Genomic DNA, 54,461 nt, shown 5'->3' on the forward strand with positions numbered 1-54,461 from the left:
CATAGAACACCCCCATGCTGAGCACCACCGTGGTCAGCACCCGCGGCGTCCACAGCATCAGTCCTACCGCGGCCAGACCTGCCAGCAGATAGGGATCAATCAAGGTGGCCGCCAGGGATTTCTCTCCAGCGAACAGGATAGGGCCGCAGATGGCGGTGAGCATTCCCGGGACGGCGAATTCGAGAAAGGTGCGCAGATTGCGTCCCAGGCGCAGCGGCAGGCGCGGTTCGAGAAAGAGATAGCGATTGAAGAACACCAGGGCGGCCATGCCGAGCAGGGTGGCGAGAATCATGACTGTCGCTCCCGCAGGCGACGCACCCCGAAGCCCACGCACATGCCGGCCAGCCCGCCCAGCACCAGGGCGCCCTGCCATTGCAGGTGATGCAGCCAGACCGAAACCAGCAGCGCGGTGAGCACGCAGGCGACCGTGGCCAGATCCCGCACCAGCGGCACCACCAGGGCGATGAAGGTGGCGGCGATGGAGAAGTCCAGGCCCAGGGCGCCCAGATTGGGCAGCACCCGCCCCAGCAGCAGGCCGGCCAGGGTGAAGAGATTCCACAGCAGGTAGAAGCTCAACCCCATGCCCAGGGCGCGCCAGCGGTCGAAGCCCGCCGGTTGTTCGGCATGGTTCAGGGCGAAGAACTCGTCGGTGAGCAGAAAGCCGAAGCCCAGCCGCCAGGGCAGCGGCTGGGGCGCCAGTACCCGGCGCATGTGCAGGCCATAGAGCAGGTGCTGGGAGGTCAGCAGTAGGGTGGTCAGCAGGATGGCGGCCAGGCCCGCGCCGGCCTTGAGCATGCCCAGGGCCACGAGTTGGGCCGCACCGGCGAACACCAGCAGGGAGAAGGCCTGGCCCTCCAGCACGCTGAGGCCGGTCTCGATGGCCAGGGCGCCGACCAGGATGCCCCAGGGGGCGCAGGCCAGCGACAGCGGCATGCTCTGCCAGGCGCCCTGGAGAAAGGCGCGGCGGCGGGAAGCGGTCATCGGCAAGCTCCGGAGGGCAGGGGATACCCAGGATGCCGTGCCGCGTCGCTGCCGTCTTGAACGTTCTTGCGCTAGGTAGCCCTAGTCTTCCAGCAGGGCGAACAGCTCCAGGTACTGCCGGGTCAGCTTGTGGCTGGGGTCCAGGTGGATCAGCGGGCGGTGTTGCTGGTGGGATTCGCGCATCTTCACCGAGGCCATCAGCGGCGCCGCCAGCACCGGCAGGTCGCGCGCCTGGAGTTCCTCGATCAGCTGGCGCGGGGTACTGGCCTGGGCGTGGTACTGGTTGATGACGATGCCCTCGACCACAAGCTTTTCGTTGTAGTCCTCGCGGATCTCGTCCAGCTCCTCGATCAGGTCGTACAGCGCCTGCTGGGCGAAGACATCGCAGTCGAAGGGGATCAGGCAGCGGTCGGCCGCGATCAGTGCCGAGATGCTGTAGAAGTTCAGCGCCGGCGGGGTATCCAGGTAGATGCGGTCATAGTCTTCGCCGAGCTTGTCGAGGTACTTGGCGAGCTTCTGGATCTTGTACTTGGATTCGAGCTTGAACTGCAGCTCGGTCAGCTCGCCGGAGGCGGCGATCAGATCCAGATTCGGCCAGGCCGTGGCATGGATGTTGGCCTGGGCCTTCTTGCCGCCGCTCAGGGTCTGCTTGAAGAAGTCGGCGATGCCATGGGGCAGGTCGTCGCCCACCAGGCCGGTGAGGTACTGGCTGGAGTTGGCCTGGGGATCGAGGTCCACCAGCAGGGTGCGATAGCCCTCGTGGGCGCTGATGGCCGCCAGGTTGCAGGCGATGCTGGACTTGCCGACACCGCCCTTCTTGTTGAAGACCACGCGGCGCAGGGCATGACCAGAGGGAGAGCTGTGTGCGTTCATTGAGTCGTCCCGACAGAAATGGAAAGCCAGAGGCACAAGGCCCGATCGACCGTTTCGCTTATACCGAAACGCCACGCTCGGACGATGACGAATTTATGGCCATTGCATGACAGCTGTATGACGAGACTAGCGCAACGGTGGAACCTTGGCGCCTGCTCACCCTTCGAACTCGGCAAGCTCCCGCCGAGAATCCACCATGAATACCCGTCGACTTTCCGCCTTGCTGCTGCTCGCCTGTGCTCCCTTGGCCCAGGCCGCCAACGACACCCAGTCGCCGGTACCGGTACCGGGTGCCCCTGCCCAGACCGATACCCGGGTGCTCGAAGCCGGCGCCGATGTATTGCAGCGCAAGCCACCCATCGCCGCCCTCAACACCTACCTGGACGGCTTCCATTTCTACAATGGCCATCCCCATGGTCAGATGGAAGCCCACCACTATTGCAGCGTCCTGGGCGAGGAGATGTTCCAGTGCGTGATCTACGACGGCAACGTGGCCGACGCCAAGTTGATGGGCGTGGAGTACATCATCAGCGAGCGGCTGTTCAAGACCCTGCCCGAAGCCGAGAAGGCGCTCTGGCACAGTCACGTACACGAGGTGAAATCCGGCCAGCTGATCGCCCCCGGCGTCCCTCAGGTGGCCGAGCACCGACTGATGGACAAGCTGGTGCACACCTATGGCAAGACCTGGCACACTTGGCATACCGACCAGGACCTGAAGCTGCCCCTGGGCGTCCCCCAGCTGATGATGGGCTTCACCGCCGACGGCCAGCTCGATCCCAAGCTGCTCGCCGAGCGTGATCGCCGCCTGGGTGTCTCCAGCGGCGAAACCAAGGCCGCCCGCACCGACCTGCCGACGCCCGCGGTCGCCCCCGGCGCCGACGCCTGGCAGCAGGGCAAGGTCATCCAGCTGCAGGACCCCACCGGCCAGCTGCATGACCACGACAGCGAGCACACCGAGAAGGGCGTCAACGCCAGCTCGAACAAGCCCTGAGGGTAGGTTAGGCTCCGGTCAGGAACCCGACTGGAGCCCACCATGCCGTTGCCCGTGCTGCAGACGCCCCGCCTGCTGCTACGTCCCCTGCAGTTGGGGGATGCTGAGGCGATCCAGCGGATCTTTCCGCAGTGGGAGATCGTGCGGTACATGGCCGCTCATATTCCCTGGCCCTATCCGGAAGACGGCGCTCGGCGTTTCTTGCAGGACATCGCCTTGCCAGCCATGGCGCGGGGTATTGAATGGCACTGGTCGCTGCGCCTGCGCAGCGACCCAGAGGTGCTGATCGGCGTCATCAGCCTGCATGACAAGCCCGATAACAATCGGGGTTTCTGGCTTTCCCCGGCTTTTTGGCGCCAGGGACTCATGGGCGAGGCCTGCGCGGCGGTGAATACCTTCTGGTTCGAGGACCTGCGGCGCCCGTGCATGCGTGTACCCAAGGCAGCCTTGAACGAGGGGTCGCGGCGTCTGTCGCAGCGCGAGGGGATGTGCCTCATCGCACAAGGCGAATCCGACTACGTCTGCGGCAAATTACCCTCAGAGTTATGGGCGCTGAGTCGGGAAGCCTGGCGGCTGACCTACAAGGACCATGCCTAGGCGCCTTGAACGCGTTGCGCGGCCGCCCCACAGCGCTGGCAGAAGCGCGCGAAGGCACTCTTGCGCGCCTGGCAGCCCTGGCAGTGGTCGTGTAGCCCGATGCCACAATGGGGGCAGAAGTCGAGGCTGGCGTCCTTGAGCTCCACCGGTCGCTCGCAGCCCGGACAGACGCCCTTGGCCAGGCGCGCCAGGGCGGTGTCGTAGTGCAGCTCCTCGCGCCGTACCGTGTCGGGTTGGGCTTCCTTGAGGGCCAGGCGAGCGCGATAGTCCTGCAGGGAGCGGATGGCATGGCGTCCACCCAGCACGGTAAGCAGGATCCCGACCAGATAGCGCACATAGCCGCCATAGCTGGGCAGATAGGGCACCAGCTCGACGAAGAAGGCGAACAGTGCGAAGAAGATGAAGCCCCAGACGAAGGGCCACCAGGTGCTCTGGCGCTGCTTCACGAACAGCCAGGCGGCGACGGCCAGCAAGGGTAGTGTCAGCGCCAGGCGATAGAGGAAGACCCGCAACTCGGCCTGCCGTTGGGCATCGAGCCAGGCCTCCTGGGCCGTGTCGCTCAGCTCGGTCAGGCTGCGCGCGGCGGCAGCCGAGCGCTGTTCGGCGGCGAGCAGGGTCTGCTGCTGGCGTTCGACCTCCTGTTCGGCCCCGCGCTCGCCGGCCTTGAGGTCGTCCAGCGCGCGACTGCGGGCGATCAGTTCGCCATCCTGCTCGGGACGCTGGGTGGTCTGGCGGGTGGCCAACCAGTTGTCGAAGGTCTCGCGATTGGCCTGGTAGCTGCGCGCCGCGGCTGCTTGCTGCAGCTGGGCCTGGTCGAGGGCGTCCTGGGCGTCGCGCCTGGCCCGATTGGCCTGGCGCTGGACGTCACGCGCCGCGGCGGTGGCGACCGGGTCCATGAAGTCTTCCAGACTCTGCTGGCGTTCCACCTGGGGCAGGTCGCCGACCAGGGTGCCACCCAGACCGATCAGAAAGCTGGCGAACACCAGCGCCAACAGCCAGAGGCCGCGGTTGAACCATTTTTCCGATAGCCGCAGCGATTTGCCCATGGATCCCTCCTGGTCGAAAGAAGGCTCAGCTTAGCCGTTCCCTGAGCGATCCGCTCAGGCCAGCTTGATCGCTACCACGCCGGCGACGATGGCCAGGCCGGCGCAGATTCGCCCCAGCGGTAGCGTCTCGTGCAGCCAGAAGACCCCGATCAGCAGGGCGAAGAGCACGCTGGTCTCGCGCAGCGCCGAGACCAGGCCGATGGGCGCCTGGGTGGTGGCGACGATCACCAGGCTGTAGGCCAGCATCGACATCACTCCGCCCGCCAGGCCGGCGCGCCAGTGCGGGCCGAGACCGGCAAAGGCCGTCGCGCCGCGGGTCAGCCGCAGCACCAGGGCCGCTACCACGCCGTTCACCGCGAACAGCCAGAGGGCATAGGCCACGGCGTTGCCGCTGGCCCGCGCGCCGAGGGCATCGGCCAGGGTGTAGGCGGCGATGAAGGTGCCGGTGGTGAAGGCGCACACCAGCAGCGCCAGGCTGGGCGGCGTGCCGCGCCGGGCGCCGAGCAGCGCCATCAGCGCCAGGCCGGTCACCAGCAGGCCCAGGCCGAGCAGGGCCGGTGGCGAAAGCACTTCGCCCAGGGCGAGAAAGGCTACCGCGCTGACCAGCAGCGGCGCGCTGCCGCGCGAGAGGGGATAGACCTGGCCCAGGTCGCCATAGCGATAGGCGCGGGCGAGAAAGGCGTTGTAGCCGATGTGCAGCAGGACGGAGAGGGCGATCCAGGGCCAGGCGGCCGCTGGGGGCAGGGCGACGAAGGGCAGCGCCAGCAGCGCGGCGAGGCCGGCGCCGATCTGGATCAGGCTGGCGGTGAGAAAGCGGTCGAGGCCGATCTTGAGCAGGGCATTCCAGCCGGCGTGCAGCAGGGCGGCGAGCAGTACCAGGGCGAACAGGGGCGTGGTCACGAGGCCTCCGGCCAGGCGGGTCCATCAGTCTAGCCCAGGGCGCCTTCCGAGGCGTTGCCCATGGCGTCAGGCCGTTGTACGCCGCACACTGGCAGCCGTCCCTTCTCGTCCGGCCAGGATGGCTGCCATGACTTCCTCTTCTTCCGTTCCGCCGGCCATGCCGCCCGCCACCCCGCGCCACGGTGCGGTCGGTCTGGCACTGGTCGCCGGACTGTCGCTGCTGGCCGGCATGACCGACGCCATCGGCTTTCTCGCCACCGGCGATTTCGTTTCCTTCATGAGCGGTAATACCACCCGTCTAGCGGCCGACGTGGCCGCCGCCCGCTGGGCCGCCGCGGCGCACCTGGCGCTGGCCATCGGCACCTTCGTGCTGGGCAATGCCGGCGGCGTGCTGCTGCAGCGCCTGACCCGGCAACGGGCCTGCCTGCTGCTCGGGCTGCTGGCCCTGCTGCTGGTGCTGGCGGCCGGCCTGCCCGCCGGGCGCCTGGCACTGTTGACCGGGGTATTCGCCATGGGCATGGTCAATGCCGTGGTGGAGCAGGTCTATGGCCTGCCCATCGGCCTTACCTATGTCACCGGCGCCCTGTCGCGTTTCGGGCGTGGTCTGGGGCACTGGCTGCTGGGTGAACGTCGCCGCGGCTGGGGCATCCAGTTGGTGCCCTGGCTGGGCATGCTGCTTGGCGGAGTGCTGGGTGCTGCCCTGGAAGCACGGCTGGGCCTGGCGGCCTGGTACGCCAGCGCCGCCCTGGCGGCGGCGTTGGCAATGGTGTTCCGTCTGGTGCCGCGGGCCTGGCAGCTGGGGTATCTGGCGTCATGAGCGAAGCACCGCAAGGCCTGGGTGTCGGCGCCCGCGATCCCGAGCTGGGGCAGACCAAGGTCCGCCTGGCCTTCATCCTGCCGGCCTCGGCCTACATCGTTGGCGCCTGGGCCTGGGGGCTGTTCGGCGATGCCATCCTGCTGGCCAACCTGGTGTGCTACGGCCTGTTTTCCCTGGTGGCCCTCGGACTGTTCTTCGAGGTGCGCCGTCGGCCTGGGGTGAAGCCGTGGCGACGCTTCCTGGCCATGTGCCTGGACTTCAGCGCCATCACCTTTTCCTCCATCACCAGCGGCGAGGCCTTGATGCCGCTGTTCGGCGTGCTGCTCTGGGTCACCGTAGGCAACGGCCTGCGCTATGGCCGTGGCTACCTGCTGCTGGCGACCGGACTGTCGCTGACCGCCCTGAGCGCCATCATCGCCGAGATGCCCTTCCTGCAGCGCTATCCCACGGTTGCCCTGATGATGCTGGTGACCGCGCTGCTGGTACCCGGCTACGTCTATTTCCTGCTGACCCGCATCCAGGATTCGCTGCGCGAGACCCAGGCGGCCAACCTGGCCAAGGCGCGCTTCCTGGCCCAGGCCAGCCATGACCTGCGCCAGCCGATCCACTCCATCGGCCTGTTCACCGCCTGCCTGCGCGACGGCCAGCTGAGCGCGGACCAGGTGCGGCTGGTGGACAACATCGACCGCTCCCTGCTGGGCGTCGAGCAGCTGTTTCGCTCGTTGCTGGACATCTACACCCTGGATCAGAAGCAGGTCAGCCCCCGGCGCACGGTGGTCGACCTGGATACTCTGTTCAACGACCTGATCCGGCAGAACGCCGAGGCCGCGCGCTGGGCCGGGGTGGAGGTCCGCTGGCGCCCCTGCCGGCTGCAGGTCTACAGCGATCCGGCACTGCTGCTCACCTCGCTGCAGAACCTGCTGTCCAACGCCCTCAAGTACGCCCCGGGACGACCGCTGCTACTGGCAGTGCGGCGGCGCCAGGGCCGGCTCGCCCTGGTAGTGTACGACCAGGGTCCGGGCATCGCTGCCGAGCACCTGCCGCATCTGTGCGAGGAGTTCTATCGGGTACGGGAGGCGCGGGATCGCGACATCGAAGGGGTCGGCCTGGGGCTGTCCATCGTGCAGCGCATCGCCCGGCTGCTCGATCTGGAACTGCGCATCCGCTCACGGCCCGGCCATGGCACCGCGGTCAGCCTGCAGGGCCTGCCGCTGGCCGCCGTACCGCCGGAGCCCCGGGTGCGGGCGGGGAGCGGACCCCAGCACCTGCTCGCCGGCTGGCGGGTGCTGCTCATCGAAGACGACGCCAACGTCCTGCTCGCCACCGCGACGCTATTGCGCAGCTGGGGCTGCGAGGTCACGACGGCCACCAGCATTCCCACCAACGCGGTGGCCTGCGATCTGGTGATCACCGATTTCGATCTCGATCGCAGCGCCTCGGGCGCCGACTGCATCGCCTATCTCAATCGTTTGCAGGGACGGCGTATTCCGGCCGTCGTGGTGACCGGGCACGACATCCCCCAGGTCCAGCAGGCGTTGGGCGATCCCGAGATTCCAGTGCTGGCCAAGCCGGTGCGGCCGGCGGAATTGCGTGCCCTGCTGCTGGCCTTTCGCGTCGCCGCTAGCTGAGCGAGCGCTGGGCGCCGAGGCCGGCCTTGGCGCCAAAGGCGGCCGCGGCGGCACGGGTGCCAACGCCCAGGGTACGCAGCAGCGCGGATACGTGGATACGCACGGTAAAGGGCGAGATGGTCAGGATCCGCGCGATTTCCTTGTTGCTCAGGCCCTGGGTGATCAGACCCAGCACCTCCAGCTGCCTGGGCGTCAGCGCCTGCACCCGGTGGTCGGGGGCCAGAGCCGTCGGCGCCAGGGTCGCCGTGGCGTAGCGCACCACGGGTTGCCCGGCCAGGCAGTCGGCGATGGCGGCGGCCATGGCGGCCGGGGGCAGGGCCTTGCCGATGAAGCCATCCACGCCGGCGGCCAGGATGTGCTCGATCACGGTGGCGTCTTCGAGCATCGAGACCACGATCAGGGTACTGCGCTTGAATTCCTGGCGCAGGGCGCGCAGTGAAAAGCTCAGGTCCTGACCGGGGTAGAGCAGGTCCAGCAGCAGGCCGGTGGGCGGCTCGCCCTGGCGCGCCAGGTCCAGCACCTGCTGCAGGCTGTCGGCCTGTTCCACCTGCGCGTCGGGCTGCAACTGGCGCAGGATGCGGACCAGGCCTTCGCGAAACAGGGGGTGATCGTCGGCGACGATGAAACGTTGCATCTGTGGCTATCCTGGGGCCTAGGACACCGGTCGCAACCCCGGGGCGGCCCAAAACTTTTAGTCTAGCGCAGCGGCGGAGGGTGGACCATTGGTAATACTCCCGGCCGTGCCCAGCTGCCGCCGCATCAGCCACTCGAAGGCACCGGTCAGCAGCACGGCCGCGCAAGCCAGGCCCAGCGCCAGCCCCCACCAGACCCCGTGCGGACCGAAGCCTGCATGCACCCCCAGCAGCCAGGCGCTGCTGGCCCCGATCAGGCAATAGCAGAGCAGGCCGCCGTAGAAGCCAAGACGCGCCTGGCGGATGCCACGCAAGGCGCCCTGGGCGATGCTCTGGGTGCCGTCGAAGATGACGAACAGCGCGGCGATCAACACCAGCTGGCGTGCCAGCTCCGTGACCGGACTACGCTCGTCTGGCAGAAACAACCCCACCAGCCAGCCAGGAAAGCACCAGAACAGCAGGGCGATGCCCAGCATCACCAGAGCCCCGCCGCCGATGGCCAGCCGCCCGACCAGCAGCGCCTCGCGTGGCCGTCCGGCACCCTGGTGCTGGCCGATGCGGATGCTGGTGGCATAGGACAGCCCCGCCGGCAGCATGAACACCAGATACACCAGCTGGTTGGCGATCTGGTTGGCCGCCAGGGCCGTGGTGCCCAGGGCGCCCATGCACAGCGCCGCCGCGAGAAACAGGCAGGCTTCCACCGCATAGGTGCCGCTGATCGCCAGCCCCTGGCCAAGGGTGTCGGCCAGGGCGCGACGGTCCGGCCGGCGCAGATAGCGACGCAGGGGATAGGGGGCATAGGCCGGATGACGACTGATATACAGCGCCAGGCCCAGGGCCGCGCCGTTCATCACCACGGCGGTCACCGCGCCGACGCCTGGCAACCCGGGTTGCGGCAGGCCGCCCCAGCCGTGCAGCAGGGCCAGATTGAGCAGGGCATTGAGCACCGCCGCGCCCAGCACGATGGTCAGGACCGGTCCGGGGCGCTCCAGGGCGCTGGTGAAGCCGCGCAGAGTCATAAACAGCAGGTGGCCGGGCAGGGCGAAGGCCAGGCAGCGCAGGAACACCCCCGCGGCCTGGCGGCTTTCCTCCGGCTGGCCAGCCAGGGCCAGCAGCGGCTCGATGTGCCACAGCAGGGTGCCGGCCAGCAGCGCCAGCACCCCGGCGATCCAGATCCCCGCCGCGGTGACCGCCGCCACCCCTTCGGTATCCCCCGCCCCCCGGCGCAGGGCCGCCAGATTGGCCACCGCAGTGATCACCCCCACGCAGATCACCGAAACGAAAGAATAGACCGCTGCCCCCAGGCCACCGCCGGCCAGCGCCGCCGGCCCCAGGCGGCCCATCATCAGGGTGTCGGTGAAGACCATGGCGACATAGGCCAGCTGGGCACCGATCAAGGGCAGGGCGAGACGCAATAGCGCGAGCAATTCGTGACGCGGCAGAGACATGGGGCTCTCGCTGAACAGATGGCCAAGCGGCCGGGCTTTGACAAGAACTCATTGTTGGATCCTGCCGCGCCGCCCACAATCGGAAAATAGCCATGCCATCCATGAGTCTGAGTCATGCCTGAACACGCCTCGCGCCTGCCGCCCCTGTATGCCCTGCGCGCCTTCGAGGCTGCGGCGCGGCATGGCTCCTTCACCCGGGCTGCCGGGGAGTTGTCGCTCACCCAGAGCGCGGTCAGCCGCCATGTGCGAACCCTGGAAGAAACCTTTGGCTGTCGCCTGTTCGAGCGTGCCGGTCGCCAGCTGGTGCTGACCGAGGCCGGCAAGCTGCTGTTGCCCGGTCTGAGCGAAGGCTTCGAAGCCCTGGCGCGCGCGTGCGGCAATCTGGCCGTGGACGAAGGCACCCTGAGACTTAAGGCACCCACCACCCTGTCGTTGCGCTGGTTGCTGGCCCGGCTGGCGCGCTTTCGCCAGCTCAGTCCGCAACTCGACATCCAGCTCACCAGCGTCTGGATGGCCAGCGACCGGGTCGATTTCGTCCATGAACCCTTCGACTGTGCGGTGCTGCTGGGCGACGGTCGCTTTCCGGCCGACTGGGAGGTGGTACCGCTGTTCGAGGAGTGGCTGGTGCCGGTCTGCTCGCCGACCGCCGCCCGTAGCGGTGACTGGGATGTGGCGCGCCTGCAGCGGGAAGAACTGCTGCATCCCACTTTCGACCGCCGCGACTGGCGCCGCTGGCTGCAGGCCATGGGGTTGGCCCAGGTGGTGCCCCTGAGTGGCGGCCAGGTGTTCGATACCCTGGAGTTGGGCATGGCGGCTGCGGCGCGCGGCTACGGAGTCTCCATCGGCGATCTGGTGATGCTCGCCGAGGACGTGGCGGCCGGTCTCATCGCGCTGCCCTGGCCGGCAGCGGTAGCCAGCGGCGACGCCTACTACCTGGTCTGGCCACGTAATCGGCGGGGGCAGGCGCGCTTTCGCCAGCTGGGTGATTTCCTGCAGCAGGAAGTGGCATCCCAGAGCCTTCCAGAGGTCATTCGCCACAAATAAGGCGCCAGACATCTGTCATTCGCTTTAGTTCGTAACGCTACAGCCGATAAACTACCTGTTCATCGCTAAGAAGACCGTCATAGAGCGGTTCGTTTCTGATGTAGCCCTTGCCCTCAACTTTGTACTGCCCTACAGGGATGTAGGCGCTTTGGAGCACTCTATGGTCATTTCCCCACGTCGCAGTATCGCCCGACAACTTGCCTTGGCCCTCAGTCTGGTACTGGTTGTCGTCATTGCCGGCAGTTGCCTGTTCGCCCTCCACGCCCTCAGCCTGTCCATCGAAGACACCCAGCGCAAGCACCTGGGCAGTGAGGCCCGGCTGCTCTCCGATCAGCAGCAGACCTTCCTGGGCACCCTCAAGGTCAGTACCCAGCGTCTCGCCAATCTGTTCGAGCGCCGCTTCGATGGCGGCCTCTCCCGCAGCAGCGACCGCACCGTCGTCGCCGGCACCGACACCCCGGTGCTGCTCTACAAGGGCGCAGCCCTGAACAACGACTTCACCCAGGTCGATGACTTCACCCGTCTTACCGGCGGTACGGCCACCATCTTCGTCCGTGATGGTGACGATTTCATCCGCATCACCACTTCGCTGAAGAAGCAGGACGGCAGCCGCGCCATCGGCACCCGTCTGGACCGCAAGCATCCCGGCTACGCCGGCCTGCTCCAGGGCCAGACCTATGTCGGTCGCGCTCAGCTGTTCGGCCGCTCCTACATGACCCAGTACAGCCCGGTGCGCGATGCCCAGGGCCAGATCATCGCCGTGCTCTATGTGGGGTTCGACTACACCGACGCCCAGGCCCAGCAACTGGCTCAACTGACCCAGCTGCGCATCGGTGAGACCGGCTCCCTGGCCCTGCTCGACGAGCAGGGCAACTGGTTGGTTGCCCCGGCCAACGCCAAGAAGACCGACGAGTTGCTGGCCGAACTCAAGAAGGATCCCAAGCGGCATGAACACAGCTGGCAGGATGGCAACGAGGACTTCGTCAGCGTCAGCGCGGCGGTCGCCGGCGAAGGCTGGACCGTGGTCGCCACCTTGCCCAAGGCCGAGCTGGACGCTCCGGTGCACGCCGTCGGCCTGCGCCTGGCCATCGGCAGCCTGATCGCCCTGCTACTGGCCGTGGCCGCTTCGGTGCTGCTGCTGCGGCGCAAGCTCAGCCCGCTGGCACAGCTGGTGGAACGCGCCCAGGCCCTGGGTCGCGGTCAGCTCAGCGTACGCGTCGACGCCCGCAGCAACGACGAAATCGGCGAGCTCGCCCACAGCTTCAACCAGATGGCCGATGCGCTGGCGTCCACCGTCGAGCAGGTACGGGGTTCCTCGCGCGCGGTCACCGATCGCTCCCAGCAACTGAGCCAGCTCTCCGACCAGACCCTGCGTCGTTCCGCCGAGCAGTCCAGCCAGATCGACAGCATGGCCAGCGCCGTGGAGGAATTCAGCGCCACCGCCCAGAACATCGCCGACGGCATGCAGCGCACCGAGCGTCTGGTGCAGGAGAACGCCCAGCAGACCCGCACCGGCACCCAGGCCATGCAGGGCGCCTCGGGCGCGCTGGAGCAGATCGCCGACTCCCTGGCCAGCACGGCCGAGCTCATCAAGGGGCTGGATAATCGCTCCCAGCAGATTGGCGGCATCATCGGCGTCATCAGCGGGATCGCCGAGCAGACCAACCTGCTGGCGCTCAACGCGGCCATCGAAGCCGCCCGGGCCGGTGAGCAGGGCCGCGGCTTCGCCGTGGTCGCCGACGAGGTGCGCCAGCTGGCCGGTCGTACCAGCGAGGCCACCCGCGAGATCTCCCAGATGATCGGTGCGGTACAGGGCGAAACCCAGCGTGCCATGGGCGCCATCGATGAGGGCAACCGCCTCATGGAGCAGGGGCTGGCGCGCAACGCCGACGTCGCCCAGGCGCTACGCAGCATCGACCAGCAGGTCGCCGATGCGGTCGAGCAGTTCTCCGGTATCGCCCAGGCCACGGCCGAGCAGAGCACCACCGCCACGGCGCTGAGTCGCAACATCCAGGCCATCGCCGTGGACAACGCCGCCCAGCGCGATGCCGCCGAGGTGCTGGCCGGTACCGCGGGCGAACTGCGTCACCTGGCCGAGGAGCTGAGCGCCGAAGTGGGTCGTTTCAGCTAGTCAGACTGTTCTGGCGCAAGCGAAAGGGAGGCTCAGGCCTCCCTTTTTCATTCCCGCTCGCCATAGCTCTTGCCTGGCCGCAATACTCTGACTACTGTATGCAAATACAGTATAAAAGGAAGGGTGACATGGGCGTATCCAACGAAGCGGTGCAAGCCGTCGAACGCATGCTGACCACGCTGCGCGCGGAGCGTGACGACTATCGCGAGCTCGCCCATCAGTGGCGGGCCATGTGTTTCGAATTGGCGCAGGAAAATCAGGCGTTACGGGATCGCCTGCAGGAGCCGCCCCGGCATTATGGCCCACCGGCCAACGCCTAGTGAGCGGCCCGATACTGCAGCGCTTCGGCCAGGTGCGCGCGCTGGATGTCGGTGTCGCCGGCCAGGTCGGCCAGGGTGCGAGCCACCTTGATGACCCGGTGCAGGGCGCGCAGGGATAGATTCAGGCGCTCGCCAGCGCTTTCCAGCCAACGCTGATCCGCGTCGCTCAGGGCGCAGACCTGGTGCAACTGGTCGAGGCCGAGCAGGGCGTTGGGGCGCCCCTGGCGAGCCATCTGGAGGGCACGGGCCGCAGCCACCTGACCGGCTGCCTCGGCAGTCGAGAGTTCGGCGGCCGACGAGGCGCCCAGACGCAGATGCTCGCGCGCCACGGTCAGGTGCAGATCGATGCGGTCCAGCAGCGGACCGGACAACTTGCCGCGATAGCGCTGGATCTGCTCCGGGCTGCAACGACAGCGCCCACTGGGATCACCCAGGTAGCCACAAGGACAGGGATTCATCGCCGCCACCAGCTGGAAGCGCGCTGGAAAGCGCACCCGCTCCCGTGCCCGGGCGATGACGATCTCGCCGCTTTCCAGAGGCTCGCGCAGCACTTCCAGCACCTTGCGATCGAATTCGGGCAACTCATCGAGAAACAGCACGCCGCGATGGGCCAGGGTGATCTCGCCAGGCCCGGGGCGGCTGCCACCGCCCACCAGCGCCGGACCCGACGCCGAATGGTGCGGTTGGCGAAAGGGCCGCTGTGGCCAGTGCTCCAGCGGCTCGGGTCCGGCCACGGAATGAATGGCGGCCACCTGCAGCGCTTCTTCTTCGTCCAGTGGCGGCAGCAGGCCCGGCAGGCGACTGGCGAGCAGGGTCTTGCCGGTACCGGGTGGCCCGGCGAGCAACAGGTTGTGGGCACCTGCCGCGGCTACTACGAGGGCACGCTTGGCCGCTTGCTGACCCTGGACCTCGGCCAGATCGGGATAGGGGAGGGGCGTACGCAGCAGTCCACTGGGCTGGTAGGGCGTCAGCGGGGCCTGGCCACTCAGGTGACCGGCGAACTCCAGCAGGTGATCGACCGCCAGCACGGCGAGGCCACTTGCCAGGCAGGCCTCCTCGGCGTTGGCCCGCGGTACCACCAGGGTGCGTCCGGCAGTTCGGGCGGCAAGCGCTGCCGGCAGCACGCCGCGGACTGGCCGTACCGCACCCGACAGCGCCAGTTCGCCCAGGCATTCGTAGCTTTCAAGACCCTGGGCCGGCAACTGCCCGCTCGCGGCCAAAATGCCGATGGCCAGGGCGAGGTCGAAGCGACCGCCATCCTTGGGCAGATCGGCAGGCGCGAGATTGAGGGTGATGCGGCGGCTGGGAAACTCGAAGCCGGCATTGAGGATGGCACTGCGGACCCGGTCCTTGGCTTCGCGGACGGCGGTTTCCGGCAAACCCACCAGGGTGAGGGCAGGCAGGCCATTGGCCAAGTGCGCCTCGACGACCACGGGCGGGGCTTCCACGCCCACCTGGGCGCGGGTGTGAACGAGGGCAAGCGACATGATCTCTCCTTGATCGTGTTTCGCTAGACAGCAGGCTGCACCATCCTGGCGCGCCTTTACGGTCAGTCGGCGGCGGCGACATCCGTGGCCGGGGTAACCGGCGGCTTGACGTCCTGGGGCTGGACGTTCTCCAGCTCGGTCAGGCGCGCCTCAAGGGCTTCCAGACGTGCGCGGGTGCGTGCCAGCACTGCCATCTGCGCATCGAACTCATCGCGGCTGACCACGTCGAGTTTGCTCAGCGCGCCCTGGAGCAAAGCCTTGAACTGGCTTTCGATCTCGGCCTTGGGAAGCGGCGAGTCCTGACCGAACAGCCGGCTGGCCTGCTGGGTCAGGGAATCGAACAGCGAACGGGTCGTGGACATGGTTATTCCCTGCCTGTAATCAAAGCCCGAGTGTAGCACAGCGGGTTCTGTGCCCCGGATGCCGCCCTTGCACCGCTTTGGTGCCAGGCCCGTGCCAGAGCTGTTCGCTGTTGGTGCAAAGTCCTGCTCCACGACCGCTGGTCTGCCCTGTCAGGAGGCGCGGCAGGCCCGGCGACCCCTGTAATACGGACCCCTTCACGAACCTGGCAAGCTTTCTGCTACAGCCGATGCAGAGACGGGCGTCGAGTGCGCCTGGGGCAGAGGCGCCCGCTGGCCGCTTCTGCCGTGACCGCGGCGATTGATACGCCGACGGTTATACAGACGGTCACTGCGCTAGACTTGGCCGGGGTTTGTTTTCCTGGGGCAAGTCAACTCAATCGGGAGAAGTTCATGAAACTAGTCACCGCCATCATCAAGCCGTTCAAGCTCGACGACGTGCGTGAGTCGCTGTCCGAGATCGGTGTGCAAGGCATCACCGTTACCGAGGTCAAGGGCTTCGGGCGCCAGAAGGGCCATACCGAGCTCTATCGCGGCGCCGAATACGTCGTCGACTTCCTGCCCAAGGTCAAGATCGACGTCGCCATCGCCGACGATCAACTCGACCGCGTCATCGAGGCCATCACCAAGGCTGCCAACACCGGCAAGATCGGCGACGGCAAGATCTTCGTGGTGAATCTCGAGCAGGCCATCCGCATCCGTACTGGCGAAACCGACACAGACGCCATCTGACGATTTAACCGACAGCCCAACCCCACACGAGCCCCAGGAGAAACAACGATGACTCTGCGCACCTACGCAGGGCTAGGAGCCCTCATGTCTTTCGTAGCGCTGCCGGGCCTGGCCATGGCCCAGGAAGCGGCTGCGGCACCGGCCATCAACAGCGGGGACACGGCCTGGATGCTGATCTCGACGGCCCTCGTGCTGTTCATGACCATCCCGGGCCTCGCGCTGTTCTACGGCGGTATGGTGCGTGCCAAGAACGTCCTGTCGGTGATGATGCAATGCTTCGCCATCACCGGTCTCATCAGCATCCTGTGGATGGTCTATGGCTACAGCCTGGCCTTCGACACCACCGGCATGGAAAAGGGCGTCACCAACTTCAATTCCTTCATCGGCGGTCTGGGTAAGGCCTTCCTGTCCACGCTGCAGCATGATGCCGTGACCTCGGCGACCGCCCTGTTCCCGGAAAGCGTCTTCGTCACCTTCCAGATGACCTTCGCCATCATCACTCCCGCGCTGATCGTCGGTGCCTTCGCCGAGCGCATGAAGTTCTCCGCCATGCTGATCTTCACCGGCCTGTGGTTCACCTTCGTCTATGCACCCATCGCCCACATGGTCTGGAGCGGTGACGGCGGCCTGATGTGGGACTGGGGCGTACTGGACTTTGCGGGCGGCACCGTGGTGCACATCAACGCCGGTGTGGCCGGTCTGGTCGCGGCCATCGTCCTGGGCAAGCGCAAGGGCTATCCGACTACCCCCATGGCCCCGCACAACCTGGGCTACACCCTGGTCGGCGCCGCCATGCTGTGGGTCGGCTGGTTCGGTTTCAACGCCGGGTCCGCCGCAGCCGCCAATGGCACCGCCGGCATGGCCATGCTGACCACCCAGATCGCCACCGCTGCCGCGGCCCTGGGCTGGATGTTCGCCGAGTGGATCACCCATGGTAAGCCGAGCGCCCTGGGCATCGCCTCCGGCGTGGTCGCCGGTCTGGTAGCCATCACCCCGGCCGCCGGTACCGCCGGCCCCATGGGCGCCCTGATCATCGGCCTGGTCTCCGGCGTGGTGTGCTTCTTCACCGCCACCAGCCTCAAGCGCAAGCTGGGCTATGACGACTCCCTGGACGCCTTTGGCGTGCACGGTATCGGCGGCATCGTCGGCGCCCTGCTGACCGGCGTCTTCGCCGCGCCGGCCCTGGGTGGCTTCGGTACCGTGACCGATATCGGCGCCCAGCTCTTCATCCAGTTCAAGGGCGTGGCCTTCACCATCGTCTACACCGGTATCGTCACCTTCGTGATCCTCAAGGTGCTGGACGTAGTCATGGGCCTGAGAGTCAACGAGGAAGAGGAAACCGTGGGCCTGGACCTCACCCTGCACAACGAGCGTGGCTACAACCTGTAAGCTGCCGCTCTCGAAAAAGGCGCCGCGAGGCGCCTTTTTCATGTCTGCCCTACGGCTGGAACAACCGCCGTCCTGCTGTGTCTAGACTGCACGCCGGTGGTGTGCAATCACCGCTTTGCTTTTCCGATCGTCGCGCTAGAATGCGCGCCCAGTCAGTCGGCGGGGGTATTTCATGTGGCTGCAGCGGACCTTTTCCCTGCGCGCTCGAGCGCGTGGTTTTCATCTCGTCACCGATGAGGTGCTGGATCAGCTGCCTGAGCTGGCTGAGTGTCGCGTCGGCCTGCTGCACCTCTGGCTGCAGCACACCTCGGCCTCGCTGACCATCAACGAGAATGCCGATGGGGCCGTGCGGCGCGACTTCGAGCGGTTCTTCAATCAGCTGGTCCCCCAGGGGCAGGCCGGTTATGAGCATGACTACGAAGGGCCGGACGACCTGCCCGCGCATTTCAAGAGCAGTCTGCTCGGGTGCAGCCTGAGCCTGCCGATCCAGGCGGGCCAGCTGGCGCTGGGGACCTGGCAGGGCATCTACCTGGGCGAACACCGTGACCAGGGTGGCGCGCGACGTTTGATCGCGACGCTGCAGGGCGAATAGCCAGGAATTTTTTGTAGGAGACCGCGTCAAAACGCGCGGTCCGATTTTGCCAAAATGTTGGAGGCGGTTTATGAGCGACGAAGATCTGGAACAGGACGACCTGGAAACAGGTGCGGAGGAAGAGGGCGATAACGAAGAGTTTGCCGCCGCAACCGACGACGCCGAGCAAGAGGAAGGCAGCGAAAGCGAAGCGCCAGCGTCCGGCAGCAAGGCCAAGAAGAAGCGCGAGCCCGAGCCGGAAGAGCTGCCATCGGTGGAAGCCAAGCAGCGCGAGCGGGATGCGCTGGAAAAAGCCATGCAGGACTTCTTGTCGCGTGGAGGCAAGGTGCAGGAGATCGACGCCAACGTGGTCGCCGATCCGCCCAAGAAGCCTGACAGCAAATATGGCAGTCGTCCCATCTAGGACCGTGCAATACCGCCTTCGAAACCCCGCTTCGGCGGGGTTTCGTCTATCTGGCGGTCACAGCAGCGCCATAACCATGATGAAGCCGGTAAAGGCCGCAGCCATGGTCGCAAGGCAGGCCATGCAGATTACATCATCTCTCTCATACATGTTGGCAACGCCTTAGTAGCCCTAATGGGTGATGGCATTTTGCTCTCCTGGCAAAGATTCCCCTGTGCGACTCATCGCAAAAGGCCACTATCTCGCCCTGGCGATGCCAAGCAGTTCACCAATGGCGCGGCGGCGGCCCGTAATAGGGGCGTGGTTCGTAGGCTGGTTGATAGGGGTAGTAGCCTGGCGGGACGGGGCGCCAGTGCGGTGCCGCATAGCCCGTTTGGGGGTAGGGGCGGTAATAGTTATAGGGGTAGCCATCCCGGCGGTAATAGGAATGGTGTCGATGATGCCGCCGGTACTCGCCCACCGGCAGGAAGCCTGCTTCCTCGACAGCCATACCGGGGGCCCCTGCCCAGGGTTGCCCCCGATCGGGTCCCCCGTGCGCTGCGGCCATACCGCTGGCGGCAAGGGTGGCGGTCACTAGCAGAATCAACGACGCTCGCGATGTCATGGTGTTCTCCTCGCGGCGCTCGATAGGCCGCGTCACCATGAAACACCTTTGGCCGTCAGCGGGCGTCAGGCCAGGTAAAGGTCTGGTAAGGCCGCTGGGTCAGTCCCAGTCCAGGCCTTGCATGCCCGCGGCGACGATGAGGGCCAGCGAAAGCAGCCCGATGCCACACATCAGGATCGTCAGCTCCAGTTGGTCCAGCCGCCGCTTCACCCCTGCCACCAATGCCAGAGGGTGAAGCCGATCAGTGCCATGACCAGGCCGAGAAACAGGCGATTCAGCCACAGGCTGGCGCTGCTCAGCAGGGTGAACCAGAGCGGTGTGCCTGGCTCGCTCGGTGCGATGGCGGGCTGCCCGCTGGCTTCTTGTGGCAGGACGTCGGGAAGGGGGGTAGCGATGAGGGGGATCGAGCGAATGGGCATAAGCGAGCGCCTCCGTGCGCCTTGTGCGAGGTATGACCGACCGCAGGCGAAAAGGCAGCGGCAGGCCATGGCCGAGCGACGGTAGTGAAGGGCGCCGCTCGTGCAACGGATGATCACCGAAATTTCTGCCGCCCGGGCGATGGGCCGCTGAAAAGGTCGGGCGGTTCCCACTCTTGGCGGCAGATAGCGGCATCGCTGGGGCCCTCAGGGCGACGCCTGAGGCGAAAAGGAGCCGGTGGGCTTGAATGGGCGAGCTGGCGGGTACAGCCTCATGGTCCTGATGCCGGACGCTGGGAGAAACGTCATGACCAATCTGCTTCGCGACCTGCCCGATGCCTCCGCGGCGGAGGTATTAACGCCCCTGCTGGAGCGGCCTGGCTGCCGCATCGAACGGATCGTCTCCCTGGGTCAAACCACCCCGGCGGAGGCGCCTTATCGGCGGGCTCATGACGAATGGGTGATGCTGCTGCAGGGCGCGGCCCGGGTTGCCCTGGAGGGGCGGGAGGTGGTGCTGGAGCCGGGCGCTGCGCTGTTCATTCCGGCGCGGACCGAACACTGGGTGACCTATACCGATCCCCTCGTCGCCACCGTGTGGCTGGCGATCCACCTGGGAGAGGCCTTGGCAGCCCCGGCGTCGGTCTGAGGCGAAGCGTGCTGCCTATGCCGCGGCGCCAGGGGCGTCAAGGCAGCGCGCCTGAGCCTTGGTGTCCTGGGTCCTAGCGGACCAGGGTCACCGGGCCGTGATCGTCGCAATGGCCGTCATGGACGTGATGCAGGCGGCCATCCACCAGGTAGTCGACGTGGTCACCGTGGGGAACGGCCTCGTGGCCGCAGTCAGGACCATGGACATGATCGGGCGCGTGGCCACTGCTCTGACCGTGAGTGCAGTGATCGGGATTGATGGCGCCGACCTTCAGCACATGCTCGTCCACGTGATCGCCATGCATATGGTGCAGATGCCCATCGTGGAGATAGTCGACATGGCCGTCATGCTCGATGGCGGTGTGGCCGCAGTTCGGACCGTGCTGATGGCTGTGATTCGCGTGATGCTTTTCGCTGCAGGTGGTCATGATACTGACTCCGAAAAGGGTGGCTGTCTGGTGACGCCACGCCATTAAAAAGTCTGAAGTGGGTAGAGGGTCAAGGATGTCGGGCGGAGTTTTTCCGGGCACCAAGGCGTCTAGGGCGCGCCTTGGAGTTCTTCTCGCAGATGTGGCAGGACAGCACGGAGGATTGGCAGATGGGCAGCGGACCCAGGGGATGAGGCCTGGATATATTGCAGGCACAAAAAAACCGGCACTAGGCCGGTTTCTCTGATCTCCAGATCCCGCAGGAGCTTGGAGGTTTGTCTTGGTGCCCAGGGACGGAATCGAACCGCCGACACGGGGATTTTCAATCCCCTGCTCTACCAACTGAGCTACCTGGGCAACGGGGCGCATTAAAAGCGTTTCTCGACCCTGTGTCAACAGTGAGCCCAAAAAAATTTAGATTTTTCGGGCGCTTAGGGTCTGTTCAATGCCTCGCGAGCTAGAGACAAACAAGGCCTAGGCGGCCCCGCGAAGATGGCTGAGGAAGCGGATCGGACTCGCGCTCGAGTGTACAAAGGGTAAATGAGCGTTCCGACGGGGCCGCCCAGGCCGGGCTGGCGACCCAGGCCATCCTCAACGCCCTTTGGCCGACGCGCAGCAGGCTTTGAATAGGTCCTAAGCCGTCGACTCAGGCGCTGGGGGGCACGTAGCCTTCTGCCTGGGCGTAGTCTTCACCGGACAGGAACTTGTCCATCTCGGCTTGCAGGAACTTGCGATCCTCGGCGTTCATCATGTTCAGCCGACGCTCGTTGATGAGCATGGTCTGGTGCTTCTGCCACTCTTCCCAGGCCTGCTTGGAGACGTGCTGATAGATGTCTTCGCCCTTGGCGCCGGGGTAGGGCGGGCGATCCAGGGCGGGAAGCTCCTGCTTGTGCTTGCGGCACATCACGGTGCGGGTCATGCGGGTTCTCCTTTGAGCGCCTGCTCGGCGCGCTTGAGCAGTTTCTGCACCGGGGCAGCGAGGCCCAGGCGCGGCGGGGACGCGAGGTTATACCAAAGCCAGTCGCCCTCGGCCACGCGTTGGTGGCGATGGTCCACCTGCACCAGCCAGGGCTCGATGGCCAGCTGGAAATGGCTGAAGGTGTGTACCAGGCCGGGCAGCGCCTGGCGCTCGTCGATGGCGAGGCCCTGGCGTTCGGCGAGGGCTTCGAGCTCGGCCACATCGGCGACCTCCGGCGGTCCCCAGAGGCCGCCCCAGAGGCCGGTGGACGGCCGGCGCTGCAAGAGCACGGCATTGGCATCGTTGACGAACAGCGGCATCAGGGTGCTGCGCTGCGGCAGTGTCTTGCGTGGCTTGGCGGCGGGAAAGTCGGTTTCCTGGCCTAGCAGGTGGGCGCGGCAACCCGGCTTGACCGGGCACAGCAGGCAGCTGGGCTTGCTGCGGGTACAGAGGGTGGCGCCCAGGTCCATCATCGCCTGCGTGTAGGGGCCGACACGCTCGTGGGGCATCAGTCGTTCCGCGACCTCCCACAGGCGTCGGGCCACGGCAGGCTCGCCGGGATAGCCGGGAGTGGCGGTATAGCGCGCCAGCACCCGCTTGACGTTGCCGTCGAGGATGGGGGCGCGGATGTTCATGCTCAGGCTGGCGATGGCCCCGGCGGTGGAGCGGCCGATGCCGGGTAACTCAGCAAGGGCCTCAACACTGCGGGGAAACTCGCCGCCGTGCTGCTCGACCACGGTCTTGGCGGCCTTGTGCAGATTGCGCGCGCGGCTGTAGTAACCGAGGCCCGTCCAGAGGTGCAGGACCTCGTCTTCCGGTGCGGCAGCCAGGGCCTCCACGGTGGGTAGCGCCTGCATGAAGCGGTCGAAGTAGCCCAGTACCGTGGCCACCTGGGTCTGCTGGAGCATGATCTCCGAGACCCAGACGCGATAGGGGGTCACGGCCTGTTGCCAGGGCAGGTCCTTGCGACCGTGCAGGTCGTACCAGGCCAGTACGGCGGTACCAAAGGCGTCGTCAGTCATCGGCGTTGCAGCAGTCCCCGGATGGCGTTCTGGATGTCAGGGCTGATCTTATCACCCAGCTTCTCTTCGATTTTTTCGTTCAGACGATTGCCGGCCGCGCGGGCGATGATCTGGCCCATGGCCTCGCGATCCAGGCGGCAGGCCTTGGCGCCCAGTTCCATGGGGCCGCGGCAGTGCAGCGGCCATTCGATATCGGCGTAGCGCTCGCCGACCTGGCAGCCCGGATCGGCGGCGGCGTTGGTATCGCCCTGCACGGTGATGCCCAGGCGGTAGTCCAGGCCGAGGGTGCGCAGATCGATGTCGCCATCGCCCTTCACCGCCAGGCCCGGCACGCTGACGCTGAGGTCCTGGTTGCGGGCCACGCCGTTGACGATGGTGAGGCTACCGCTCAACTGGCGGAAGGGTGTGTTCTGGCCGCCATGGGGCAATTCCAGCGGCTTGCGGTTGAGCAGGGATATACCCTGGCACAGCTGGCTTTCGACGTTGGCGTCGATCAGCTGGCCATTGCGCAGGGCGAAGCGCGCGGTGCCACCGAGGTTGTCGATCAGCGTGCGCTGGCTGGCGCCGGTGCTGCGCAGGTCGGCGTCCAGGTCGAGCAGGCCTTCCACTGGCGGCTTCTGGCCCTGGGCCTGGAGGATGCGCTCCACCGGCACGGCCTTGATGCGTTCCCGGGCGGTGAGTTGCGGTTGGGCACCGCGCACGTCGAGGGCGCCGTTGGCTTCGAAGCGACCACCGAACAGCTCGCCTTCCAGGGCGCTGAGCTGCAGCTGGCCGTCAGCGGCCTTGGCCTTGAGGCTGGCGTCTTCGAAGGGCAGGCGATTGAGGGTGAGGTGTTGCAGGCTCAGGTCGACATCGGCGTCCAGGCTGCGCAGGCGTTCCACCGGCAGCAGGGTTTCCTCGCTCCAGGCGTGCTGGGTCGGGGCTTCCGGTAGCGGCGAGTTGCCTTGGGTGGCGATGGCGTCGACCTGGGCGACCTCTTCCTGGCGTGCGCCATTGGCCTGGCGCGCGGCGGTGGCCTTGGCCGGCAGATAGCGATCCAGGTCCAGGGTGTCACCGCTGAGCTGGATACGCAGGGCGCGGCGGGCGATGTCGGCGACGGCGACGCGGCCCTTGAGGGTGCTGTCGTCCAGCTGGAAGTTGAAGTCGTCCAGCGCCAGCGCGTTGCGGCTGGCCTGCACCTGGGCATTCATCTCGAAGCGCTGCAGGGTCTTGGCATCGGCCATGGCCGGTAATTCGACGCCGATACTGTCGAGGAAGGCGCGCAGGTCGAGACGGGCGATGGACACGCGACCGGCCAGCTGTGGATCGGTTTCCAGGCCGGTGAGCTTGAGGTCGCCCAGCGCCTTGAGGTCATTGGCAGTGAGCTTGAGGCTGGTCCATTCGGCGGTCTGGGCGCGGCGGTCGACGGCGAGCTGGCCGCTGGCGGAATAATTGACCACCTTGCCGTTGAAGGGCTCGCCGCTGGCGTCGCCGGTGAGCTTGAGGTTGTCCAGCGCGTACTGCTGGCTGGCCGGATCGAAATGGAATTCGCCATTGAGCAGCACGGTGGCGTTCACCGGCGGCTGGGTGGTGCTGGCGGTACCGGCGAGCTTGAGCGGAATGGGCGTGCCGGCGTAGATGGCGCCGGTCTCCAGGTCGATGCCTTCGAAGGCATAGTGAGCACCGCTGCGGGCATCGCTGTATTCGATCCGGGAGTTGCGCACGGTCAGGCTCTCGACATTGAGCTTGAGCGGCTGGTGCGGGCTGGTCGACTCACCGGAGCCGGAGGAATCGGCAGGCGCCTTGGCTGGGGCGCCGCTCTGGTCCGCCTTGGGTGCGGGGCGACCGATCTCGGCCCAGTTGGTGCGGCCCTGGTCATCGCGGCTGGCGGTGAGGTCCAGGCCGTTGATCTTGACGTCGCTCATCTCCAGGTCGCGGCGCAGCAGCAGGGGCAGCAGCCGGACCGACAGGATCAGCCGCTGTACCTGGGCCAGCTGGCGATCAGGGGTGGCCGCGCTGGCCAGGGTGGCATCGTGCAATTCGACGCCCAGCCAGGGGAACAGACTCCAGCCGATGTCGCCCTTGAGCTGCAGATCGACGTTGGCCTTGTTGCGCGCGAGCTGGCGAATCTCGTCCTTGTAGTCGTTGGGATCGACCAGATGGGTGAGGGCGAAGCCTACGGCGACCAGCAGGAGCAGCAGGCCGACGAGGACGATACCCAGCACTTTGGCGAAAGCTTTCATGGCGAGGAAATTCCTGTTCCGGCGGGCGATGGCGCGACTGGCCAGTATAAGGGCTTGGGCTGGCCGCGATGACATCGAGGTGTCGGCCCTGTGACAGCGGTGGTAAACGCCCGTTTCGTCGGCGGTCTTGCACCGCCCGTACCCTGGCAAATGAGTAGGGGTGGCAGTAGGCCAGGGTGCGCTTTAATGTCGCGCACCTCTGGTCGGTTGACGCCGTTTCTTTGACTCGTTTATGGGGAAGCGTGCAGGGAATGTCCACCGGCCTGGACGCTATACATCAGAAAGGGGCTAAACCCATGAGCACTACTCTCACCGCTGGCGGCGCCGCTTCGGCTCGTCCGGCTTTTCTTTCCAAGGAGCGCATCGTCGCCCGGCCCGGCTTCAACCGCTGGCTGGTGCCGCCGGCTGCCCTGGCCATCCATCTGTGCATCGGCATGGCCTACGGCTTCTCGGTGTTCTGGCTGCCGCTGTCCAAGGCGATCGGCATCACCGCCGCCGTGGCCTGCCCGGTCGAGATGGGCTTCTTCGAGCAGATCTTCAGTGCTACCTGTGACTGGAAGATCTCCCAGCTCGGCTGGATCTACACCCTGTTCTTCATCTTCCTCGGCTGCTCGGCCGCCCTGTTCGGTGGCTGGCTGGAACACGCCGGTCCGCGCAAGGCCGGTGTCGTCTCGGCGCTGTGCTGGTGCGGCGGTCTGCTGATCTCCGCCCTGGGCATCTACACCCACCAGATCTGGATGCTGTGGCTGGGTTCGGGCGTGATCGGCGGTATCGGGCTGGGCCTGGGCTACATCTCGCCGGTGTCGACCCTGATCAAGTGGTTCCCGGACAAGCGCGGCATGGCGACCGGCATGGCCATCATGGGCTTTGGTGGCGGCGCCATGGTGGGTGCGCCCCTGGCCGATGCCCTGATGCGTCACTTCGCCTCGGCCACCGAAATCGGTGTCTGGCAGACCTTCCTGGTCATGGCGGTGATCTATTTCGTGTTCATGATGAGCGGTGCCCTGGGCTACCGCGTACCGCCGACCGGCTGGAAGCCCGCCGGCTGGACGCCTTCCACCAAGAAGGCCAGCAGCGGCATGATCACCAACCGCCACGTCCATGTGAGCAAGATCTGGGGCATCCCGCAGTTCTGGCTGGTCTGGGCCGTGCTCTGCCTGAACGTCACCGCTGGCATCGGCATCATCGGCATGGCATCGCCGCTGTTGCAGGAAGTCTTTGGTGGTCGCTTGCTGGGCAACGGCCTGCCCTACGGTGAACTCAGCGCCGATCAGCTCAAGCAGATCGCCGCCATCGCCGCCGGCTTCACCGGTCTGCTGAGCCTGTTCAACATCGGCGGTCGCTTCTTCTGGGCATCCTTCTCCGATTACATCGGCCGCAAGATGACCTACTTCGTCTTCTTCACCCTGGGCTTCGTGCTCTATGCCATCGTGCCCTGGACCGGTCACCTGGGCAGCGTGGCGCTGTTCGTCTTCGCCTTCTGCCTGATCCTGTCCATGTACGGCGGTGGTTTCTCCACCGTGCCGGCCTACCTCGCCGACCTGTTCGGTACCCAGATGGTCGGCGCCATTCACGGTCGCCTGCTCACCGCCTGGGCCGCCGCCGGCGTCTTCGGTCCGGTGCTGGTCAACTACCTGCGCGAGTACCAGCTGAGCATGGGCATCCCCCGCGCCCAGGTGTACGACATCACCCTGTACATCCTGGCCGGCCTGCTGGTGCTGGGCTTCCTCTGCAACCTGATGGTGCGCCCGGTAGCCGACAAGCACTTCATGACTGAGGCCGAACTCGCCGTCGAGCGCGCCAATGGCCATGACAGCAACGTCGGCAGCGCCCAGATACTGGAGTGGAGTGCCGATCCCAAGACCAAGCCGCTGGCCATCGCCGCCTGGCTGGCCGTGGGTATCCCGCTGGCCTGGGGTATCTGGATCACCCTGCAAAAGACCGCTGCGCTGTTCAGCTAAGCTACCGCTCAGCCTCGCGACAACAGGGCGCCCCGGGTGGGGCGCCCTTGCGGTGGGACGCTCCGTCCCGCCGCGCTTTCGATCCAGCCCCCACGCCCCTATAATATCGGCCCTTTCGCCCACCGATTTTCGCGGAGCAGGCTATGGCCGAACGCAAGGCAACCGTCGAGCGCAACACCCTGGAAACCCAGGTCAAGGTATCCCTGGATCTGGACGGCACGGGCGCAGCGCGCTTCGACACCGGGGTTCCCTTCCTCGAGCACATGCTCGACCAGATCGCCCGCCACGGGTTGATCGACCTCGATATCCACTGCCGCGGCGACCTGCACATCGATGACCACCACACGGTGGAGGACATCGGCATCACCCTCGGTCAGGCCTTCGCCAAGGCCGTTGGCGACAAGAAGGGCATCCAGCGCTATGGCCATGCCTATGTGCCGCTGGACGAAGCCCTGTCGCGCGTCGTCATCGACTTTTCCGGCCGGCCCGGGCTGCACTGGAACGTGCCCTTCACCCGCGCCACCGTGGGCCGCATGGACGTCGATCTGTTCCTCGAATTCTTCCAGGGCTTCACCAACCATGCCCAGGTCACCCTGCACATCGACAACCTGCGCGGGGTCAACAGCCACCACCAGATCGAAACGGTGTTCAAGGCCTTTGGCCGCGCCCTGCGCATGGCCCTCAGCGAAGACCCGCGCATGGCCGGCGTCATGCCCTCCACCAAGGGGTGCCTGTAATGCAGACGGTAGCCGTCATCGACTACGGCATGGGCAACCTGCACTCCGTGGCCAAGGCCCTGGAGCATGCTGGTAGCCATCAGGTGCTGGTGACCGGCGATCCCGCGGTGATCCGCGAGGCGGACCGCATCGTCCTGCCCGGCGTCGGCGCCATCCGCGACTGCATGGCTGAGATCCGCCGCCAGGGCATCGATGAGCTGGTACGTGAAGTCAGCCAGGACCGGCCCTTCCTCGGCGTCTGCGTCGGCATGCAGGCGCTGATGCAGCGCAGCGAAGAGAATGGCGGGGTGGACTGCATCGGCCTGTTCCCCGGCGCCGTACGGCGCTTCCCGGGCGGCATGCAGGAAGAGGGTGAGACCCTCAAGGTGCCGCACATGGGCTGGAACGAGGTCAGCCACGTGCTCGACCATCCGCTCTGGCACAGCATCCCCGATCGCGCCCGTTTCTATTTCGTGCACAGCTTCTATGTCGAGGCCGGCAGCCCGCGCCAGGTGGTCGGTCGCGGCCACTACGGCCTGGACTTCGCCGCGGCCCTGGCCGACGGCTCGCGCTTCGCCACCCAGTTCCACCCCGAGAAGAGCGCCGACTGCGGTCTGCAGCTCTATGCCAACTTCCTCGCCTGGGACGGCCGCTGGTAATGGCGCGCAAGCCGTCCGCGCCGCTGGTCAGGCTCGAACCCGAGCAGACCCAGCGCGTGGTCACGGCGTTGCAGACCCTGCTGGACGATCGCTTCGAGGTCCGCCTGGGGCGGTTCGAAGTCGAGGAACTGCTGGATTTCTTCGCCCGCGAGTGCGGGCCGCTGTACTACAACAAGGCGGTTGCCGACGTGCAGGCCCTGCTCAGGGAGCGCGTCGACAGCCTGGAAAGCGACATCTGGGCGCTGGAAAAGCCCTAGACCGCCCTCACCCCCGAGCCAAGGTATTGCCATGCTGATCATCCCCGCCATCGACCTCAAGGACGGCGCCTGCGTCCGCCTGCGCCAGGGGCGCATGGAAGACTCCACCGTGTTCTCCGACGATCCCGTGGCCATGGCCGCCCAGTGGGTCGACGGTGGCTGCCGCCGGCTGCATCTGGTGGATCTCAACGGCGCCTTCGAGGGCCAGCCGGTCAATGGCGAGGTGGTCACCGCCATCGCCAAGCGCTATCCCGGCCTGCCGATCCAGATCGGTGGCGGCATCCGCTCGCTGGAGACCATCGAGCACTATGTGCGCGCCGGCGTCAGCTACGTGATCATCGGCACCAAGGCGGTCAAGCAGCCGGAATTCGTCGCTGAGGCCTGCCGCGCCTTCCCCGGCAAGGTCATCGTCGGCCTGGACGCCAAGGACGGCTTCGTCGCCACCGACGGCTGGGCCGAGGTCAGCGAGCTGCAGGTCACCGACCTGGCCCGCCGCTTCGAAGCCGACGGCGTCAGCGCCATCGTCTACACCGATATCGCCCGCGACGGCATGATGCAGGGCTGCAACGTCCCGGCCACCCGTGCCCTGGCCGAAGCCACCAGCATCCCGGTGATCGCCTCCGGCGGCATCCATAACCTGGGTGATATCCAGAACCTGCTCGACGCCCGCAGCCCGGGCATCATCGGCGCCATCACCGGCCGGGCGATCTACGAGGGCACCCTCGACGTCGCCGAGGCCCAGGCGCTGTGCGACAACTTCAAGGTCTGAGGACTCAGTCATGGCGCTGGCGAAACGCATCATCCCCTGCCTGGACGTGGACAATGGCCGCGTGGTCAAGGGCGTCAAGTTCGAGAACATCCGCGATGCCGGTGATCCGGTGGAGATCGCTCGTCGCTACAACGAACAGGGCGCTGACGAGATCACCTTCCTCGACATCACCGCCAGCCACCAGGGCCGCGACACCACCCTGCACACCGTGGAACGCATGGCCAGCCAGGTGTTCATCCCGCTGACCGTGGGCGGTGGCGTGCGCACCGTGCAGGACATCCGCAACCTGCTCAACGCCGGTGCGGACAAGGTCTCGATCAACACCGCGGCGGTCTTCACCCCGGAATTCGTCGGCGAAGCCGCGGCGCGCTTCGGCTCCCAGTGCATCGTGGTGGCCATCGACGCCAAGCGCGTCAGCGGCCCCGGCGAGACCCCGCGCTGGGAGATCTTCACCCATGGCGGGCGCAAGCCCACCGGGCTCGATGCCGTGGCCTGGGCGCAGAAGATGGAAGGTCTGGGTGCCGGCGAGATCCTGCTCACCAGCATGGATCAGGACGGCATGAAGAACGGCTTCGACCTGGGCGTGACCCGCGCGGTCAGCGAGGCGGTGGGTATCCCGGTGATCGCCTCCGGAGGCGTTGGCAACCTGCAGCATCTGGCCGACGGCATCCTCGAGGGCAAGGCCTCGGCAGTGCTCGCCGCCAGTATCTTCCATTTCGGCGAATGCACCATTCCCGAGGCTAAACGGTACCTGGCCGAAAAAGGGATTGTGATACGCTCCACAAAATCTTAAGCACCGGCAGTGCCGGCAGGGAGAGGGGCGTGCGCAAGGGATTCTGGGCCTGCTTGGCGGGTTTGCTGCTGGTATCGACGACCATGGTCAGGGCGGAGATCCCGACGGGTTATCAGCTCACGCTGCTGACGGAAAACTTCCCCCCCTACAACTTCTCCACCGACGGCAAGAACTTCGCCCGCGAGGACGATCTCAAGGGCATCGCCGTCGACATGGTGCGCGAGATGTGCCAGCGCGCCGGCATCTCCTACAACCTCACCTTGAGATTCCCCTGGGAGCGGATCTACGGCATGGCCCTGGATCAGCGCGACCACGGCGTCTTCGTCACCGCCCGGCTGCCCGAGCGCGAAGCCCTGTTCAAGTGGGTCGGCCCCATAGGCCCCGACGACTGGGTCCTGCTCGGCCGCGCCGACAGCCATCTGCAACTGCGCAGCCTGGACGACGTTCGCCAGCAGCAGCTCAAGATTGGCGCCTACAAGGGCGACGCCATCGCCGAGAGTCTCGTCCAGCAGGGCTTCCAGCCTGATCTCGCGCTGCGTGATCAGGAAAACGTACAGCGCCTGCTCAAGGGGCAGATCGACGTCTGGGCCACCGGCGATCCCGCCGGTCGCTATCTGGCGCGCCAGGAAGAGGTGACCGGCCTCAAGATGCTGCTGCGCTTCAACACCGGCGAGCTGTTCCTGGCCCTGAACAAGCAGACGCCCGACGAGGTGGTACAGAAGCTGCAAAAGGCCCTGGACGAGATGCGCCAGAGCGGCGCGGTCCAGACCATCTTCAACCGTTATCTGTAACCCCGATGGGCCGAGCGCTCGGCTCGGACGGTTGGGCGAGGAGAGAGCAATGCGCAAGTTGTGGCTGCCTATCGCTAGCGTGCTGTTGAGCTGCGCCCTGGGCATGGGAACGGCCCAGGCGGAGTTGCCACCCGGCTATCGCGTCGTGCTGCTGACCGAGAATTTCCCGCCCTTCAACATGGCGGTAGATGACAAGAACTTCGCCCGCGACGAGGCCATCGACGGCATCAGCACCGATCTGGTCCGTGAGATGTTCAAGCGTGCCGGGATCGACTACAGCCTGTCGCTGCGCTTTCCCTGGGATCGCCTCTACAACCTGACCCTGGAAAGCCCCAACTACGGGCTGTTCTCCGTTTCCCGCACCGAGGCGCGGGGCCCCTTGTTCAAGTGGGTCGGACCGCTGGGCAAGACCCGCAAGGTGCTCATGGCGCTACCGGGCAGCACGATCCGGGTCCCCGATCTCGCCGCGGCTGCCAAGCTGCGCGTCGGCGCCTACAAGAATTCCGCGGTCAGCCAGATGCTCAAGGACAAGGGTGTCGTCGCCAGTGAAGTCCTGCGCGATCAGGAGAACATCGCCCGGCTGCAGAAGAACGAGATCGACGTCTGGGCTACCACCGACGTGGTGGGGCGCTATCTGGCCAAGCAGCAGGGCGTCAGCAATCTGCAGACACTGCTCAGCTTTCAGGAGTCCGACCTCTATCTGGCCCTCAACAAGGACACCCCTGATGAGGTGGTGACCCGCTTGCAGCAGGCCCTGGATGCCATGCGCCAGGAAGGCGTGGTCGACAGCATCACCCGCAACTACCTCTGACGCCTGGGTGACAGGTGTCGGGCACTAGCGATAGCGCCCGTCGCGACCGTGCCCGGCCATGGCACGATTGGCCCGCAGGGCGATCATCTGTGGCAGGTCGATGACTTCCACGCCCTGGGCCTTGAGCTGTGGCAGCTGCTGGGCCAGCACCGCCAGGGTTGCCGGATGGGGATGGCCGATCAATACGGCGCTGCCCTGTCGCTGGGCCAGGCGTACACCCTCGGCCAGCTGCGCGGCCACCGCCGCCGGGGTCGCCTCGTTGTCGAGAAAGACATCGCGCGAGACGCTGGCCAGGCCGATCTTCTGGGCTTCCGCCGCGGCCACGGTGGCGGCGCTGGTGCGGCTGTCGAGAAACAGCAAATGGCGTTCCTGCAAGACCTGCATCAGCTCGGCCATGGCCGGCCGGTCGGCGGTCATGCGACTGCCTTCGTGGTTGTTCACCCCGTCCGCCTCGGGTACCCGTTCCAGCGCCCGGTCGAGGCGTTGCAGGCGTTCGGCGGAAGACATCTCCGGATGCCAGGCATAGGGCCCGCCAGCCGGGTCCATGGGCAGGTGCAACAGCACCGTACGGCCGGCGCGATGGGCCTGGGCGGCTAGTTCGGCGGCGTAGCGGGTCTCGGGGATGATGGCCAGCACTACCGGTGCGGGCAGGGCCAGCACCTGGCGATCCCGCGCCGGATTCTGGCCGAGGTCGTCGATGACGATGGTCAGGTGCGCGGTAGCCGCCTGGGCGAGTCCGCTGGCCAGGGCGAGCGCCCCGGCCAGCAGCCAGTGTCTACCCCTCACGGGGTATGGGTGACGTTGAGTCCCTTGAGCAGCGACAGCGCCTGGGAGAGCTGGAAGTCGTCATCCTGCGGACGCGTACTCTGGTTGGGCGCCTTGCTGCCGGTTGGCCGATCGGCGCCGCCATTGCCATTGCCCAGGTGGCCGGCCAGGTCCGCCTCGCGGAAGTATTCGTCGCCACCGCTCTGCGGCGTGACCTTGGCGGGGGCCACGGGGATGTCCGGGGTAATGCCCTGGGCCTGGATGGAGCGGCCATTGGGCGTGTAGTAGAGCGCCGTGGTGAGCTTGAGCGCCCGGTCATTGTTGAGCGGCAGCACCGTCTGCACCGAGCCCTTGCCGAAACTGTCGGTGCCCATGAGGATGCCGCGCTTGGAGTCCTGCAGGGCGCCGGCGACGATTTCCGCAGCCGAGGCACTGCCGCCGTTGATCAGGACCACCAAGGGCACCTTCTCGCTGGGATCGGCGGCATCCGCCGAGAAGCGCAGCTCGGAATTGGGTAGACGGCCCTTGGTGTAGACGATCAAGCCGTGGGTCATGAAGGCATCGGCCACCTCGACCGCCGATTGCAGGACGCCCCCCGGATTGTTTCTCAGGTCGAGGATCAGGCCCTTGAGCTTGCCCTTGTTTTCCTGGCGCAGCTTGCCGAGCGCCTTGACCGTCTCTTCGCCGGTATTCACCTGGAACTGCGAGATGCGCAGCAGGCCGTAGCCGGATTCGAGCAACTGGCTCTTGACGCTGTTGACCTTGATCACCGCCCGCGCCAGCTTGACGTCGAACGGCTGGGCGCCGCCGCGCACGATGGTCAGGGTGATGGGGCTGCCCGGCTTGCCGCGCATCTTGTCGACGGCTTCGTTGATGGCCTGGCCCTTGGTCGGCTGGCCGTCGATCTTGACGATCAGATCCCCGGGTTGCAGATGGGCCTTGGCCGCCGGGGTGTCGTCGATGGGCGAGACCACCTTGATGAAGCCGTTTTCCTGGCCGACTTCCAGGCCCAGGCCGCCGAATTCACCACTGGTGGTTTCCTGCAGTTCGGCGAAGTCCTTGGGTTCGAGATAGGCAGAGTGCGGATCCAGGTTGCTGAGCATGCCCTTGATGGCATTCTCCAGCAGGACCTTGTCCGACACCGGCTCCACATAGGCGGCCTTGATGCGGTCGAACACCTCGGCAAAGGTGCGCAGCTCGTCCAGGGGCAGCGGAGCGCTGGCCGGGGCAGCAGGAGCGGTACCCGGAGCGACCGGCGTTACCGCGGCTGGCGTGCTTTGCGGCGATTGCGCCTGGACAGCTCCGACGCCACCGAACAACAGGGCGAGGACCAGGACGGTGGGACGAAAGCGATGCGGCATGTGCAGCTCCTAAACCGAGGTGTGTCGCACTATCCCTGAGCACGGCACCAGATGACGGGGTCCGTCGGGCGGCCCTGTTGGCGGATGGCGAAGTACAAGGCGGAGGCTTCCTGACCGCCGCTGGCGCCGACGGTCGCGATGGCATCCCCGGCCTTGACCACGTCACCTGCAGCCTTCAGCAGGCTCTGATTATGTCCGTACAGGCTGAGATAGCCATTCCCATGATCGATGATAACCAGCTGCCCGGCGCCTCTTAGCCAGTCGGCGAAGACTACCCGACCGCCGTGGACCGCCTTGACTCTGGTGCCGGCACCGGCAGCGATCAGGACGCCATCCCATTTCGCCCGAGGGTCGTCGCCACGGGCACTGCCGAAGCGCGCCACCAGGCGACCGTCGACCGGCCAGGGTAGCTTGCCACGGGCACTGGCGAAGGCGCCGCCATACGCAGGTGCTGCACTAGACACCGCCAGCTCCGGGGCGTTCGAGGGGCGGGGGGCTTTCGTATCGCTTTGCGCCTGGCGTCGCGCCGCTTCCCGCGCCTGGGCGGCACGGGCCTCGGCGAGCTGCCGCTGGCGGACTTCCTCGGCTTCGCGGGCCTGGCGGGCGAGGGTTTCCTCGATGGTCTTGAGCACCTTGTTGAGGGCTGCCTGATCCTGCTCGCGGCTCTCGATCTCGCGACTTTTGTCGCGGTAGTCCGAGTTGATCTTGGCCAGCGCCGCCTGACGCTCCTTGCGCACCTCGGCCAGGTCCGCCTGACGCTTCTCCAGGTCTTCGCGACGGGCGACCAGTTCGCTCTGCTCCTGCTGGATGCCCTGTTCCACGTCGCGCAATTCGCGCAGGGTGTCGTTGAAGGCGGCCAGCTGATCCAGGCGGGTGCGATTGAGGTAGTTGTAGTAGGTGAGGGTGCGGCTGACCTTTTCCGGATGCTCCTGATTGAGCAACAGCTTGAGGTATTCCTGGCGGCCACTCTGGTAGGCGGCGCGGACCTGCACGGCGATCAGCTTCTGTTGTTCAGCGCGAGACTGGTCGAGCTTCTGCTTGCGCCCGTCCAGCTCTTGCAGCTTTTTTTCGCCACTCTCCAGCTGCTTCTGCAGCGAATCCACCTGCTTTTCCAGCTCGCCCATCTGGGTCTCGGTACTCTGCAGCTGCTTTTGCACGCCAGACTTCTCGGCCTGCACCTGCTTGAGCACCTTCTGCATTTCCTGGATGTCCCGGCGGGCTTGCTCGATCTGCCGCTGGGTATCGGCGCGGTCGTCGGCCAAGGCAGGAGCGAGAACGCTGGCGAAGAGGAGAAGGGCGAGAACACGGCGCATGCGAAGTCGTACGTTTCGAGGGCGAAGCGCCTAGTATGCCCGTCACATCCGGCAAAAAAAACGGCAAGGCACGCCGTTCAGCGTTCACAGCCCGACCAGGCGGCCAGGCTGCGAACGAAGGGGCACTTCTACCTCAATAGCCAATTGTGAAACGGGTGCGATGGTGAGCGGGCCGTTCGACCTCGTCCAGCAGGGCCACGGCGAAGTCCTCGTAGGAGATCCGGCTGTCCCCGGCGGTGTCGAACAGCAGGGCATCGCGGCCCAGACGGAAATGACCGGTGCGCTCGCCAGGAGCGAAGACCATCTGCGGGCTGACGAAGACCCAGTCGAGGTCGCTGACCTCGCGGAGCGCTTCCAGAGTGGCGATGCCGGCACCGGCTTCGTGGCGATACTCCGCCGGAAAGGCCGGCGCATCGAAAAGGCGCGAGCCATCCGGCAGGCTGAGGCTGGCGGCGCCACCGACGATCAGCAGGCGCGGGATGCCCGCGGCTCGGGCGAAGTCGAGGAGGGCGGCCGGTGCCGTGTCGGCGAATCTCAGACTGCTGAGCAATACTTCGCAACCGGCCAGGGCCTGGGCGGTTTCCGGTCTGGCGACATCGCCGGCAACCATGGTGAGGCCGGTCCGCGGAGCGAGTCGAGCGGGATCGCGCACCAGCGCGGTGACCTGATGGCCACGGGAAAGGGCTTCGTCGAGCAGGCGGCTGCCCACATTGCCGGTAGCGCCGAGCAGGGCGATGGAGGTCATGGCGAGGTTCCTTGAAAATGACGGGAAGCCAAGCCTAGGCAGAGTCGCGAAAACCGCCAAGAAGGCAGCTTGAGGTGTGCTGGTTACCTGCCGATAACCCGCGGTCGTCGAGGGTATGGCGCTACCGGGGGGCTGTGTATACTGGCCGGCATTTTTAGCCCTTCTTGGATAGCTCTTTCATTATGGAATTTATCGGTCGGTTGGTCGAATTCGCCACCCATCATCCGCTGCTCGTCGCCGCCTTCCTGGCCATCGTCGCCCTGATGCTGTTCAACGAAACCCGTCGGGGCGGTCGCAGCCTGTCCACCGGCGAGCTCACCAACCTGCTCAACCGCGAGCAGGGTGTAGTCCTCGATATCCGTCCGAGCAAGGACTTCGCCGCCGGGCATATCGTCGGCGCGTTGAACATCGCTCAGGAGAAAGTCGCCAGCAGCCTGTCTCTACTGGAGAAGCACAAGGCCAAGACCTTGATCGTGGTGGACAGCGCCGGCCAGCAAGCCGGTGCCGTGTGCGGCGATCTGCAGAAGGCCGGCTTCACCGCCGCTCGCCTGAACGGCGGCATCGCCACCTGGCGTGCAGAGAATCTGCCGCTGGTGAAGTGACCCCTAGCGTGGCCGCCCCATCGGCCACTGGAGACTGCGCATGACCGACGTCGTCATCTATACCAGTGCCTGGTGCCCCTACTGCCATCGTGCCAAGCACCTGCTCGATCGCAAGAACGTGGCCTACCGGGAGATCTCCGTCGACGGCCAGCCGGCGCTGCGCACCGAGATGGCCCGCAAGGCCGGCCGCACCAGCGTGCCGCAGATCTGGGTTGGCAGCACTCACGTCGGTGGTTGCGATGAGCTCTATGCCCTAGACCGAAGCGGGCGTCTCGACCCGCTGCTGTCCGCCTGACCAACACTCATAACTCAAGGCCCTACCATGACCGATCAAGCCAACGGCGCCCAGGAAGACGGCGCTCAGTTCTCCCTTCAGCGCATCTACATCCGCGACCTGTCGTTCGAGGCGCCCAAGAGCCCCGAGATCTTCCGCCAGGAGTGGCAGCCCAACGTCAACCTGGACCTGGCCACCCGTCAGAAGACCCTGGGCGACGACTTCCACGAAGTGGTGCTGACCCTGACCGTCACCGTCAAGAACAACGAAGAGACCGCCTTCATCGCCGAAGTGCAGCAAGGTGGCATCTTCCTGATCAAGGGCCTGGACGCCGCGTCCATGGCCCATGCCCTGGGCGCCTTCTGCCCCAACATCCTGTTCCCCTACGCCCGTGAGGCGCTGGACAACATGGTGGTACGTGGCTCCTTCCCCGCGCTGATGCTGCAGCCGGTGAACTTCGACGCCCTCTACGCCCAGGAACTGGCGCGCATGCAGACCGCTGGCGAAGCCTGATTGGCTCGCTGCGGTACCGGACGCCCCTTGCGAGGGGCGTTCTGCTGTCTGGCCCCGGGTCTTTTCGAGGGGGCTAGGCCTTGCCGGTCTCCCGCTCACGCGCCTTTGCACTGGCTCTGAGCTTGCGGCTGGCACGCCAGAGATCGAAGCTGAACACCGCAAGGCCAGCCCAGATGCAGATAAAGGCGAACAGTCGCTCACGGGGAAAAGGCTCGCCAAAGAGCCAGACCGCCTGGATCAACACCAGGGTCGGGGCGAGGTACTGCAGAAAGCCCAGGGTCGAATAGGGCAGCTTGCGCGCCGCGGCGTTGAAGCACAGCAGCGGTATCAGGGTGACGGGACCGGCCAGCACGATCAGCAGGCCCAGGGACGACTGCCAGACCTCCGCCTGCAGGCTTACGCCCGGGGTCAGCAGCGGCAGCGCGATCAGGGCGATCGGCACCAGCATCCAGCTTTCCACCACCATGCCCGGCAGCGCAGCCACGGGCGTCTGTCGCCGCACCAGGCCATAGAAGGCGAAGCTCAGAGCCAAGGCTAGCGACACCCAGGGCAGTTGCCCAAGGGTCCACAGCTGCTGGGCCACACCCAGCACCGCCAGGCCCACGGCGATCCACTGCAGCGGGCGCAGCCGCTCGCCAAGGATCACCAGGGCGAGCAGGATGTTGACCAGCGGGTTGATGTAGTAGCCCAGGCTGGCCTCGACCACATGGGCGTTATTGACCGCCCAGATGTAGACCAGCCAGTTGCAGGCCACCAGCGCGCCGGACACGGCCAGCCAAAACAGCCGCCGGGGATGGGCGCGCAATTCCGCCCACCAGCCGCGATGGCGCCAGACCACCAGCAGCAGCGCGCTGAACAGGGCGGACCAAAGGATGCGCTGGAACAGGATCTCGGTCGCCGGTAGGGCCGCCAGCAGTTTGAAGAACAATGGAAACAAGCCCCACAGCACATAGGCGGTGAGGCCCAGGGCATAACCCTGGCGCAAGGCAGACATGAGAAATCCTTAGGCAGGCAACTTTCTTGTCCGGGCAGGATAGCTCAAGGGGCGGCGGGATGTGGGCGTGAGTGGCGCTCCCTGTCGTCATTCCTGAGCAGGCTGGCATCCCGTAACCGCGATCGTGGCAGTGCGCCGATGCGACCGCTTCGCAGGCCACAGGCATTGTTTGATCGCGGCCATGGGCCGCTCCTACGCATCAGGTTGCTGTAGGAGTGGCCCATGGCCGCGATCAGTGTTGTAGCGTGGAAAACGGCGCAGCCTTTTCCACTGAAGAGTTCATCGCGGGGCCTACCCTTGCCCCTGCCCTCTCCCGAGGGAGAGAGGTATTCGAGTGCCCAGGCTAGAACAGCCGCAGCGGCGCCTCGTCCAGGGCGGCGCGTTGCTCGCGCAGGGTGAGGATCTGGTCACCCCAGTAGCGTTCGCTGCCGAACCAGGGAAAGCTCTTGGGAAAGGCCGGATCGTCCCAGCGGCGCGCCAGCCAGGCGCTGTAGTGCATCAGGCGCAGGGTACGCAGCCCCTCGATCAGGGCCAGTTCGCGCGGCTGGAAGTCATGGAATTCCTCATAGCCGTCCATGAGTTCGGACAGCTGTGTCAGCCGCTCCTGGCGATCGCCGGCCAGGAGCATCCAGAGATCTTGCATGGCCGGGCCATGGCGGCAGTCGTCGAGGTCGACGATATGGTAGGCCTCATCGCGACAGAGCAGGTTGCCCGGGTGGCAGTCGCCGTGCAGGCGGATGACGTCGTAGCTGACGCTCTCGAAGAGTTCGTCGAGGCGCAAGAGCAGGTCGCGCGCCACGGATTCATAGGCGGGCAGCAGGCTCTTGGGAATGAAGTCGCCGGTGAGCAGGGTGTCCAGGGAGGCATGGCCGTAGCCCTGGACGTCCAGCGTCTCGCGGTGCTGGAAGGGCCGGCTGGCACCCACCGCATGCAGGCGGCCGAGCAGCTGGCCCAGACGATGCAACTGGTTGAGATCGCCTGGCTCCGGCGCGCGACCGCCACGGCGGGGAAAGAGTGCGAAGCGAAAGCCGGCATGGGTGAACAGCGTCTGGCCGTCGCGCTGCAAGGGTGCGACCACGGGCACCTCGCGCTCTTCCAGTTCGGCGGAAAAGGCGTGCTCTTCGAGAATGGCGGCATCCGTCCAACGATCCGGACGGTAGAACTTGGCAATCAGCGGGGTCTCGGCTTCGATGCCGATCTGATAGACGCGATTCTCGTAGCTGTTGAGGGCCAGCACCCGGGCATCGCTGAGATAGCCCAGGCTTTCGATGGCGTCGATGACGAGGTCGGGACTCAGATTTTCGAACGGATGAGACATGGCGCGCTCCTCGGTCACGGGGGACGATGGCGATTGCCACCCTGCATCCGAGAGATGCTAGCGCATGCCCGAGCCCCTTGGCGAAGGCTCGAGCGCTATCCGCTCGCCGGTCAGGCGCCTATCACCCCGCCGTCTTCCCGGGTGATGACCATCACCGAGGAGCGGGGCTGACCATCCGGTCGTTGCTCCGGGAACTGGGAGCCGCCTTCCTCGCCGGGGTGCTGGATGCCGACGAACATGGTCTTGTAGTCCGGCGAGAAGGCCAGACCCGTGACCTCGCACCCGACCGGGCCGACCAGGAAGCGGCGCATCTCGCCACTGCGCGGATCGGCGCAGAGCATCTGGTTGTTGCCCATGCCCTCGTAGTCGCCCTTGTTGCTGTACTTGCCGTCGGTGAGTACCCAGAGCCGGCCGGCGGCGTCGAAGCCCAGGCCGTCAGGACTGTTGAACATGTTCTCGGCGTTGATCTGCGGGGAGCCGGCTTCGGGCGTGCCCGGATGCACCTTGGGGTTGCCGGCGATGACGAACAGGTCCCAGTCGAAGGCCAGGGCATCGTCACCGCTCTCGCGCCAGCGCACGATCTGCCCATAGCGGTTGTTGGCGCGGGGATTGGGGCCGCCTACCGGCATGCCGTCCTCGCCGCGCTTGGTGTTGTTGGTCAGGGTGCAATAGACCTGGCCGTCCTTGGGGCTGACGGCGATCCATTCGGGGCGGTCCATGCGCGTAGCGCCGACCTGGCTGCCGGCCTGGCGGGCATGGATGAGCACCTCGGCCTGGCTGGCGAAGCCATTGGCGGCTGTCAGGCCGTGCTCGCCGTGCACCAACGGCAACCACTGGCCGCGACCCTTGGGTCGGTTGGGGTCGCGGTCGCCTTCGTCGAAGCGGGCGACGTAAAGAGTGCCGTGATCGAGCAGGTCGCGATTGGCCTTGGGATCGTCCTGCAGGCGGTCGCGGCTGACGAACTTGTAGATGAACTCGCCGCGTTCGTCGTCGCCCATGTAGACCACCACACGGCCGTCGCGGGTGCGGGTGAGGGCGGCGTTCTCGTGCTTGAAGCGACCCAGGGCGGTGCGCTTGACCGGCTTGCGCTGGGGATCGAAGGGATCGATCTCGGTGATCCAGCCGTGGCGGTTGAGTTCGTTGGGATTCTGCGCCAGGTCGAAGCGATCGTCGTGCAGGTGCCAGTCGTTCTCCACGCTGGCGTGCTTGACGCTGTAGCGCTTCTGGGCCGCATCGAATTTCAGGTTGGCGTCGCGGCTGCCAAAGACGTCGGTGAAGTTCTCTTCGCAGGTCAGGTAGGTGTGCCAGGGGGTGGCGCCGCTGGAGCAGTTCTGGAAGGTACCCAGTACTTCGCGTCCGGCCGGGTCGGCGGCGGTCTTGAGCAGGTCGTGGCCAACAGCCGGACCGCTGACGGCGATGGGCGTATTGCCATGCACCCGGCGGTTGTAGGGCGAGCCCTGGACGAAGTGCCATTGGCCATCCACGCGCTTCACCTCGATCACCGAGACGCCCTCGGCGGCCTGGGCCTTGCGGGTGTCTTCCAGGGACTTGGGCGGGGTGCCGTGGCTGAGCAGGTAGCGGTAGTTGGTGTATTCGTTGTTGATCGCCATCAGCGCCCGGTCCGGATCGTCCGGGAAGGGAAAGAAGGCCATACCATCGTTGTTGTCGCCGAACTGCACGGCCTGGTCGGCGGCGCCGGGGCTGCCATCGGGGTGGAAAGCCGGGCCATTGGTGTGCAGCGGCTGGCCCCAGCTGATGAGCACGCTGGCGCGATAGCCGGGCGGCACCACCAGGGTGTCGGCGGTGGAAGCCGGGATGTTGGCGAAGCCGATCAGGGGATTGCCCGTGGCCTCGCTGACGGCATCGGCCAGGGCGCTCCGCCCGAGCAGGCCACCGCCGAGGAACATGGCGGCTCCCGCCAGGGCGCCAGCGCCAATGAAGCGTCGACGGCTGAGATGGACAAGGCGTTCGAGATCGGTCTGTTCGTTGTGCATGTTGATGGCTCCCTCACGGTGTGCAGGCGAGGCTAGTCAGGCTAAATGACGTTTTGGTGACAGCCGCTAGTCGCCGGGTGGTGGTGTCCGCGCCAGGCAATAGACGTCGACCCGCCTGGCGCCAGCGCGCTTGAGCAGGCGTGCCAGGCTATCGGCAGTGGCGCCGGTGGTCAGGACGTCGTCTACCAGTGCCACATGGCGACCCTCCAGCGCAGCGTCTTTCACCAGGGCGAAGGCCTGCTTGAGATTGCGCCGTCGCTCGCTGGCGCTCAGCCCTTGCTGGCTGTGGTGTTCCTGAACCCGCTGCAGCAGCTCGACCTCGACCGGCAGGTGCAGGGTCTTGCCGAGCCAGCCGGCCAGCAGGGCGGCCTGGTTGAAGCCGCGCTGGCGCAGGCGCAGGGGAGAAAGAGGTACTGGCAGCAACAGCTCCGGGCGTGGCTGGCCCTCGTCGAACAGATGCTGCAGATGCCGCGCCAGCAGCGCCCCGGCCAGGCGACCGAGGCTGCCTTGGTCACGATGCTTGAATCTGTTGATCAGGGTGTCGACCGGAAAGGCATAGCGCCAGGGGGGCAGCACCTGGTCGAAGGCCGGTGGCCTGGCCAGGCAGCTGCCGCACAGCAGGCCGTCCACCGGCAGTGGCAGGGCGCAGCACCGGCAATGAGGGCCGAGCCAGGGCAATTCGCTGTCGCAGCCTTCGCACAGCGGCAGTCCGGCAGGTAGCCAGCGGGCGCAGAGGGCGCAACTGGTGCCAGGCTGCAGGCGTTGCCACTGGCGCTTCAGGGTGTGGGAGAAAGGAAGGGTCATGGCGGCATCCGTGCCGATCGAGAGCCCTACTGTGCCAGGCAGCGGGCCTGGCGACCAGTCAGCCGCGAATCAGCCAGCCCATCACCATCAGGCCCAGGATCAGCCAGATGACGCCGCCCACTATCGAGCGGGCCATGAAGGCTCGCACCGCGGCGTAGAGCAGCAACAGGCCGACGGCCAGGACCACGAAGCTGATATAGGAGTCGTCCATGCCGATGGAGCGCGCCATGCCATGGAGGAAGTCATGCACGGCATCGGCGATGCCGCCCAGGACCGAGCCGAACAGGTCGATGATGAAACGGATGACTTGGCCGAGCGCCGCGCCGAGCCAGTCGAAGAAGCCTTCAGTACGCATGGATGTTTCCAGATCCTTGGCAATGTCCCTTGGAACCCGCGAAGCCCGCCGGGTTCGCTGGTGATCCGCGCTACACTGCGCGTTTTCCGCAGTGTCTCTCAAGTTCTTAGTGATGACAGCTACCGACGCGCTACCCCTGATCCTGCTTCCCGGCCTGCTTTGTGACCAGCGTCTCTGGGCCACCCAGGCTGCCGACCTGGCCGACACCTGCCCGGTGTTCATCCCCGACCTCACCCGTGACGCCGGCATCGCCGCGCTGGCCCGCCGGGTCCTGGCCGAGGCGCCGCCGCGTTTCGCCCTGGGCGCCCTGTCCATGGGTGGCTATGTGGCCTTCGAGATCCTGCGCCAGGCGCCGGAGCGGGTAGCGCGACTGGCGCTGTTCGACACCATGGCCAGCCCGGATACCCCCGAGCGTGCCACCCAGCGTCGCGCCATGCTCGACCTGGCCGAGCGCGGTCGCTTTCTCGGCATCAGTCCGCAACTGCTGCCACGCCTGATTCATGCCTCGCGCCTGGGCACGGCGGTGGCCGATACCGTGCTGGCCATGGGCAAGGCGGTGGGCAAGGAGGCTTTCCTGCGCCAGCAGCAGTCGATCATCGACCGCCCCGATTCGAGGCCCACCCTGGCCCAGATCCAGGTGCCCACCCTCATCGCGGTTGGCGCCCAGGATCAGCTCACTCCGCCTGCCGAGGCCGAACTCATGCAAGCCGGTATCCAGGGCTCGCGTCTGGTGGTGCTGGACGACTGCGGCCACCTGCCGCCACTGGAGCTGCCGGAACGGACCACGGCGCTGTTGCGGGAGTGGCTGGCCTAGCCCCTCGTCGCGGACGCTGAACCCCGGCGACATGCGGGCCTCCATTGGCAAAGCCCCCTGGAGTCCCGCATGTCGCATCGCCCATCACTCTCCATCCTCTCCCTGGTGCTGGGTCTCGCCCCCACCACCGTGGCCTTGGCCGCGCCAGTGGGGGCCGGTCAGCCCGAGCAGCTGCATTTCGCCGACGACGGCGTCATTCCCAATAGCCGCCTGCCCGTGCTGCTCTATCGCCAGGTTCCTCTGGAAGGGACCGACCGCGCGGCGGCGCTGGAGCGACTGTTCGCCGACAATGCCTGGCCGCCGCAATGGCGCTACGGCGTCTATAGCTACCATCACTATCATCCCAACGCCCATGAAGTCCTGGGCGTGGCGCGTGGTCAGGCTACCCTGCGCCTGGGCGGCGAGCAGGGGCAGGATGTGGCGGTGACCGCAGGTGATGTGGTGGTGCTACCGGCGGGCACCGGCCACCGCAACCTGCAGTCCAGCGCGGACTTCCTGGTGGTGGGCGCCTACCCGCCCGATCAGCAGGACTTCATCACCCAGCGCGCCGATCCAACGGCCCATGGGCGTTCGCTCGAACTCATCGCCCAGGTACCGGTGCCGACAACCGATCCGGTCACGGGGCGCGCAGGCGCGCTGCCGGGGCTCTGGCGCTAGCAGAGTCGCGTCAGGGTGGCCTCGTCCGGCTGGCCGGCGAAAAAGGTCTTGAGCGCCTCGCGAAAGGGCTCGGGGTCTTCGGCCACGGCGGCGAAAAGGGTGAGGCTGGAGTGGAACTTGAGATCGTCCGGCTGTCCGAACAGCGCGGTCGCGGACAGTCCCGGATGCTCCAGCGCCGCCTTGGTGATCTCCCGCAGGCGCGGTCCCAGTACGGGATGCGCCAGGTAGGAACTGGCCTCGTCACGGGAGGCGATGGCGTAGTGCTGAGCGGTCTCGCTGCGCCCCAGCCCCTGGATCTGCGGAAAGATGAACCATATCCAGTGGCTGCGCTTGCGCCCGGCGCGGATCTCCGCGAGGGCGGTGGCGTATGTGGTCGCCTGGGCATCGACGAAGCGTTGCAGATCGTGATCGACGGGCATGGGAAAACTCCGGGCCTTTTGCCTATCGGCAGGCCGGCCCGGAGGAAGTGCCGCTCACGAGACGAGCGGTTTAGCCGCGCACCGCGCGATAGCTGACCTCGCCGCCCTCGCTGACGTCGTCCAGGTCGATCCGGGATGTCTCCGGCAGGCTCAGGCCACCGACCAGACCCAGCAGGGCGACCAGGATCAGGTAGAGCGCGGGCGAGAGATTGCTGCCGGTGGCGCCGATCAGCCAGGTCGCCATCAGCGGAGCGGTGCCGCCGAAGATGGTATAGGCCAGGTTGTAGGTGATGGCGCCGGCGGTGTAGCGAGTGCGGGTCGGGAAGACCTCGCTGAGCAGCGGTGCCGTCACCACGTTGCACAGGACTGCCCCGGCGCCCAGCAGCAGGGAACCCAGCAGAGCGCTGCCGAACTGGCCGCTGCTGGCCAGCAGCAGGGCCGGATAGACGCCTGCGGCCAGTACCAGGCTGGCCAGCACCGTGGTCATGCGCCGACCGATGCGGTCGGTGACACGTCCCAGCACCGGGCAGGCGGCCGCGGCGGCGAACAGGGTGATCAGGCTGATGGCCAGCGCCGCGGCCCGGTCGAAGCCGCCGGCCAGCTGCAGGTAGGTGGAGAAGTAGGTGGTGAACATATAGAAGGACAGCGCCGTCAGCGAGATGAAGGCCCCCAGGCGCAGGATGGAGCGACCCTGCAGCCGCAGCGTCTCGCCCAGCGGCGAATGGCTGACCTCATGGTCGGCTTCCAGGGCCTGGAAGGCCGGTGTCTCGTCCAGCTTCAGGCGCAGGTAGAGGCCGATCAGACCCAGGGGGGCGGCGGCCAGGAAGGGAATGCGCCAGCCCCAGTCGGCCATGGTGGCGGCACCCAGCAGTCGTTCCAGGCCCCAGGCGGTCAGGGCCGCGCTGGCGAAGGCGAGAAAGGTCGAGACCGGCACGAAGCTGCCGTAGCGACCGCGGCGATCGCGCGGCGAATGCTCCATCACGTAGGCGCAGGCACCGGCGTACTCACCGCCGGCGGAAAAGCCCTGGGCGCAGCGGATCAGCGTCAGCAGGATCGGTGCCCAGATGCCGATGGTGGCGTAGCTGGGCAGGATACCGATCAGGGCGGTGGCGCCGGCCATGATCAGGATGGTCAGCGCCAGGACCCGTTTACGGCCGATGCGGTCACCCAGCAGGCCAAAGACGATGCCGCCCAGCGGCCGGAAGGCAAAGGCCACGGCGAATACGGCAAAGGTCTTGAGCAGCCCGGCAGTGGCGTCGCCACTGGGAAAGAAGTGCGCGGCGATCAGGGTGGCGAGAAAGCCGTAGAGGGCGAAGTCGAACCATTCGACGAAGTTGCCGATGGACGCGGCGGAGATGACCTTGCGCAGGGTGGCGGGTGAAACGGAAGTCGCTGTCTGGCTCATGGCGGGCCTCAAGAAAGGGCGGAGACGGAGGCAGAAATGGAGCGCCTTGTTTTATTGTCGGGAGATCGGGGCGTACCGCAGCTTCGACCCTAATCCTTTTTCCGTGACCGAGCAGTCCCGCCAGCGACTTGTCCACCGTTGGAACCGACTTCAGGAGCCTCGCGATGACCTTTACCACCACCTATGCCGCTCAGGAGCCCGCCCGGACCGATGTCGACGCGCTACCGGGGGTGACCCTGCTGGAATTCGGCGCGCCCTGGTGCGGGCACTGTCGCGCCGCCCAGCCGCTGCTTGCGACGGCCTTGGCAGAGCATCCCACCGTGCGCCATCTCAAGATCGAGGATGGCTCCGGGCGGCGCCTGGGGCGCTCCTTCCGCGTCAAGCTCTGGCCGACCTTGATCGTCTTCAAGGATGGCCAGGAACTGGCGCGGGTGGTGCGCCCGACTAGGGCAGCAGAGCTGAGCGAAGCCCTGGCCCTGGCGGACTGACCGGTCGTTCCGCTCGTCCTCGCCGCGCTTGACAAGGTCAGGGCTAGAACATAAGTTTCAAACAACTGTTTAAACGCCCTGGCGGAAGGTCCGCAGCGACGCTGCCGCCCCCTCGACAACAAGCATTCGCAAAGAGGTAACAGTCATGCCCGAATACAAGGCTCCCCTGCGGGACATCCGCTTCGTTCGCGACGAACTGCTGGGCTATGACGCGCACTACCAGAGCCTGCCCGGCTGCGGTGATGCCACCCCGGACATGGTCTCCGCCATCCTCGAAGAAGGTGCCAAGTTCTGCGAGCAGGTCCTGGCCCCGCTCAATCGCATCGGTGACCAGCAGGGCTGCACCTGGAGCGAAGAGGGTGTGAAGACCCCCGATGGCTTCAAGGAAGCCTATGCCCAGTTCGTCGAGGGCGGCTGGCCGAGCCTGGCGCACAACCCGGCCCACGGTGGCCAGGGCCTGCCCGAGTCCCTCGGCATCTCCCTGTCGGAAATGGTCGGCCAGGCCAACTGGTCCTGGGGCATGTACCCCGGCCTGTCCCATGGCGCCATGAACACCCTGGAACAGCACGGCACCGACGAGCAGAAGCACACCTACCTGGAAAAGCTGGTGACCGGCGAGTGGACCGGCACCATGTGCCTGACCGAGCCGCACTGCGGTTCCGACCTGGGCATGCTGCGCACCAAGGCCGAGCCGCGTGCGGACGGCAGCTACGCTATCACCGGCACCAAGATCTTCATCTCCGCCGGTGAACACGACATGGCCGAGAACATCGTCCATATCGTGCTGGCCCGCCTGCCCGATGCCCCTGCCGGCACCAAGGGCATCTCGCTGTTCATCGTGCCCAAGCACCTGCCCGACGCCAGCGGCGCGGCTGGTGAACGCAACGCCGTGCATTGCGGTTCCCTCGAACACAAGATGGGCATCCACGGCAACGCCACCTGCGTGATGAACTTCGATGGGGCCACGGGCTTCCTGATCGGCCCGCCGAATCGCGGTCTGAACTGCATGTTCACCTTCATGAACTTCGCTCGCGTCGGCACTGCTCTGCAGGGTCTGGCCCATGCCGAGGTAGCCTTCCAGGGTGGTCTGAAGTACGCCCGCGAGCGTCTGCAGATGAGATCCCTGACCGGTCCCAAGGCGCCCGAGAAGCCCGCCGATCCGATCATCGTGCACCCCGACGTGCGTCGTATGCTGCTGACCATCAAGGCCTTCGCCGAAGGCAGCCGGGCGATGATCTACTACACCGCCAAGCTGGTGGACATCCTCAAGTACAGCCAGGACGAAGAGCAGAAGCAGCAGGCCGAGACCCAGATGGCCTTCCTCACCCCCATTGCCAAGGCCTTCATGACCGAGGTCGGCTTCGAGGCCGCCAGCCATGGCGTGCAGATCTATGGCGGCCATGGCTACATCGCCGAGTGGGGCATGGAGCAGAACCTGCGCGATGCGCGCATCGCCATGCTCTACGAGGGCACCACCGGCATCCAGGCCATCGACCTGCTGGGTCGCAAGGTGCTGATGACCCAGGGTGAGTCGCTCAAGGCCTTCACCAAGGTGGTGCACAAGTTCTGCCAGGCCCAGGCCGAGAATGCCGAACTCAAGGCCTTCGTCGAGCCGCTGGCCAAGCTGAACAAGGAGTGGGGCGAGATCACCCTCAAGGTCGGCATGGCCGCCATGAAGGATCGCGAGGAGGTAGGTGCCGCCGCCGTCGACTACCTGATGTACTCCGGCTATGTCTGCCTGGCCTACTTCTGGGCCGACATGGCCCGGGTTGCCGCCGAGAAGCTGGCCGCCGGTACCGACGAGGCCGCCTTCTACCAGGCCAAGCTGGCCACCGCGCGCTTCTACTACGAGCGCCTGCTGCCCCGTACCCGAGCCCATGCCGAGGCGCTGCTGGCCGGTGCCGGCAGCCTGATGGCCCTGGCCGAGGAAGACTTCGCGCTCGGTTACTAAGCGCACGAAGCTCCTCTGAAAACCCCGCTTCGGCGGGGTTTTCGCTTTTTCACGCATGCGAAAAAGCCAGCCGGCGCGGACCTCCGATCGGCTGACCGCCAGGTCAGATCATGAACCTATGTCTCCCTTCCGGTTCGGTCTTACACTCGGGTCATACCGACAAGAACACCTTCCGAGGAGACTCGACATGGCTGACTACACCCCGCCGCTTCGCGATATCCGTTTCGTGCTGGATGCCGTCCTCAAGGTCAAGGACCGCTGGAGTCAGTGGCCCGCCCTGGCCGAGGTGGTGGACGGCGAGACCGCCGATGCCATCCTCGAAGAAGCCGGCAAGCTGTGCGCCCAGGAACTGGCGCCGCTCAATCGCAATTCCGATGAAGAAGGCTGCCACTGGCAGAACGGCGAGGTCGCCACGCCGCAGGGCTTCCGTCAGGCCTACCAGGCCTTCGCCGAAGGCGGCTGGGTCGGCGTCGGTGGCGATCCCGAATACGGCGGCATGGGCATGCCCAAGGTGCTCACCGCCCAGGTCGAGGAAATGATGCACGCCAGCTGCCTGGCCTTTGGTCTCTATCCGATGCTCAGCGCCGGTGCCTGTCTGGCCCTGCACGCCCACGGCAGCGAGGCACTCAAGCAGGCCTATCTGCCCAATCTCTACAGCGGCCAGTGGGCCGGCTCCATGTGCCTGACCGAGCCCCACGCCGGTACCGACCTGGGACTGATCCGCACCCGCGCCGAACCCCAGGCCGATGGCAGCTACCGCGTCACCGGCACCAAGATCTTCATCACCGCCGGCGAGCACGACCTCACCGAGAACATCATCCACCTGGTGCTGGCCAAGCTGCCCGATGCACCGGCCGGCTCTCGGGGCATCTCGCTGTTCCTGGTGCCCAAGATCCTGGTGGACGAGGCGGGCACCCTGGGCGAGCGCAACGCCGTGGCTTGCGGCTCGCTGGAACACAAGATGGGCATCAAGGGCGCCGCCACCTGCGTGATGAACTTCGACGGCGCGGTCGGCTATCTGGTGGGCGAGGTCAATAAGGGCCTGGCTGCCATGTTCACCATGATGAACTATGAGCGCCTGGGCGTTGGCATCCAGGGCCTGGGGTCGAGCGAGCGCTCCTACCAGAATGCCCTGGCCTATGCCCGCGAGCGCCTGCAGAGCCGCTCGCCTGCCGGTGTTCAACAGGCCGCCAAGAACGCCGACCCGATCATCGTGCACCCTGACGTGCGCCGCATGCTGCTGACCATGAAGGCGCTGAACGAAGGCGGGCGGTTGTTCTCCAGCTATGTCGCCCTGCAACTCGACACCGCCAAGTACAGCCCCGAGCCCGCCGAGCGCGAACGTGCCGAAGCCCTGGTGGCGCTGCTGACCCCGGTGGCCAAGGGCTTCCTCACGGATCTTGGCCTGGACCTGTGCGTGATCGGCCAGCAGGTGTTCGGTGGCCATGGCTACATCCGCGAGTGGGGACAGGAGCAACTGGTGCGCGACGTGCGCATCACCCAGATCTACGAGGGCACCAACGGTATCCAGGCGCTCGACCTGGTCGGCCGCAAGCTGGCCGGTAGCCGCGGGGCGCTCTATCGACCCTTCAGCGAAGAGGTCCACGGCTATCTCGCCGGTCTCCCGGCGGACAACGAATTCGCCGCGCCCCTGCGCCAGGCGCTGGAGCGGTTGGACGGGGTGACCGAATGGCTGCTGCAGGCCGGTGCCAGCGATCCCCACCAGCTCGGCGCGGCCTCGGTGGACTACCTGCACCTGTTCGGCTATGTCGCCTATGGCTATCTCTGGGCGCGTGCCGCTGCCGCGGCGGCGGATCAGGACGCGGCCTTCGCCGAGGCCAAGCTCGCCACCGCACGGTTTTATTTCACTCGTCTGCTGCCCCGTACCCTGAGCCTGGAGGCCGCCGTGCGCAGTGGCGCGCAGCCGCTCTACGCTCTGGCTGAGGAGGCTTTCTAAACTGTTGACTGGCAAGCTAAAAAGCCATGCCGTGTAAGCTTTGGCTTACATGACGTCGCCGCGATAAGCCATCGCCTAGTCCAGGGGAGCTGCGTAATCTACACCCATCGGATCGCGGTACAGGATGTACCCAGCGCTCCAGGTGATTTCAAGGAAATATGGCCAGGATGGCCCCCCGGCACGGATGTCGGGCAGAGACTCTCAAGGATAGATGGCCAAGGATTGGCGGCCCGACAGGGATGTCGGGTTAAGTCTACGAAACCCCGCTTCGGCGGGGTTTTTTATTGCCTGCCGGAACCTGATTCGGGCCCTGCCAGTCTGAGAGGCATCTTCTTGCCTGCTCACTACTGGAGCCTGAAATGGACCTTATCCGCCTGATCTTCGCCATCATCCTGCCTCCCGTGGGCGTCTTCCTGCAGGTCGGCTTTGGCGGTGCCTTCTGGCTGAACATCCTGCTGACGCTGCTGGGCTATATTCCGGGTATCATCCATGCCGTCTGGGTAATCGCCCGTCGCTGATGTGAAACACGGACGCAGGCTGCGTCCGGAGTCGATCGGCGAGGTTGGGAGTCGGCGCCAGCCAGGGCGACAGCCTTAGCGAACGGGCGTCTCTGTCCTGGCGAGCGTGCACTCCCCAGGCGGTTTCGCGAGGGGCCGGCCAAGGCGCGCCAGGTCCCCGAGCGGTGCCCGGCCGTGACTTCCTGGTGACGGCCTACCCCGTAGGCAGAGGCTTTGCCGTCGCCGATCGTTTCGTCCCGTACAAGGCTTTCAGACCCCATGAATCGCGAGTCGCCCCTCGATCAGAAGCACTTCAGCAAGATCCTCAAACGCAATCTCTCGCTGCCTCTGAGCATCGGCGTCTTCAGCGCGATCTTTTTCATCGCCATCATCTATTACCTGCTGCGGGTCACCCAGTGGGTCGAGCACACCGACCGCGTCATCAGCGAGGCCAACGCCAACTTCCGGCTGGTGGTCGATCTGGAAACCGGGATGCGTGGCTACCTGCTGAGCGGCAACACCAGTTTCCTGCAGCCCTATGAGCGGGCCTTGCCCGAGGTCGAGCCACAGCTCGATGAGCTCAAGAATCTGGTCAGCGACAGCGCCGTGCAGATTCGCCGGCTGGAACGGATCGCGGCGGTGCACCGGGAGTGGCGCCAGTATGCGAGCCAGGTGATCGAAGCGCGGCGGCTGGGTGGCGACTTCCAGACACCGCTGAGCGACGGCCAGGGCAAGAACCGCATCGACAGCATCCGCCGCGACTACACCGATTTCATCGCCTACGAAGAGCAGATGCGCGCCGAGCGCACCGAGACGGCCAGCCGCATGACGGTGGTGTTCGTCGCCGCCTTCCTGATCGTCAGCCTGCTGCTGTCAGGCATCATGGCCTTCTTCGGTCGCCGCGAACTCATGCGGCTCTCCGCCACCTATACCGGCCTGCTCGACCAGCAGGCCGAGCACACCGAGAATCTGGAGCGGCAGAGCTGGTTCCGCTCGGGCCAGAATCAGTTGTCCGAGGCCGTCATTGGTCAGGCGGCGCTGGCGCCCTTGGGGCAGAGCATCCTGCAATTCCTGGCGCGCTACCTGGGCGCCGCCGCTGGCGCTCTTTATGTCCGCCTCGATGACGGCACCCTGGAGCGGGTGGCCGACTATGCCCTGGATGACGAGGGGCGTCGCCGTCGCCAGCGGCTGGCACCGGGCGAAGGCCTGGCGGGCCAGGCCGTACTGGAAGGGCGCGCGGTGGCGCTGGACCAGCTGCCCGCCGACTACCTCAAGGTCAATTCGGCCCTGGGCGAGCGCCAGGCCAGCGCCGCGCTCATCGTGCCCATCGAGAACGACGGTCGGGTGAATGGCGTGCTCGAACTGGGCTTCCTGCGCGCCCTGCAGCCACAGGACAAGGAGTTGCTGACGCTGATCGCCGACTCCATCGGCTCCTCCGTGGAGGCGGCCCGTTATCGCCAGCGCCTGCAGCAGGTGCTGGCGGAAACCCAGCAGCTCAACGAAGAGCTGCAGGTGCAGCAGGAAGAACTGCGCACGGCCAACGAAGAGCTGGAGGAACAGTCCCAGGCGCTCAAGGAATCCCAGGTTCATCTGGAGCAGCAGCAGGCCGAGCTGGAGCAGACCAACGAGCAGCTGTCCGAGCAGGCCCAGGAACTGCTGCAACAGCGCGATGTGCTGGATGACCGCAACAATCGCCTGAACGAAGCCCAGCAATTGCTGGAGGACCGTGCGCGCGAGCTGGAGCGGGCCAGCCAGTACAAGTCCGAATTCCTGGCGAACATGTCCCACGAGCTGCGCACGCCGCTGAACAGCTCGCTGATCCTGTCCAAGTTGCTGGCGGACAACCCGGCCGGCAACCTGAGCGGCGAGCAGGTGCGCTACGCCGAGTCCATCTATTCGGCGGGCAACGATCTGCTCACCCTGATCAACGACATTCTCGACATCTCCAAGGTCGAGGCCGGCATGCTGGAGATCCGCCCGGAGCAGATGTCCGTGCGCCGCCTGGTGGAAGCCCTGAAGACCGCCTTCGAACCGGTGGCCCAGAACAAGGGCGTTGGCTTTGAGGTGGAACTGGACGCGCAGATGCCAACGTCCTTCTTCAGCGATCGGCAACGGGTCGAACAGATCCTCAAGAACCTGCTGTCCAACGCCTTCAAGTTCACCGAACACGGCCAGGTCACCCTGCGCCTGTCCCTGGAGGATGGCCAGCCCAGCTTTGCCGTCAGGGATACCGGCATCGGTATCGCCGCCGAGCAGCAGGAGCTGATCTTCGAAGCCTTCCGCCAGGCGGACGGCGCCATCACCCGTCGCTATGGCGGTACCGGGCTCGGGCTGTCGATCTCCCGCGATCTGGCGCTGTTGCTGGGTGGTACGCTGAGCGTCACCAGCCAGCCGGGCGAGGGCAGTACCTTCACCCTGCGTCTGCCGCTGGAATACCAGGAAGCCGCTGCGCCCACTCTGCCAGTGACGCCGGTGAGCGCGCCTGCCGTGGCTACCACTCCGGTGTCCGCGCCCATGCCCCTGGCGACCCTGGCCGCTACCCCGCGTCCATCCGCACCGGCGCCGATCACCGAGGCGGCGGCACCCGTGGGTGCGGCCTTCGCCGACGACCGAGACAACTGGCCCTATCCGGATCGCCGGGTACTGGTGATCGAGGACGAAGTGCCCTTCGCCCAGATCCTCTTCGATCTCGCCCATGAGCTGAAGTACAGCTGCCTGGTCGCCCATCGTGCCGAGGAAGGCTTCGCCATCGCCCTGGAATACCGCCCCGACGCCATCCTGCTGGACATGGGGCTGCCGGATCATTCCGGCCTCACGGTGCTGGAGCGGCTCAAGGAAAATCCGCTGACCCGCCACATCCCGGTGCACGTGGTCTCGGCCTCGGACCGCGTCGAGACCGCCATGCACATGGGCGCGGTCGGCTATGCCATCAAGCCCACCACCCGCGACGAACTCCGCGAAGCCTTCACCCGCCTGGAGTCCAAGTTCGCCGCTGGCATCAAGCGCGTGCTGCTGGTGGAAGACGACGCCTTGCAGCGTGACAGCATCGCCAAGCTGATCGGCGACGTCGACGTGGAGATCACTGCGGTGGAGATGGGCAGTCAGGCCCTGGATCTGCTGCGCGACGAGGTCTACGACTGCATGGTCATCGACCTCAAGCTCCCCGACATGGAAGGCGGCGAACTGCTCGAACGCATGGCCAGCGAAGACATCTGCTCCTTCCCGCCGGTCATCGTCTACACCGGTCGCAGCCTGTCGCGTGACGAAGAAGCCACGCTGCTCAAGTATTCGCGCTCCATCATCATCAAGGGCGCTCGCTCACCGGAGCGGCTGCTCGACGAGGTGACCCTGTTCCTGCACAAGATCGAGGCCGACATGCCGCTCGATCGCCAGCGCATGCTGGAGAGCGCCCGTAGCCGCGAGAAGGCTTTCGACGGCCGCACCCTGCTGCTGGTGGACGACGACGTGCGTAACATCTTCGCCCTCACCAGCGCCCTGGAGCAGAAGGGTGCCAAGGTGGAGATCGCCCGCAACGGCCTGGAAGCCCTGGAAAAGCTCGACAACAGCGACACCATCGACCTGGTACTGATGGACATCATGATGCCGATGATGGACGGCTACGAAGCCATGCGCGAGATCCGCAAGCGACCGCACATGAAGAAGCTGCCGATCATCGCTATCACCGCCAAGGCGATGAAGGACGACCAGGAGCGCTGCCTCGCCGCGGGTGCCAGCGACTACCTGGCCAAGCCCATCGACCTGGATCGGCTGTTCTCGCTGATCCGCGTCTGGATGCCCTCGCTGGAGCGCCTG

The 54,461-nt window shown here is 66.2% G+C and carries 55 protein-coding genes and 1 tRNA gene (2 of these 56 running past the window's edge); 30 read left to right on the forward strand and 26 right to left on the reverse strand.

Features of this window, described 5'->3' with window-relative positions:
- The 3 genes from APT59_RS01540 to APT59_RS01550 all read right to left on the reverse strand — a co-directional run.
- A protein-coding gene (locus APT59_RS01540) for an AzlD domain-containing protein (RefSeq protein ID WP_059313247.1) crosses the window boundary here: on the reverse strand, nt 1-292 show its 5' portion. It extends 20 nt beyond the left edge of the window; only the first 292 of its 312 coding nucleotides appear in the window; the start codon lies at nt 290-292; its stop codon lies off the left edge, out of view.
- Nucleotides 289-981, reverse strand: coding sequence for an AzlC family ABC transporter permease (locus APT59_RS01545; RefSeq protein WP_059313248.1), 693 nt, complete (start codon nt 979-981; stop codon nt 289-291). Before APT59_RS01545 ends, APT59_RS01540 begins: the two co-directional genes overlap by 4 nt.
- An 81-nt stretch (nt 982-1,062) precedes the next feature.
- On the reverse strand, nt 1,063-1,821 hold the full coding sequence (locus APT59_RS01550) for a ParA family protein (protein WP_059316802.1): 759 nt from the start codon (nt 1,819-1,821) through the stop codon (nt 1,063-1,065).
- A 229-nt stretch (nt 1,822-2,050) separates the two neighbouring features.
- Between APT59_RS01550 and APT59_RS01555 the strand changes: the two genes are divergently transcribed.
- Complete coding sequence (locus APT59_RS01555; RefSeq protein WP_059313249.1) at nt 2,051-2,845, forward strand: OBAP family protein; 795 nt, start codon at nt 2,051-2,053, stop codon at nt 2,843-2,845.
- 42 nt (nt 2,846-2,887) lie between these two features.
- Nucleotides 2,888-3,442: a GNAT family N-acetyltransferase gene (locus APT59_RS01560; RefSeq protein WP_059313250.1), complete on the forward strand. Its 555-nt coding sequence runs from the start codon at nt 2,888-2,890 to the stop codon at nt 3,440-3,442.
- On the opposite strand, the gene APT59_RS01565 is transcribed toward APT59_RS01560, so the two are convergent.
- Together APT59_RS01565 and APT59_RS01570 are read right to left on the reverse strand one after the other, a co-directional pair.
- Nucleotides 3,439-4,488: a double zinc ribbon domain-containing protein gene (locus APT59_RS01565; RefSeq protein ID WP_059313251.1), complete on the reverse strand. Its 1,050-nt coding sequence runs from the start codon at nt 4,486-4,488 to the stop codon at nt 3,439-3,441. The genes APT59_RS01560 and APT59_RS01565 overlap by 4 nt on opposite strands.
- A 54-nt stretch (nt 4,489-4,542) precedes the next feature.
- Nucleotides 4,543-5,388 (reverse strand): hypothetical protein, encoded by an 846-nt coding sequence (locus tag APT59_RS01570; protein ID WP_059313252.1) that lies wholly within the window; start codon nt 5,386-5,388, stop codon nt 4,543-4,545.
- 127 nt (nt 5,389-5,515) lie between these two features.
- On the opposite strand from APT59_RS01570, the gene APT59_RS01575 reads away from it, so the two are divergent.
- Together APT59_RS01575 and APT59_RS01580 are read left to right on the forward strand one after the other, a co-directional pair.
- Nucleotides 5,516-6,205, forward strand: coding sequence for a YoaK family protein (locus tag APT59_RS01575; protein WP_059313253.1), 690 nt, complete (start codon nt 5,516-5,518; stop codon nt 6,203-6,205).
- Nucleotides 6,202-7,833 (forward strand): hybrid sensor histidine kinase/response regulator, encoded by a 1,632-nt coding sequence (locus APT59_RS01580; protein WP_059313254.1) that lies wholly within the window; start codon nt 6,202-6,204, stop codon nt 7,831-7,833. The genes APT59_RS01575 and APT59_RS01580 overlap by 4 nt, the downstream gene beginning before the upstream one ends.
- Here the strand turns inward: APT59_RS01580 and APT59_RS01585 are convergent.
- Both APT59_RS01585 and APT59_RS01590 read right to left on the reverse strand, forming a co-directional pair.
- Nucleotides 7,826-8,467, reverse strand: coding sequence for a LuxR C-terminal-related transcriptional regulator (locus APT59_RS01585; RefSeq protein ID WP_059313255.1), 642 nt, complete (start codon nt 8,465-8,467; stop codon nt 7,826-7,828). The genes APT59_RS01580 and APT59_RS01585 overlap by 8 nt on opposite strands.
- Before the next feature lie 57 nt (nt 8,468-8,524).
- Nucleotides 8,525-9,913 carry a NorM family multidrug efflux MATE transporter gene (locus APT59_RS01590; protein WP_059313256.1) on the reverse strand — a complete coding sequence of 463 codons (1,389 nt, stop codon included), beginning with the start codon at nt 9,911-9,913 and terminating at the stop codon, nt 8,525-8,527.
- A gap of 114 nt (nt 9,914-10,027) precedes the next feature.
- On the opposite strand from APT59_RS01590, the gene APT59_RS01595 reads away from it, so the two are divergent.
- The 3 genes from APT59_RS01595 to APT59_RS01605 all read left to right on the forward strand — a co-directional run bounded on the left by APT59_RS01595 (nt 10,028) and on the right by APT59_RS01605 (nt 13,408).
- Nucleotides 10,028-10,957: a LysR substrate-binding domain-containing protein gene (locus APT59_RS01595; protein WP_059313257.1), complete on the forward strand. Its 930-nt coding sequence runs from the start codon at nt 10,028-10,030 to the stop codon at nt 10,955-10,957.
- Between the two features lie 160 nt (nt 10,958-11,117).
- On the forward strand, nt 11,118-13,088 hold the full coding sequence (locus APT59_RS01600) for a methyl-accepting chemotaxis protein (protein WP_059313258.1): 1,971 nt from the start codon (nt 11,118-11,120) through the stop codon (nt 13,086-13,088).
- 128 nt (nt 13,089-13,216) lie between these two features.
- Nucleotides 13,217-13,408 carry a hypothetical protein gene (locus APT59_RS01605; protein WP_059313259.1) on the forward strand — a complete coding sequence of 64 codons (192 nt, stop codon included), beginning with the start codon at nt 13,217-13,219 and terminating at the stop codon, nt 13,406-13,408.
- Here APT59_RS01605 and APT59_RS01610 read toward each other — a convergent pair.
- Nucleotides 13,405-14,895: a YifB family Mg chelatase-like AAA ATPase gene (locus tag APT59_RS01610; RefSeq protein ID WP_059313260.1), complete on the reverse strand. Its 1,491-nt coding sequence runs from the start codon at nt 14,893-14,895 to the stop codon at nt 13,405-13,407. The two genes, APT59_RS01605 and APT59_RS01610, sit on opposite strands and share 4 nt — an antisense overlap.
- Nucleotides 14,896-14,957: 62 nt before the next feature.
- Nucleotides 14,958-15,257 carry an accessory factor UbiK family protein gene (locus tag APT59_RS01615; RefSeq protein ID WP_059313261.1) on the reverse strand — a complete coding sequence of 100 codons (300 nt, stop codon included), beginning with the start codon at nt 15,255-15,257 and terminating at the stop codon, nt 14,958-14,960.
- Nucleotides 15,258-15,647: 390 nt separating this feature from the next.
- Here APT59_RS01615 and glnK point away from each other — a divergent pair, with 390 nt between their 5' ends.
- The 4 genes from glnK (at nt 15,648) to sutA (ending at nt 18,370) form a co-directional block, all read left to right on the forward strand.
- Complete coding sequence (gene glnK, locus APT59_RS01620) at nt 15,648-15,986, forward strand: P-II family nitrogen regulator (RefSeq protein WP_003096476.1); 339 nt, start codon at nt 15,648-15,650, stop codon at nt 15,984-15,986.
- A gap of 48 nt (nt 15,987-16,034) precedes the next feature.
- Nucleotides 16,035-17,375, forward strand: a complete 1,341-nt coding sequence (locus tag APT59_RS01625) for an ammonium transporter (protein WP_059313262.1) — start codon at nt 16,035-16,037, stop codon at nt 17,373-17,375.
- A gap of 172 nt (nt 17,376-17,547) precedes the next feature.
- Nucleotides 17,548-17,967: a secondary thiamine-phosphate synthase enzyme YjbQ gene (locus tag APT59_RS01630; protein WP_059313263.1), complete on the forward strand. Its 420-nt coding sequence runs from the start codon at nt 17,548-17,550 to the stop codon at nt 17,965-17,967.
- Between the two features lie 70 nt (nt 17,968-18,037).
- The gene (sutA, locus tag APT59_RS01635; RefSeq protein WP_059313264.1) at nt 18,038-18,370 is read left to right on the forward strand and encodes a transcriptional regulator SutA; all 333 of its coding nucleotides are present in this window, start codon (nt 18,038-18,040) and stop codon (nt 18,368-18,370) included.
- 810 nt (nt 18,371-19,180) lie between these two features.
- Here sutA and APT59_RS01640 read toward each other — a convergent pair.
- Nucleotides 19,181-19,393, reverse strand: a complete 213-nt coding sequence (locus APT59_RS01640; protein WP_059313265.1) for a hypothetical protein — start codon at nt 19,391-19,393, stop codon at nt 19,181-19,183.
- 304 nt (nt 19,394-19,697) lie between these two features.
- On the opposite strand from APT59_RS01640, the gene APT59_RS01645 reads away from it, so the two are divergent.
- The gene (locus APT59_RS01645; protein ID WP_082696262.1) at nt 19,698-20,036 is read left to right on the forward strand and encodes a cupin domain-containing protein; all 339 of its coding nucleotides are present in this window, start codon (nt 19,698-19,700) and stop codon (nt 20,034-20,036) included.
- A 73-nt stretch (nt 20,037-20,109) separates the two neighbouring features.
- Here the strand turns inward: APT59_RS01645 and APT59_RS22340 are convergent, their stop codons facing one another.
- The 5 genes from APT59_RS22340 to APT59_RS01670 form a co-directional block, all read right to left on the reverse strand.
- Nucleotides 20,110-20,463, reverse strand: coding sequence for a hypothetical protein (locus tag APT59_RS22340; RefSeq protein ID WP_156428921.1), 354 nt, complete (start codon nt 20,461-20,463; stop codon nt 20,110-20,112).
- 281 nt (nt 20,464-20,744) lie between these two features.
- A tRNA-Phe gene (locus APT59_RS01655) sits at nt 20,745-20,820 on the reverse strand.
- A gap of 289 nt (nt 20,821-21,109) precedes the next feature.
- Nucleotides 21,110-21,382, reverse strand: coding sequence for an oxidative damage protection protein (locus APT59_RS01660; RefSeq protein WP_017639567.1), 273 nt, complete (start codon nt 21,380-21,382; stop codon nt 21,110-21,112).
- A complete protein-coding gene (mutY, locus tag APT59_RS01665; protein ID WP_059313266.1) occupies nt 21,379-22,443 on the reverse strand; it encodes an A/G-specific adenine glycosylase in 1,065 nt (354 codons plus the stop codon). Before mutY ends, APT59_RS01660 begins: the two co-directional genes overlap by 4 nt.
- Nucleotides 22,440-24,665 carry an AsmA family protein gene (locus tag APT59_RS01670; protein ID WP_059313267.1) on the reverse strand — a complete coding sequence of 742 codons (2,226 nt, stop codon included), beginning with the start codon at nt 24,663-24,665 and terminating at the stop codon, nt 22,440-22,442. Before APT59_RS01670 ends, mutY begins: the two co-directional genes overlap by 4 nt.
- Nucleotides 24,666-24,961: 296 nt before the next feature.
- Between APT59_RS01670 and APT59_RS01675 the strand changes: the two genes are divergently transcribed.
- The 8 genes from APT59_RS01675 (at nt 24,962) to APT59_RS01710 (ending at nt 31,422) form a co-directional block, all read left to right on the forward strand.
- Nucleotides 24,962-26,626, forward strand: a complete 1,665-nt coding sequence (locus APT59_RS01675) for an OFA family MFS transporter (RefSeq protein WP_059313268.1) — start codon at nt 24,962-24,964, stop codon at nt 26,624-26,626.
- Nucleotides 26,627-26,769: 143 nt separating this feature from the next.
- Nucleotides 26,770-27,363: an imidazoleglycerol-phosphate dehydratase HisB gene (gene hisB, locus APT59_RS01680; protein ID WP_058761454.1), complete on the forward strand. Its 594-nt coding sequence runs from the start codon at nt 26,770-26,772 to the stop codon at nt 27,361-27,363.
- A complete protein-coding gene (hisH, locus tag APT59_RS01685) occupies nt 27,363-28,001 on the forward strand; it encodes an imidazole glycerol phosphate synthase subunit HisH (protein ID WP_059313269.1) in 639 nt (212 codons plus the stop codon). Before hisB ends, hisH begins: the two co-directional genes overlap by 1 nt.
- Complete coding sequence (locus APT59_RS01690; protein WP_059313270.1) at nt 28,001-28,258, forward strand: DUF2164 domain-containing protein; 258 nt, start codon at nt 28,001-28,003, stop codon at nt 28,256-28,258. The genes hisH and APT59_RS01690 overlap by 1 nt, the downstream gene beginning before the upstream one ends.
- A gap of 31 nt (nt 28,259-28,289) precedes the next feature.
- Nucleotides 28,290-29,027, forward strand: coding sequence for a 1-(5-phosphoribosyl)-5-[(5-phosphoribosylamino)methylideneamino]imidazole-4-carboxamide isomerase (gene hisA, locus APT59_RS01695; RefSeq protein ID WP_027597481.1), 738 nt, complete (start codon nt 28,290-28,292; stop codon nt 29,025-29,027).
- 10 nt (nt 29,028-29,037) lie between these two features.
- Nucleotides 29,038-29,820, forward strand: coding sequence for an imidazole glycerol phosphate synthase subunit HisF (hisF, locus tag APT59_RS01700; RefSeq protein WP_007159785.1), 783 nt, complete (start codon nt 29,038-29,040; stop codon nt 29,818-29,820).
- 83 nt (nt 29,821-29,903) lie between these two features.
- On the forward strand, nt 29,904-30,611 hold the full coding sequence (locus tag APT59_RS01705) for a substrate-binding periplasmic protein (protein ID WP_059316804.1): 708 nt from the start codon (nt 29,904-29,906) through the stop codon (nt 30,609-30,611).
- 49 nt (nt 30,612-30,660) lie between these two features.
- Complete coding sequence (locus APT59_RS01710) at nt 30,661-31,422, forward strand: substrate-binding periplasmic protein (protein WP_059313271.1); 762 nt, start codon at nt 30,661-30,663, stop codon at nt 31,420-31,422.
- 24 nt (nt 31,423-31,446) lie between these two features.
- Here APT59_RS01710 and APT59_RS01715 read toward each other — a convergent pair whose 3' ends face one another.
- From APT59_RS01715 to APT59_RS01730, 4 genes are all read right to left on the reverse strand, one after another.
- On the reverse strand, nt 31,447-32,208 hold the full coding sequence (locus APT59_RS01715) for a divergent polysaccharide deacetylase family protein (protein ID WP_059313272.1): 762 nt from the start codon (nt 32,206-32,208) through the stop codon (nt 31,447-31,449).
- Entirely contained in the window at nt 32,205-33,548 is a 1,344-nt protein-coding gene (locus APT59_RS01720) for a S41 family peptidase (protein WP_059313273.1), read from the reverse strand. The genes APT59_RS01715 and APT59_RS01720 overlap by 4 nt, the downstream gene beginning before the upstream one ends.
- A 29-nt stretch (nt 33,549-33,577) precedes the next feature.
- On the reverse strand, nt 33,578-34,861 hold the full coding sequence (locus tag APT59_RS01725) for a murein hydrolase activator EnvC family protein (protein ID WP_059313274.1): 1,284 nt from the start codon (nt 34,859-34,861) through the stop codon (nt 33,578-33,580).
- A 133-nt stretch (nt 34,862-34,994) separates the two neighbouring features.
- A complete protein-coding gene (locus APT59_RS01730; RefSeq protein ID WP_059313275.1) occupies nt 34,995-35,606 on the reverse strand; it encodes an NAD(P)-dependent oxidoreductase in 612 nt (203 codons plus the stop codon).
- Nucleotides 35,607-35,788: 182 nt separating this feature from the next.
- Here APT59_RS01730 and APT59_RS01735 point away from each other — a divergent pair, with 182 nt between their 5' ends.
- The 3 genes from APT59_RS01735 to secB are packed head-to-tail and all read left to right on the forward strand — an operon-like array spanning nt 35,789 to nt 36,995.
- On the forward strand, nt 35,789-36,208 hold the full coding sequence (locus APT59_RS01735; RefSeq protein ID WP_059313276.1) for a rhodanese-like domain-containing protein: 420 nt from the start codon (nt 35,789-35,791) through the stop codon (nt 36,206-36,208).
- A gap of 40 nt (nt 36,209-36,248) precedes the next feature.
- Nucleotides 36,249-36,503, forward strand: a complete 255-nt coding sequence (gene grxC, locus APT59_RS01740; RefSeq protein ID WP_059313277.1) for a glutaredoxin 3 — start codon at nt 36,249-36,251, stop codon at nt 36,501-36,503.
- 27 nt (nt 36,504-36,530) lie between these two features.
- A complete protein-coding gene (gene secB, locus APT59_RS01745) occupies nt 36,531-36,995 on the forward strand; it encodes a protein-export chaperone SecB (RefSeq protein ID WP_059313278.1) in 465 nt (154 codons plus the stop codon).
- Between the two features lie 73 nt (nt 36,996-37,068).
- Here secB and rarD read toward each other — a convergent pair whose 3' ends face one another.
- From rarD to APT59_RS01770, 5 genes are all read right to left on the reverse strand, one after another.
- Entirely contained in the window at nt 37,069-37,989 is a 921-nt protein-coding gene (rarD, locus tag APT59_RS01750; protein WP_059313279.1) for an EamA family transporter RarD, read from the reverse strand.
- A gap of 343 nt (nt 37,990-38,332) precedes the next feature.
- Nucleotides 38,333-39,307: a serine/threonine protein kinase gene (locus APT59_RS01755; RefSeq protein ID WP_059313280.1), complete on the reverse strand. Its 975-nt coding sequence runs from the start codon at nt 39,305-39,307 to the stop codon at nt 38,333-38,335.
- 110 nt (nt 39,308-39,417) lie between these two features.
- On the reverse strand, nt 39,418-41,301 hold the full coding sequence (locus APT59_RS01760) for a PhoX family protein (protein WP_059313281.1): 1,884 nt from the start codon (nt 41,299-41,301) through the stop codon (nt 39,418-39,420).
- Between the two features lie 66 nt (nt 41,302-41,367).
- The gene (locus APT59_RS01765) at nt 41,368-42,105 is read right to left on the reverse strand and encodes a ComF family protein (protein ID WP_237140561.1); all 738 of its coding nucleotides are present in this window, start codon (nt 42,103-42,105) and stop codon (nt 41,368-41,370) included.
- 58 nt (nt 42,106-42,163) lie between these two features.
- The gene (locus tag APT59_RS01770) at nt 42,164-42,460 is read right to left on the reverse strand and encodes a hypothetical protein (RefSeq protein ID WP_059313282.1); all 297 of its coding nucleotides are present in this window, start codon (nt 42,458-42,460) and stop codon (nt 42,164-42,166) included.
- A 112-nt stretch (nt 42,461-42,572) separates the two neighbouring features.
- Here APT59_RS01770 and APT59_RS01775 point away from each other — a divergent pair, with 112 nt between their 5' ends.
- Both APT59_RS01775 and APT59_RS01780 read left to right on the forward strand, forming a co-directional pair.
- Nucleotides 42,573-43,274 (forward strand): alpha/beta fold hydrolase, encoded by a 702-nt coding sequence (locus APT59_RS01775; protein WP_059313283.1) that lies wholly within the window; start codon nt 42,573-42,575, stop codon nt 43,272-43,274.
- A 69-nt stretch (nt 43,275-43,343) separates the two neighbouring features.
- Complete coding sequence (locus APT59_RS01780; protein ID WP_082696263.1) at nt 43,344-43,931, forward strand: cupin domain-containing protein; 588 nt, start codon at nt 43,344-43,346, stop codon at nt 43,929-43,931.
- Here the strand turns inward: APT59_RS01780 and APT59_RS01785 are convergent.
- Nucleotides 43,928-44,350 carry a DUF1810 domain-containing protein gene (locus APT59_RS01785; RefSeq protein ID WP_059313284.1) on the reverse strand — a complete coding sequence of 141 codons (423 nt, stop codon included), beginning with the start codon at nt 44,348-44,350 and terminating at the stop codon, nt 43,928-43,930. The two genes, APT59_RS01780 and APT59_RS01785, sit on opposite strands and share 4 nt — an antisense overlap.
- A gap of 70 nt (nt 44,351-44,420) precedes the next feature.
- Nucleotides 44,421-45,755 carry an MFS transporter gene (locus APT59_RS01790; protein ID WP_059313285.1) on the reverse strand — a complete coding sequence of 445 codons (1,335 nt, stop codon included), beginning with the start codon at nt 45,753-45,755 and terminating at the stop codon, nt 44,421-44,423.
- 164 nt (nt 45,756-45,919) lie between these two features.
- Here APT59_RS01790 and APT59_RS01795 point away from each other — a divergent pair, with 164 nt between their 5' ends.
- The 5 genes from APT59_RS01795 to APT59_RS01810 all read left to right on the forward strand — a co-directional run.
- Nucleotides 45,920-46,243 (forward strand): thioredoxin family protein, encoded by a 324-nt coding sequence (locus APT59_RS01795; protein ID WP_059313286.1) that lies wholly within the window; start codon nt 45,920-45,922, stop codon nt 46,241-46,243.
- Nucleotides 46,244-46,388: 145 nt separating this feature from the next.
- The gene (locus APT59_RS01800; protein ID WP_059313287.1) at nt 46,389-48,194 is read left to right on the forward strand and encodes a phenylacyl-CoA dehydrogenase; all 1,806 of its coding nucleotides are present in this window, start codon (nt 46,389-46,391) and stop codon (nt 48,192-48,194) included.
- A gap of 187 nt (nt 48,195-48,381) precedes the next feature.
- Nucleotides 48,382-50,151 carry an acyl-CoA dehydrogenase C-terminal domain-containing protein gene (locus APT59_RS01805; RefSeq protein WP_059313288.1) on the forward strand — a complete coding sequence of 590 codons (1,770 nt, stop codon included), beginning with the start codon at nt 48,382-48,384 and terminating at the stop codon, nt 50,149-50,151.
- 359 nt (nt 50,152-50,510) lie between these two features.
- Nucleotides 50,511-50,669, forward strand: coding sequence for a YqaE/Pmp3 family membrane protein (locus APT59_RS22040; RefSeq protein ID WP_007159763.1), 159 nt, complete (start codon nt 50,511-50,513; stop codon nt 50,667-50,669).
- A gap of 258 nt (nt 50,670-50,927) precedes the next feature.
- A protein-coding gene (locus tag APT59_RS01810; protein WP_059313289.1) for a response regulator crosses the window boundary here: on the forward strand, nt 50,928-54,461 show its 5' portion. 3 nt of this gene lie beyond the right edge of the window; 3,534 of the gene's 3,537 nt are visible here — the first part of the coding sequence; its start codon is at nt 50,928-50,930; the stop codon falls past the right edge of the window.

This window comes from Pseudomonas oryzihabitans, assembly GCF_001518815.1.
Lineage (GTDB): Bacteria > Pseudomonadota > Gammaproteobacteria > Pseudomonadales > Pseudomonadaceae > Chryseomonas > Chryseomonas oryzihabitans_E.

What these genes read in the sequence shown, in the direction of transcription:
- APT59_RS01630 (WP_059313263.1), top strand. Translation starts at nt 17,548, where the DNA reads ATGTGGCTGCAGCGGACCTTTTCCCTGCGCGCTCGAGCGCGTGGTTTT.
- APT59_RS01755 (WP_059313280.1), bottom strand. Translation starts at nt 39,307, where the DNA reads ATGTCTCATCCGTTCGAAAATCTGAGTCCCGACCTCGTCATCGACGCC.
- APT59_RS01600 (WP_059313258.1), top strand. Translation starts at nt 11,118, where the DNA reads ATGGTCATTTCCCCACGTCGCAGTATCGCCCGACAACTTGCCTTGGCC.
- APT59_RS01785 (WP_059313284.1), bottom strand. Translation starts at nt 44,350, where the DNA reads ATGCCCGTCGATCACGATCTGCAACGCTTCGTCGATGCCCAGGCGACC.
- APT59_RS01710 (WP_059313271.1), top strand. Translation starts at nt 30,661, where the DNA reads ATGCGCAAGTTGTGGCTGCCTATCGCTAGCGTGCTGTTGAGCTGCGCC.
- APT59_RS01580 (WP_059313254.1), top strand. Translation starts at nt 6,202, where the DNA reads ATGAGCGAAGCACCGCAAGGCCTGGGTGTCGGCGCCCGCGATCCCGAG.
- hisH (WP_059313269.1), top strand. Translation starts at nt 27,363, where the DNA reads ATGCAGACGGTAGCCGTCATCGACTACGGCATGGGCAACCTGCACTCC.
- APT59_RS01575 (WP_059313253.1), top strand. Translation starts at nt 5,516, where the DNA reads ATGACTTCCTCTTCTTCCGTTCCGCCGGCCATGCCGCCCGCCACCCCG.
- APT59_RS01770 (WP_059313282.1), bottom strand. Translation starts at nt 42,460, where the DNA reads ATGCGTACTGAAGGCTTCTTCGACTGGCTCGGCGCGGCGCTCGGCCAA.
- APT59_RS01545 (WP_059313248.1), bottom strand. Translation starts at nt 981, where the DNA reads ATGACCGCTTCCCGCCGCCGCGCCTTTCTCCAGGGCGCCTGGCAGAGC.
- APT59_RS01560 (WP_059313250.1), top strand. Translation starts at nt 2,888, where the DNA reads ATGCCGTTGCCCGTGCTGCAGACGCCCCGCCTGCTGCTACGTCCCCTG.
- APT59_RS01800 (WP_059313287.1), top strand. Translation starts at nt 46,389, where the DNA reads ATGCCCGAATACAAGGCTCCCCTGCGGGACATCCGCTTCGTTCGCGAC.
- APT59_RS01555 (WP_059313249.1), top strand. Translation starts at nt 2,051, where the DNA reads ATGAATACCCGTCGACTTTCCGCCTTGCTGCTGCTCGCCTGTGCTCCC.
- APT59_RS01725 (WP_059313274.1), bottom strand. Translation starts at nt 34,861, where the DNA reads ATGCGCCGTGTTCTCGCCCTTCTCCTCTTCGCCAGCGTTCTCGCTCCT.
- APT59_RS01805 (WP_059313288.1), top strand. Translation starts at nt 48,382, where the DNA reads ATGGCTGACTACACCCCGCCGCTTCGCGATATCCGTTTCGTGCTGGAT.
- APT59_RS01795 (WP_059313286.1), top strand. Translation starts at nt 45,920, where the DNA reads ATGACCTTTACCACCACCTATGCCGCTCAGGAGCCCGCCCGGACCGAT.
- APT59_RS01670 (WP_059313267.1), bottom strand. Translation starts at nt 24,665, where the DNA reads ATGAAAGCTTTCGCCAAAGTGCTGGGTATCGTCCTCGTCGGCCTGCTG.
- secB (WP_059313278.1), top strand. Translation starts at nt 36,531, where the DNA reads ATGACCGATCAAGCCAACGGCGCCCAGGAAGACGGCGCTCAGTTCTCC.
- APT59_RS01705 (WP_059316804.1), top strand. Translation starts at nt 29,904, where the DNA reads ATGGTCAGGGCGGAGATCCCGACGGGTTATCAGCTCACGCTGCTGACG.
- APT59_RS01565 (WP_059313251.1), bottom strand. Translation starts at nt 4,488, where the DNA reads ATGGGCAAATCGCTGCGGCTATCGGAAAAATGGTTCAACCGCGGCCTC.
- APT59_RS01590 (WP_059313256.1), bottom strand. Translation starts at nt 9,913, where the DNA reads ATGTCTCTGCCGCGTCACGAATTGCTCGCGCTATTGCGTCTCGCCCTG.
- APT59_RS01645 (WP_082696262.1), top strand. Translation starts at nt 19,698, where the DNA reads ATGACCAATCTGCTTCGCGACCTGCCCGATGCCTCCGCGGCGGAGGTA.
- APT59_RS01765 (WP_237140561.1), bottom strand. Translation starts at nt 42,105, where the DNA reads ATGACCCTTCCTTTCTCCCACACCCTGAAGCGCCAGTGGCAACGCCTG.
- APT59_RS01610 (WP_059313260.1), bottom strand. Translation starts at nt 14,895, where the DNA reads ATGTCGCTTGCCCTCGTTCACACCCGCGCCCAGGTGGGCGTGGAAGCC.
- APT59_RS01735 (WP_059313276.1), top strand. Translation starts at nt 35,789, where the DNA reads ATGGAATTTATCGGTCGGTTGGTCGAATTCGCCACCCATCATCCGCTG.
- APT59_RS01675 (WP_059313268.1), top strand. Translation starts at nt 24,962, where the DNA reads ATGAGCACTACTCTCACCGCTGGCGGCGCCGCTTCGGCTCGTCCGGCT.
- hisF (WP_007159785.1), top strand. Translation starts at nt 29,038, where the DNA reads ATGGCGCTGGCGAAACGCATCATCCCCTGCCTGGACGTGGACAATGGC.
- APT59_RS01775 (WP_059313283.1), top strand. Translation starts at nt 42,573, where the DNA reads ATGACAGCTACCGACGCGCTACCCCTGATCCTGCTTCCCGGCCTGCTT.
- mutY (WP_059313266.1), bottom strand. Translation starts at nt 22,443, where the DNA reads ATGACTGACGACGCCTTTGGTACCGCCGTACTGGCCTGGTACGACCTG.
- APT59_RS01720 (WP_059313273.1), bottom strand. Translation starts at nt 33,548, where the DNA reads ATGCCGCATCGCTTTCGTCCCACCGTCCTGGTCCTCGCCCTGTTGTTC.
- APT59_RS01605 (WP_059313259.1), top strand. Translation starts at nt 13,217, where the DNA reads ATGGGCGTATCCAACGAAGCGGTGCAAGCCGTCGAACGCATGCTGACC.
- APT59_RS01585 (WP_059313255.1), bottom strand. Translation starts at nt 8,467, where the DNA reads ATGCAACGTTTCATCGTCGCCGACGATCACCCCCTGTTTCGCGAAGGC.
- sutA (WP_059313264.1), top strand. Translation starts at nt 18,038, where the DNA reads ATGAGCGACGAAGATCTGGAACAGGACGACCTGGAAACAGGTGCGGAG.
- APT59_RS22340 (WP_156428921.1), bottom strand. Translation starts at nt 20,463, where the DNA reads ATGACCACCTGCAGCGAAAAGCATCACGCGAATCACAGCCATCAGCAC.
- APT59_RS01690 (WP_059313270.1), top strand. Translation starts at nt 28,001, where the DNA reads ATGGCGCGCAAGCCGTCCGCGCCGCTGGTCAGGCTCGAACCCGAGCAG.
- glnK (WP_003096476.1), top strand. Translation starts at nt 15,648, where the DNA reads ATGAAACTAGTCACCGCCATCATCAAGCCGTTCAAGCTCGACGACGTG.
- hisB (WP_058761454.1), top strand. Translation starts at nt 26,770, where the DNA reads ATGGCCGAACGCAAGGCAACCGTCGAGCGCAACACCCTGGAAACCCAG.
- APT59_RS01790 (WP_059313285.1), bottom strand. Translation starts at nt 45,755, where the DNA reads ATGAGCCAGACAGCGACTTCCGTTTCACCCGCCACCCTGCGCAAGGTC.
- rarD (WP_059313279.1), bottom strand. Translation starts at nt 37,989, where the DNA reads ATGTCTGCCTTGCGCCAGGGTTATGCCCTGGGCCTCACCGCCTATGTG.
- APT59_RS01760 (WP_059313281.1), bottom strand. Translation starts at nt 41,301, where the DNA reads ATGCACAACGAACAGACCGATCTCGAACGCCTTGTCCATCTCAGCCGT.
- APT59_RS22040 (WP_007159763.1), top strand. Translation starts at nt 50,511, where the DNA reads ATGGACCTTATCCGCCTGATCTTCGCCATCATCCTGCCTCCCGTGGGC.
- APT59_RS01595 (WP_059313257.1), top strand. Translation starts at nt 10,028, where the DNA reads ATGCCTGAACACGCCTCGCGCCTGCCGCCCCTGTATGCCCTGCGCGCC.
- APT59_RS01660 (WP_017639567.1), bottom strand. Translation starts at nt 21,382, where the DNA reads ATGACCCGCACCGTGATGTGCCGCAAGCACAAGCAGGAGCTTCCCGCC.
- APT59_RS01780 (WP_082696263.1), top strand. Translation starts at nt 43,344, where the DNA reads ATGTCGCATCGCCCATCACTCTCCATCCTCTCCCTGGTGCTGGGTCTC.
- APT59_RS01640 (WP_059313265.1), bottom strand. Translation starts at nt 19,393, where the DNA reads ATGCCCATTCGCTCGATCCCCCTCATCGCTACCCCCCTTCCCGACGTC.
- grxC (WP_059313277.1), top strand. Translation starts at nt 36,249, where the DNA reads ATGACCGACGTCGTCATCTATACCAGTGCCTGGTGCCCCTACTGCCAT.
- APT59_RS01730 (WP_059313275.1), bottom strand. Translation starts at nt 35,606, where the DNA reads ATGACCTCCATCGCCCTGCTCGGCGCTACCGGCAATGTGGGCAGCCGC.
- APT59_RS01615 (WP_059313261.1), bottom strand. Translation starts at nt 15,257, where the DNA reads ATGTCCACGACCCGTTCGCTGTTCGATTCCCTGACCCAGCAGGCCAGC.
- hisA (WP_027597481.1), top strand. Translation starts at nt 28,290, where the DNA reads ATGCTGATCATCCCCGCCATCGACCTCAAGGACGGCGCCTGCGTCCGC.
- APT59_RS01625 (WP_059313262.1), top strand. Translation starts at nt 16,035, where the DNA reads ATGACTCTGCGCACCTACGCAGGGCTAGGAGCCCTCATGTCTTTCGTA.